Origin of the sequence: Flavobacterium sp. (genome assembly GCF_027531905.1) — a bacterium.
Lineage (GTDB): Bacteria > Bacteroidota > Bacteroidia > Flavobacteriales > Flavobacteriaceae > Flavobacterium.
On record NZ_JAPZSU010000014.1, the window covers coordinates 57,672 to 115,342 of the forward strand.

Here is a 57,671-nt window from a genome sequence, read left to right on the forward strand (position 1 = left end):
AACCATCAGCTTTGGTGATTTCGGCTTCTTCAAAAATGACTTGGTCTTTGAATGCCTGCACTTTTATCCCATTTTGAGCTAACAATTCGGTAATCTCTTGGTCTCTTTTTATAGCATAGGGTTCGTAATCTTTATTGTAAAAGACTTCTTTGATATCAAATTCAGACAACAATTGTTGCCAAACTTCGTGTGTTTTTCCTTTTTTTACTAAAAGAGAACTGCCCAATTCGACTAATTTTTCGTTGATTTTCGAAAGTGATTCGTAGATAAAAGTGACTCTAGCATCGTCTTTAGGCAAATGCTCCAAAATGGCATCATCAAAAATAAAAAGAGGAAGTACTGGATAGCCACTTTGTAACGCCTGATACAAGCTTACATTATCTTCTAACCGCAAATCGCGACGAAACCAAAAAAAAGTAATAGGCTGCGCAGTCATTATTTGGTATTAAAAAGTTCATCTACGGCTTTTTCTCGATAAGAGAATATTTCTTTTAACTTGCTTTTGACCACAAGAGTGTTCATAATGCGACCCAAAAAACCAAGAGGAAGGGCGTAATGAACAACATCCGTCATTTTTACTCCGTTTTCAGTAGCTTCAAAGAAATGTTTGTGGTGCCATAATGTATAAGGTCCAAAACGTTGCTCGTCTATAAAATAGCTTTTGTCTTTTACGGCAGTAATGATGGTCATCCAACTGAGTTTTATTCCTGCTAAAGGCGACACTTTGTATTGTATCACTTGACCAGGATAAGCGGTTCTTCCGTCGAAATCTACGATTTGAAACCCCATATCCAGAGGCGTAATTTTTTGCAGATTTTGTGGACTAGAGAAAAAATCCCAACATTCGTCCAATTTAGCGTTTACATGTTGAACGGTTTCTAATTTATATACTTTCATAATATTTGCAATAAATGATGTTGATTTCCCTGCGTGAGGGGTAGTAATGGAGCTCTTGTTGTAGTGGCGATAAAGGCCACTACAACAAAGCGGGAATGGATGACCCGACCCCCGATTGGAGAATGGTGTCGGTAGTATATTCGTGTTTCGGGGGGCACGCCCAAAAACTACATTTTATAATATTTGAAGGGTACGAATAGCATTCCGAAACATTCGCCGTGTTCTTTGCCTAAATGTTTGTGGTGTACTTTGTGGGCTTTTCTGAGTCCGATTAGGTATTTGTTGTTGGTGTTTTTGAACCACTTGAAGCGTTGATGAATCAAAACATCGTGAATTAAAAAGTAGCAAATACCGTAAAAAAGGATGCCAAGACCGATGAAAAACTTGTAATTGAGGCCGCCCTCTACGCCATAGTAAAAAAGAATGATGCTAGGAATGGCAAAAATGACAAAGAAAATATCGTTACGTTCAAAGATATTAGCATATTTTGGCTGATGGTGGTCGGCGTGAAAATACCACATAAAACCGTGCATCACGAACTTATGTGTACACCAAGTGACGCACTCCATAAAAAGAAAAACTCCTAGAAATATGAAAAAATTAAGCATTTTTGAATGAATTTGAAATGAAATATTAAACTAATCGCAACTTGTAGGTTACGAAAGATTGGGCCAATAATCCCGCTTTGGAATAATTCGAAACGCGTATTCTTGATGTGCCGATTTTGTGTGAAGGAGTACGCTCTAACTTGTTCAATAGTTTTTTGTAATACACATAGGCTGTAAAAACACCAAATTTTGCTTCAAGCGGTAATTTCTTGATGCCTTCTCTTGCTGCTTTAAAATCCTCATCAATTTCAGCAATAATTGCTTTTTTTGCTTCATCATCAAAAGAACGAAGGTCTACTCCTGGAAAATAATTGCGATTCAAAACCAGATTGTCGTCTTTTAAATCTCTTAAGAAATTTACTTTTTGAAAAGCAGAACCTAAGCGCATTGCTTCGTCTTTGAGAGCATCGTATTTTTCTTGATTGCCTTGTACAAAAACCTTAAGACACATTAAACCAACCACATCAGCGGAACCGTAAATGTAATCATCGTATTCGGCCTTAGTATTATACTCTGATTTTACTAGGTCCATTTTCATACTTTTTAGAAAAGCTTGTACCAAATCATCAGAAATATTGTTCTTTTTTACAGTGATTTGAAAGGCATTCAGAATAGGATTCAAACTAATTCCTGATTCCAATGCTTTGTAATAATCGGTTTCAAAATCTTGAATCAATTGTTCTTTTTGATATCCGTGAAAAGAGTCAACAATTTCGTCAGCAAAGCGGACAAAACCATATATATTATAGATATCTTCTCGAATACTTGGCGCTAGCATTTTTACGGCCAAAGAGAAAGAAGTACTATAGCTTTTGGTAACTAACTTACTACACTTAAAAGATACATCATCAAATAATTGCTTCATAATTTACGCTTCTGAATTTTTTTTATTAATTAACTCTGATACTAACTTTCCTGAAATTAATGCAGGTGGAACGCCTGGTCCTGGCACTGTTAATTGTCCAGTGAAATATAAATTGTTTACTTTTTTACTTTTCAATTTTGGTCTCAAAAAAGCCGTTTGGAGTAGCGTATTGGCCATACCGTAAGCATTTCCTTTATATGAATTATACTCTGAAACAAAATCATTTTTACAAAATGATTGTTTAAATATAATATTATTTTTTACAGTTTGTTGCGTAAGTTGCTCAAAACGAGCAATTATTTTATCAAAATATTGTTCTCTCAATTCCTCAGAGTCATTAATTCCGGGTGCCAAGGGTACCAAAAAGAAAGCAGATTCCATACCCTCTGGTGCCGCGGTCGGGTCTGTAAGAGAAGGGAAATTGGCATAAAACAAAGGCTCTTTTGGCCATTGTGGTTCATCGTAAATATCTTTTGCGTGTTGGTAAAAATCAACATCAAAGAATAAAGCGTGATGCGAAATATTTTCTATTTTTTTTTCAAAACCTACATAAAACAATAATGAGGAAGGTGCAAAGACACGACTTTCCCAATACGCTTCTGAGTAAGCTCGATACTCTTTGTCCAATAAAGTTTCGGTATGATGATAATCGGCACCACTTAGCACTACATCAGAAGTAATCGTTTGTCCGTTGATAACAACAGCTTTGGCTGTTTTGTTTTCGACTACTATTTTTTCGATGGCTGCATTGGTAACAAATTTAACTCCCAACTCTCTAGCTAGACTTTCCATAGCTAAAACTACATCAAACATTCCTGTTTTGGGATGCCAAGTGCCTAAACCAAAATCGGCATAATTCATAAAACTGTAAAACGAAGGTGTATCGGAAGGTTTAGCCCCTAAAAAAAGAACCGGAAACTCTAGAATCTGAATCAGTCTTGGATTGGTAAACTTTTTACGAACATCTCTGCTGATGTTGCTAAAAAATTGTCCAACTTTTTTGGCCGTTTTAGTAGTTACTAACTCTAATGGTGATACTCCTGGTCGGTACACCAAATCCTTGATGGCAATATCATAATTGCTTTGGGCTTCTGCCATAAAAGCTCTGAGGACTTTACCACTTCCTTTTTCTATAGCTTCGAAAGTTTGGGCAATTTCGTCTAAATTATCAGCTATAGCAATAAAATCATTGATTCCAAAATACACTCGGTAGGCTGGAGATAGTTTGATTAGCTCATAGTAATCGGTAGTTTTTTTTCCAAAATCGGCAAAAAAACGTTCGAAAATATCGGGCATCCAATACCAACTCGGGCCCATATCAAAAGTAAAACCAACGGCTTTCATCTGCCTTGCTCTTCCGCCAATTGTTGCATTTTTCTCAAAAATAGTAACATCGTGGCCACTTTGGGCCAAATAACAAGAGGCGGATAAAGCAGAAAAACCGGAACCAATAATTGTGATTTTTTTCATTATAAGAGGGGCATTATTTGGGATTTAAATTGCGTCTACTAATTCTGTTATGGATTGAAAAATATGCGTTTCAGAGGCAATTTTATCTCTATCAATGTTCTCAACCAATCGACCAATAAACCACAATTGCGTTCCATCGCCCAACAACTCCGACTCCATCGTCGAAATATAATTATCAATCGCTTCGCGGTCTGGCTGAACTGTCATATATGTAATGTATACAATAGGTTCAAAATTGTTTTTCAACACCTTCAGATTGTCAATTGGCATGCTTTCGCCCAAATAAACCGTTTTGTAGCCTTGCAACAAAATTTCGTAATGCAAATACATCAAACCTAGCTCATGAATTTCATTCATTGGCAAAGACAATACAAATACTTTACCATGATGTTGTACAGGCTGCGTTTGTAATTGCTCAATATTAATTAGTAATTTTTGTTTAATCAAATAGCTCACAAAATGCTCATGTGCTGGTGTAATAGTGTCGGTTTGCCATAATAAACCCAATTCATTCATCAAAGGAACAAACACTTGTAAAAAAACCTCTTTGAATGTTTTTTTTGCAATTAACCAATCGTACGTTTTAAAAAACAAATCTTGGTCAAAATTCATCATTGCCATTTTAAAATCACTAATTGCGTGATTATTGGCATTTTTGGTAGTGATTATCTCACGTACCAATGAGGGATTTTTTTCTTCTGAGTAGGTAGCAATCTTGGATATTTTGTACCCATAATCATGAAGCAAAGTTATGTTTAGTAACTTTTGAAGACTTTGAAGGTCATATAAACGAATATTAGTATCTGTTCGCATAGGTTGCAAAACATTGTATCGTTTTTCCCAAATACGAATCGTATGTGCTTTAATCCCTGAGAGGTTTTCTAGGTCTTTGATGCTGAATACATTTTTAATATTGTTCATTGTTTTTCAAAATTTATTAAACAAAAGTAACGTTTTTTTTTGATTCACAACAAAAAAAATTACAACATCACTTTTTCAAATGTATTAAGGTCATCCAAATGGATTAAGGTATGCGAATGTTTTGCGCTACTTTCAAACATCGATTTAAACTTCGCTCCATAAACAACTTCAGAAAAAATATAAGAAGTTCTAGTGGCCACAGTAGTACTATACATGTCGTCAAATGTTTTCACAAAAACTAAAATCTCTCCTTGTAGGTTTGCAAAATCCTCTTCCGTGAATTGATACAATGGACTTTTATCCGTAATTGGATGTACAATGGTCCAACTCAATACGAGCGTATTTACTTTGTTGATTTCTAAATCTAAAGTGTAAAATTTATTGGTCAAAACACCATCTTCTTCTATGCTCAATCCTATAGTAGCGTTCACTTCGGAATCGAGGTAGTTCGTGTTTTTGTAGGGCGCCATTCTAAACATCAAAGCGGTTCCATTTTGATAAGGAGCAATAATTGCATTGTCAGAAAATTTCAAAAAAACTCTAGGCTTGCTAAAACGTCCAAAAAACAATCCTGTAGCTATCGCAAAACTTAACAATCCGATTAATGCCTCAGCAGCAGAAAGTGAACTCGTTAAAAAACCAACAGGACTTATGTGTCCATATCCAACCGTAGTAAAAGTTTGAGCACTAAAAAAATAAGCTTGTCCAAACTGTTCCCATTGACTTTGAGTAGTAGCTATCCCGTTTAAGTGCTCAATTCCGATAGCGAAATATAAACAAGCAAAAACAAAATTAATCCCCATATAAAACAAAAACAACACACCAAGAAATTTCCATGTAGGCAAATCCAATAAGGTATGATACCAACTATTACTCTCAAAAAAAGAAAGTCCTAATCGTTTTACTCTTGCATTACCGTCTTTATTTAAAAAACGTTTTCCGTTAAGAGTTGCATTTGTCCCAAACCCAGTATTGATTATCGGTGTTAATTTGGAATTCAATCGTTTAAAAAGTGCCATGCCATTTTGCTATTAATTACTAATAAGAGTATTTTGTTGATTTTTAGATCTTAAAAATAACTAAATAACCTTAGAATTATCAACCACTATTTAAGTATGAGAAAAAAAAAGTATTTTTATGTGCTAAAATCAACTTCTATGAGAACACTGTTTTTTATTTTTTCCTTAGCAATTTCTCAATTGTATGCTCAAAATCTCAAAACGTCCATTCCTCTAGGATCTTTTCAACCTAAATTGGCGTTTTCAAATTACAACAGCATTCAATTTACATATCCGAATTTTAGTTTCAAAACGCATACTACGCCCTATTCGTTGAATGTGTATAATCCAACTAGCGGTTTGAACGATGCATTTTATTTAAAAAACCAAGAGGCAAAATACAGTAAATCGTTTTATATTCCACAAAACGCTTTGTATGCGAGAGGAACAAAAATAGATTCTTTTAACCCTTATGGAACCAACAATTTTGGAGCTGCTTTGGCTCTTGGAGTTATAGATTTATTGCTCAACAAATAAACCTACATAACCCAAAAAACAACCAACGATGAAAGAAATCACCAAAGCAGACATTAGCCAAGAAGTTTTTGATTTATATGATGATTATGCTCATAACAAAATTGAAAGAAGGCAATTTATTGAAAAATTATCGCTTTTTGCTGTGGGAAGTTTGACTGTCCCTACCCTACTCAATTTTATGACACCAAATTACAAGGACACTCAAACTATCGCAGCCGATGACCCAAGATTAGAATCAGCTATGATTAGCTATGCGTCTCCAAAAGGAGGCGGCACAATCAAAGGATTACTTTCTAAACCAACTGACAAAAAGAAAAAACTACCCGGTATTATTGTCGTTCATGAAAACAGAGGCCTAAATCCTTACATTGAAGACGTTGGAAGAAGAGGGGCGCTAGAAGGTTTTATCACATTAGCTCCTGATGCTTTGAGTCCGCTTGGTGGATATCCAGGAAATGATGATGCTGGTCGGGAATTACAAAAAAAACGTACCCGTGAGGAAATGCTTGAAGATTTTATTGCTGCTTACGACTTTTTAAAAAATCATAAAGATTGTAATGGCCATGTAGGTGTGGTAGGATTTTGTTTTGGCGGATGGATTGCCAACATGATGGCCGTTCGCATTCCAAAATTAGGTGCTGCTGTTCCGTTTTACGGAGGACAACCAAGTGCAGATGATGCTGCTAAAATAAAAGCACCGCTTTTGATACAATATGCAGCCTTGGACACTCGAGTAAATGAAGGTTGGCCCGCCTATGAAACCATTTTAAAACAAAACAAAGTTGATTATACCGCCTATATCTACCCCGATGTAAATCACGGTTTTCACAACAATACTACGCCAAGATATGATGAAAAAGCAGCTACATTGGCTTGGACAAGAACCATTGACTTTTTCAAAAAGAATCTAAAATAAGTCGTATTTATAAAAGACATACCACAAGAGCACTATGCAATACCCCAATAAAAATCAAAAATTTCCACTCGAAAACTACACAAGATTATGCTTTTTAAAAAACATCATCACCAATCCCAATATTATCGTTGGAGATTACACCTATTATGATGATTTTGAAGATGTGGCTAATTTTGAAAAAAACGTAAAATACCACTTTGATTTTATAGGCGATCAATTGATTATTGGTAAGTTTTGTATGATTGCCTCTGACGTAACTTTTATTATGAATGGAGCCAACCATCTAACCCAAAGCATTAGTTCGTATCCCTTCGCCATCTTTGGTCACGATTGGCAAAATGCTATGAAAGACAAAACATATCCCAACAAAGGAAATACAATAGTGGGCAACGATGTTTGGATTGGTTACAACGTTACAATTTTACCAGGAATAACAATTGGTGACGGTGCCATAATTGCAGCCAATACAACAGTAACCAAAGATGTTCTACCGTACTCGATTGTTGGTGGTAACCCCTCAAAAGTAATTAAAAAAAGATTCTCAGATGAAAAAATTGAAACACTTTTAGAACTTAAGTGGTGGGATTGGGATATAGAAAAAATCACAGCCCATGTTACTGAGCTAACAGGAGATAGTATCACTAATTTGAAAGCTATTGCAAATGAGAAATAGTCTCCTTCTATTATTTTTGCTCTGTTTCACTCCCTTTTTTTTCGCACAAGAAAAGATAGTAAATAGTGATCCAGAAGAAATTATTACAGAAGAAGTCACCTATGGAAAAATAGAGAACAACATATTCATTTGTAATCTATTCGATTGGAAAATTGCTATACCTGAAGGATTTAAAGTAACCGAACTCAAAACAGCAGATGAACTTCAAAATAAAGGCTATACTTTTATCAAAAACAATGCTCCAGAAGGCACAGTTGTCCATTCCAAACCTCCTATTTTGATTGGTTTTGAAAGAAATAAATACAACTATTTCAGTTCAAGTTACGAATCGCTTAAAGGAGATAAAAAAATAACTTTGGAAGAACACAAGGATTTTTCGGTGCAATTATTAACTAATACCTATACTAAAATAAAAGAGCTCAAATCCGAAATAAAAGCTTCAAACCTAAAGTTAGGACCTCGCCAATTCTACAAAATAACAATTAGACTCTACAATGCTAAAAATGACAGACTCGTATTAACACAAGAAATCTATAACACTTTCATCAATAATCATTTGCTTAGCGCCTCCATAAACTACACTAATGAAATTACGGGAATGTTATTATACTATAGTCTGAAAAAATCTTTTGAAACCAACTAAAAATTAAATATGTCAGTATCACCAATTATAAACGCCACAGAGCTACTAACTATTTACAAAACCGAAAATATCCTTTTGGTTGATGCTAGTAATGGTCCAAACACTAGACTTAATTATGAGAGCAAACATTTGGAAGGAGCCATTTTTGCTGATGCTAACACACAATTGGCCACTATCGAAACTGATGTCGCCATTGGAGGAAGACACCCATTACCTAGCATTGAAGATTTTTCAAAAACTTTGGGCGATTTCGGGATTACTCCTCAAACTTGGGTAGTAGTTTATGACGATAAAAATGGAGCAAATGCCGCCGCTCGTTTTTGGTGGATGCTACGTGCTATTGGTCACGAAAAAGTACAAGTCCTTAATGGCGGAATTCAAGCAGCAGAAAAAATAGGTTTCCCTGTAAATTCAGAACCCGTTTCTATAGCAAAAACAGAAAAATATCCTTGTACAACCTGGCAATGGCCTTTGGTTTCGATTGATGAAGTTGAAAATGTAGCACAACTTCATTCACATAAAGTAATAGATGTTAGAGAAGCTTATCGCTATAACGGAGAAAGCGAACCTATTGACTTAATTGCAGGTCATATTCCAGGTGCAATCAACTTTCCTTTTACTGAAAACCTAGATGAGAATGGTTTGTTTTTAGCTCCAGAGGTAGTAAAAGAAAAATACAATGCCATTCTCGAAAAATCTTCTACAGAGAATACCATTGTTCATTGTGGGTCGGGAATTACAGCCTGCCATACTTTACTAACAATGTATTCTGCTGGTTTTACTATACCAAAATTGTATGTAGGCTCTTGGAGTGAATGGAGCAGAAACAACAAACCAATAGCTACGAACCAATAAAAGCTGGGTATTTCATTTGAAACAAAAACAAAATCCTCTATAGTAATTATCAGACACGAAAAAAGCCCCAAAAAGGGGCTTTTTCTATCAATTAGTTTGAGTTTATTTACTCAAGTACATTTTTCTTCTAGAATACAATTCATAGAATTGATCGTCTTTCAAGTCATCAATAAACAAAATGCTCTCTCCAGTAGATTTCATTTCTGGCCCTAAAGCTTTGTTTACATTTTTGAACTTACTAAATGAGAAAACGGGTTGTTTGATAGCATAACCTTTTAACTGTGGATTAAAGTCAAAATCAGTAACTTTACTGTGACCTAACATCACCTTAGTAGCGTAATTTACGTAAGGTTCACCATAGGCTTTAGCAATGAATGGTACCGTTCTAGAAGCTCTAGGATTCGCTTCGATGATGTAAACCATATCATCTTTTATAGCAAACTGAATATTGATTAATCCTACCGTTTTCAATGCCAAGGCAATTTTCTTAGTATGATCTTTAATTTGTTGCATTACGAATTCCCCTAAGTTAAAAGGAGGCAAAGTAGCATTACTATCACCAGAGTGTACTCCACAAGGCTCAATGTGTTCCATAATTCCGATGATGTACACATTTTCACCATCACAAATCGCATCAGCCTCAGCTTCAATAGCTCCTGCTAAGTAATGATCTAACAGTAATTTATTTCCTGGAATAGACTTCAACAAGTTGATTACGTGTTCTTCTAATTCTTGTTTGTTGATTACAATTTTCATTCCTTGACCACCCAATACATACGATGGACGAATCAACAATGGAAAATCTAACTTATCCGCTAAAGCCGAAGCTTCATCAGCAGTCTCTGCAATTCCAAACTGTGGGAAAGGAATTTCTAATTCGGTCAAAAGATCAGAGAAACGTCCTCTATCTTCTGCTAAATCCAAAGCTTCAAAACTAGTTCCAATAATTTTTACACCATATTTAGATAGTTTTTCAGCTAATTTCAAAGCGGTTTGCCCTCCTAACTGCACGATAACACCTTCTGGTTTTTCGTGTTTGATGATATCATAAATATGTTCCCAGAAAACAGGTTCAAAATACAATTTATCCGCTGTATCAAAATCGGTAGAAACCGTTTCTGGATTACAATTGATCATAATGGTTTCGTAACCACACTCTTTTGCGGCTAAAACCCCGTGTACACAAGAGTAATCAAATTCAATTCCTTGACCAATTCGGTTCGGTCCTGATCCAAGAACGACAATCTTCTTTTTATCTGTAACTATACTTTCGTTATCAACATAACGCTCTCCATTGGCTTTTTCAATTTCGGCCTCAAAAGTAGAATAGTAATATGGTGTTTGTGCTTTAAACTCAGCCGCACAAGTATCAACCAATTTGAACACACGATTGATGTTCATCTTTTCTCTCAACTCGTGTACTTGACTCTCTAAGCAACCCATCATATGCGCAATTTGTCTGTCGGCAAAGCCTTTCTGCTTCGCTTCAAGAAGCAATTCTCTTGACAAAGTGTCTACTTTATAATTAGAAATCTCTTTTTCTAAGCTATAAAGTTCTTCATATTGTTTTAAGAACCACATATCGATTTTGGTAATTTCGTGAATACGACTCAACGGAATTCCCATCGCGATAGCGTCATAAATTACGAAAACACGATCCCAACTAGCAAAGGTTAGTTTCTCGATAATTTGCTCGTAATTGGTATACCCTTTTCCGTCAGCTCCTAATCCATTACGTTTGATTTCTAATGACTGAGTGGCTTTGTGTAATGCTTCTTGAAACGAACGTCCAATTCCCATCACCTCACCTACAGATTTCATTTGAAGTCCTAACGTTCTATCAGAACCTTCGAATTTATCAAAATTCCAACGAGGTATTTTTACAATTACATAATCCAAAGTTGGCTCAAATAAAGCTGATGTAGATTTTGTAATTTGATTTTGTAATTCATCTAAGTTGTAGCCCAAAGCCAATTTCGAAGCAATTTTAGCAATTGGATATCCAGTAGCTTTTGATGCTAAAGCAGAAGAACGCGACACACGAGGGTTAATCTCGATAGCAACGATATCTTCTTTTTCATCAGGAGAAACCGCAAACTGTACGTTACAACCTCCAGCAAAATTTCCGATAGAACGCATCATTAAGATGGCCATATCACGCATTTTTTGGAAAGTAGTATCCGATAAAGTCATCGCTGGAGCAACAGTAATCGAGTCTCCTGTGTGAATTCCCATAGGATCCATGTTCTCAATAGAACAAATGATTACTACGTTGTCATTTTTATCTCTTAGAAGCTCCAACTCATATTCTTTCCAACCTAGCAGCGCTTTATCAATCAATACTTCGTGAATTGGTGACATTTCTAAACCATAGGTAAGTTTTTCGTCAAATTCTTCTTTAGTATGCACAAAAGCAGCTCCTGTTCCTCCTAAAGTAAACGATGGACGAATTACTAACGGAAAGCCAAACTCTTGAGCAATTTCTTTACCTTCAAGGAAAGAAGTAGCTGTTTTAGCTGGCGCTGTAGGTACATTTATTTTTTGAAGTAATTGTTTGAACTGCTCTCTATCTTCAGTGATGTTGATTGCATTTACATCAACACCAATCATTTTTACTCCAAAATCGTCCCATATTCCTTTTTCATCAGCCTCCAAACATAAATTCAAAGCTGTTTGACCTCCCATGGTTGGCAAAACAGCATCAATTTCTGGATGCGCTTTAAGAATTTCAATGATTGATTTTGTAGTTAAAGGTTTTAGATAAACGTGATCCGCCATAGAAGGATCTGTCATAATTGTAGCTGGATTCGAATTGATAAGAATCACTTCAATTCCTTCTTCACGAATAGAGCGTGCCGATTGAGATCCTGCATAATCAAATTCGCAAGCTTGACCAATTACAATAGGACCTGAACCTATTATTAAAACGGATTTTATTGAGTTATCTTTTGGCATTTTGTATGAATTGTGAGGTTATTGTATTTATTCCGAGGAAACTAATTAACGCTAGTCGCGTTTGGGTATAAAAAAAGGCGATACTAAAAAAAAGTAACGCCTTATATGATGTTTATACAAACATTATTTTTTGTGTCTAGGTTCGCTAGAAACAGTCAATTTATGTCTTCCTTTAGCTCTTCTACGCGCTAGAACTTTTCTTCCATTCGCAGACGCCATTCTGTCCATAAATCCGTGTTTATTTCTTCTTTTTCTTTTCGATGGTTGAAATGTTCTTTTGCTCATTGCTTTGTATCTTTAAAATCTTGTTTATGTATCTTTATTTTGTTTGGACTAACCCTTATTCCAAAACCGAGTGCAAATATACAAAGACTTTTTTTTCTAGCAAGTAGTTTTATAAAAATATTTTTAATTCCTTTTACTATCTTTGCAATCTAAATTTAACACCTATTATGTTTCACAGAAATATCAAACTTATCCTAGCTGCATTAATCATCATTGCAGGAATTTGGCAATTTACAGAATCTAATATTGGAAACGGAATTTTCTTATTATTCCTAAGTGCTTTCCCTATTTTTCTTTACTACAAAAATGAATTTATTTTATTAGCCTTCTTAAAATTAAGAAAACAAGATTTTCCTGGCGCTCAAAAATGGCTGGCTTACATCAAAAATCCAGAAACTGCACTGGTAAGAAAACAACAAGGTTACTTTAATTATCTTCATGGAATTATGGTTTCACAAACCAATATCAACCAAGCTGAAAAGTTCTTCAAAAAAGCTATCGAATTAGGCCTTTCTATGGACATGGATTTGGCGGTAGCCAAATTAAATTTAGCTGGTGTTGCTATGTCTCGTAGAAGAAAATTGGAAGCTACTACCTTATTAAATGAAGCCAAAAAGCTAGACAAACAAAATATGTTGAAAGAGCAAATTACAATGATGAAAGAGCAAATGAAAAAAATCTAATGCTTAATTTATAAAAAACAAAAGGCGATTAACTTAGTAAAGTTAGTCGCCTTTTTTAATTCCCTTCAAAATTATCTCTGGCAAATGTTCGTTCAGCCATCGAAATCGAAACAAAATCATGGCGTGATTCCCTCCTGGAACAATTATACAATTAGTAATATATTTGATTGGAAAAACATCGTCTTGATTGCCATGAATATGAATTACTGATGAATCTATCACAGTTCTTTCCCAAAGAATCACCTGTTCAATGGCCCAATCCAAATAATTAATATCCCGAACCGAAAGGAATTTTTCATACAATTTGAGTCGGCTTTTTATTTTTTCACCAAAAGAAAATTTAGCTAAATTCTCTACATTCAAAATCAAACTCGTAGGAATCAACTTGTAAGCTTTAGTAGTTTTGGCAACTTTCATTCGTCTAGGAAATTCTAAATTGCTCTTAACACTCGAAATGATGATTAAACGAAATGGATTCAAAAAAGCTGCCATTTCTTGAACCAAAATACCCCCAAAAGAAACCCCAATCAATACTGGGTTTGTATGAATAACTTTAGTACTCATTCGCCTAGCGTAGTCAGAAAGCGTTTCGTTGACCAAGGGAATCTCCCATTCTAACAAAATGACTTCAAATTGCTCCTTAGGCAAATCAATTCGTTCAAAAATAGCAGAACTGGCCGCCAAACCTGGCATAAAATAAACAGGGATTTTACTCATTATATTTCAAATCTAATACAAGCTAAAATTAGTTTTAAAAATACAAAGACAAGCCATCCTTTAAAAATAATAATCAACTTTCTTTAGTTTCGTTTCTTTAAAAAACAAAAAAAGAACCTCAAGAAACATCACACATTCACTATTTATTGATTATCAATTCCTTACCTTTGCGAGATAATATTCTTTAACCACAAAAGAATAATCATATGTTTCAATCCAAATTTCTGAAAAACAATCTCATCAATGGAAGTTAAAGACAATATTTTTGCAAGACAATTTGAAACCATTGTTCCTGAAGGGCTTTTAATCGTTGAATATTCCTTTCAAGAGAAAAAGATATTTTTAACAAAATTCAATGCCCCCGATTCATTTTCTGATGAAGAAATAATTCAGCAATTTTTCAAAGCAATCCTAGACACTATTAGCGAACGCAATTTGAAAGCCGTACCAATCTTGCCTAAAATAGTTCTTTTCTTTAAAAAAAATCCATCCTATAAAGAACTTTTACCTCCAGGTATTCGTCTATAAAAAAAGCTACCTTTTCAGGCAGCTCTTATCATTCAACTAATTTCTTCCCCCTCTATTAGACATATTTCCCGATGAAGGTCTAGTGGCGGGTCTAGTAGCAGGTCGTGTTGCAGGTCTTGCTGTTGGCCTTGATGCTGGAGCACTTGGACGCGTCATTGGAGTACTTGGTCTCACATTAGGAGTTGTAGGTCTCGATGTTGATGGTAATCTATCAGAAGGTCTTGTAGACGGACGACTCATATTGTTATTAGAGTTCGTAGGTCTTGTAGTTGGCCTTGTTGTTGGTCGTGTCGTAGGACGATTAGTTGATGGCCTAACTGATGGAGAAGCCGGTTTTCTATATGTTCTTCCATCATAAGTTGCTCTGTAATTTCCATTCACTCTATTGTTTCTTACCACAACCGAAGTAGTTCTTCGATTAGAATAATACACGCGGTGTCCTGGATTACGGATAATTACCGTTCTGTGATAGTAATGATTTCCATAATAATGTCTGTGATACCCCCAGTAATTGTGATAATAAACAGGGCGCCAAGGTCTCCAGTAAGGCGGATAATAGCCCCAATACCAAGGAGAACGCCAAGGAATAAACAGTGGAGAAAACAAATACACTACTACTGGCCAAGCACTAACCGTTGTTCCGCTATTCGTATTATAATTGTTGGTCGTATTATTATTAATTATAACCGTTCCTTCGCCCTTATAGCCTGGATTTGGAGTACCCGAAACTTTGGCTACTTCTGCTGGTTCAACTATATAATCTTTACCGTATAATTCTTCGTCACCAATGATTTGAACCAATATTTGTCCTTTTTTATCTTTTGTTACCTCAACAACTGCGACATCTTGTTTTTCTGATGAACTGACTGCTACTTGCAAAACCACAAAAAAAGAATCTCCTTTTTTCTCACTCACCACTTGAATATAATCAATAGTATTATCGTTGTTCAAATCAAGATTGTTGATTTTGCCCTCTTCATCATTAATCGCTTTCTCAAAATCCTCCAACGTTTTTGATTTTTGAAAAACATCCAATACCGCATACAAATTGAGATTATCTCCTGGCAGCCCTAATGCTTCTGGCTCCTCATTGGATTGAGCATAGATTGAGCTACAAAAACAACTCATTACAAAAAGCGTCAAATACATCAATACATTTTTCATGCCTATAATTTTTACCATTACTATACCTCTAAGATAGACAAATTAGCAAAAGGTTTAATAACAAATAATAATTTGACAAACAATTAGTTGTTATTTTTTTATACTTTTAAAAAACAAACATTTTAAAAATTACTTTTTCAATCTTATTTTAACGATTTCACTATGAAAAGAAGCACCCGCCACCCTATTCATTGGTTTACAGTTTTTCTTTTACTATCCACTATTTCAATTTCTTGGGGACAAATAAATATCTCAACAACCTTAGACGAAGCTATAAATAGAGCTTTAGAAAAAAGTCTTTCCCTAAAAAACAAAGAACTTGAAATTGAAAAACTGAATTTACAAGAAAAAGGAATTTGGAATAAATACATTCCAACGGTTGAAGCCAGTGCTATTTATTCCTATTTCGACAACAAACTCACTGTAGATTTACCTACTACGCAAATTCCAATAATTAATTACCCCCTTTTTGACGGAAAGACAGCTTTTAATAATTATGGAAATCTTTTCAACGGGAGCATCATGGCAAAAACAGTCCTTTTTAGCGGTATGCAAATCCCTAATGGCGCCAAAGCTGTTAAGGAAAAAACCAAAGGAACTCAATATTTAAAAGATTCAGAGAAAGACCAAATCATCAAGGAAGTCATCAATACTTTTGACCAATTGTCGCTTTTGAAAGCTATCGACACATTAATCAAAGACAGCAATAATCGCCTTCAAACCGAAGCAAAAAGGGTTCAAAAAGCAATCGAACAAGGACTTGCAGTTCCTTATGACCGCGATAAAATAAAACTCGCTTCTTTAGAATTGCAATCCAAAAAAGTGGAGCTTGACGGAAAAAGAGAATTAGTTTATAAAAAAATTACTTATTTAACAGGATATTCAATTTCTCAAATAGATAAAGTTTCTTATCAATTAGAACCATACTTACTCTTGAATAGTCAATTAAAAACAGAAAACAAACAAGAAATCAAAGCCCTTGAATCGTTCAAAACAGCTTATGAGTTTTTATTAAAAAAAGAAAAAGGCACGTATCTCCCAACGGTTGGAGCTTTTGGAGGCGTTGCCTATTCAAGTTTATTTAATGCCAAAGCCACTACTCCAGTAATCACAGGAGTTAATCAAGCGCTTTACTTAGGACTCAATGAATTAACCATAAGCAACAATTGGATGATTGGAGCAGCAGTTAAATGGGAGATTTTTACTGGTTTTGAAAGGCAGCACAAAATTCATGAAGCCAAAATAAACATTAATCAATTGCAGAATCAAATCGATGATACTAAAGAAAAACTTGAGCTTTTACTTGAAAACAATTGGGTAAATTATTCGGTTTTGAACAAAAAATTAGAAATTGCTAATCAACAAGAAAAAATAGCAAAAAACAATTTGAATCTTGCTTCGAAACAATATACCCAAGGACTTATCTCAGTTTCTGAACGATTAGAAGCAGAAAATGATTGCTTTAAGAGCGAGGTAAACAAAATTAATACTGTAATTGACCAACGTTTGGCTGCGATAGAAACTATAATAGCTACTGGTGATTTCACTAAACAACTCAAAATACAATAAACAATTTAAATTCAAAAACAGCACTAAAGATGAAAAACACACTCATATTATTCCTCACCCTACTATTGAGCTCGAGTTGTAACCAATCTAAAGACAAGGAACTTCTTCAAGGCAAGGTAGAAAATGAACAAATTGCAATTGTCAGCAAAGTACCCGGAAAAATCATTCGTTTATTAGTAAAAGAGGGGGATTTTGTTCAAAAAGGCGACACTCTAGCCATCCTAGATATTCCTGAAGTAGATGCTAAAAAAAGTCAAGCTGAAGGAGCCGTTTTTTCTGCGAAAGCCCAGTACAATATGGCCATAAAAGGAGCTACTGATAATCAAATCAAACAATTGGAAGCCAAACTAATGGCCTTAAAAGAACAATATCAATTTGCTCAAAAATCAATTCGACGCTTGAATAACATGTTGAAAGACTCTTTAATTCCACAACAAACCTATGACGAAACTTTTGCTAAATATCAAGGTGCATTAGCGCAATACAACGCTGTGCAAGCAGAATTAGCTGATGCCCAAAAAGGCGCTAGAAAAGAACAACAAGAAATGGCTCTAGGACAACAAGAACGAGCTTATGGCGCATTGCAAGAAGTAGAAACAGCCAACAAAGAGCGATTTGTAATTGCGCCTCAAGACATGAGTATCGAAACCATAACTTTGAATCTAGGAGAATTGGCTTTGCCAGGCTACACCCTTTTCAATGGCTCACTCAAAAACAGTACGTATTTTAGATTTACCATTGCAGAAAGCAAGTTAAGCCAAATCAAAAAAGGACAAGAAGTCGAGATAAACATTCCCTACAATAAACAATCCATTAAAGGAAAAGTCACTACTATAAAACAATTAAGTGCCTATGGAAATATAGCTACGGCTTATCCTGACTATGAAATGCAGGAAAGCTTATTTGAAATCAAAATCACACCTATCGAGATTCAAGACACGAAAAATTTGATTCCTAAAACATCAGCAACTTTATCTTTATAACCATGCAAAACTTTTTTTTCCTATTAAAAAGAGAATTCAAATTGTTTTGGCAAAATAGTGTTTTGCGTATGCTCTTTATTGGTGCACCACTCTTATATGCTGTATTATTAGGATATGTGTACAGCAAAGGAAAAGTAACCGACTTACCCATACTTGTCATTGACTATGACCAAACCGAGATGAGCGCCAAAGCCATCGAAATGTTTAATGACGATGAAGTCATCAATGTAGCTAAGGTTTTATACGATCAAAATGATGTGGCAAAAATCACTATTGACGAAGAAGCCAATGCTGTTGTAATTATCCCAAAAGGTTTTCAAAAAATGGTATTTACCAAAAAGTATCCAGAAATAACCACCATTGTCAATACGGCCAATATTTTAACAGCCAATTATGCCTCGACTGCTATACAAATTTGTTTGGGGACTTTAAAAGTTGGAGTTCAGATGGAAACCTTAAGAAAACAAGGCGTACCAGAAAAATTAATTCCCTCTCAATATGAACCCTTTAAAACAACTTTCATAAAAAAATACAATCGAAGCACCAACTACATGTATTACTTGTGGCCAGGAGTATTATCGGCCGTACTACAACAAGTTATACTTTTGGCTTTAGCCTTATCTTTTGCCTCAGAATTTGAGAATGGTACTTTTTACTTTTTAGTTAATAAGAGTAGTTCCATCATTCAAATGATTGGCATAAAAATCATCCCCTATTTGATAATGAGCTTTGGAGTATGGCTTATCTATTGGTTTTTCACCTTTTACTTCCGAATTCCATTTTTCAAAAATCTTCCTGAGCTCACTTTTGTAGCAGGAATTTTTATTCTCTCTGTGTCCTTCATTGGCATATTAGTAAGTATTGTGCTTCCTAATCAACTTAAGGCTACCGAAATTTTAATGGTGATTGCAACTCCAAGTTTTATTTTGAGTGGGTTTAGTTGGCCTTTAAGTCAAATGCCCAATTGGGTTCAAGGTGTAGCTAATGTCATTCCACTTACTCATTTTTTAAAGGCTTTTCGAATACTAATTATTGAAGAAGGGACTTTATCACAAGTAAAGAATCCTATTTATAATATGATTATTATTGGAATAGTTTGTGCAATACTAGCCTTTATCGCACTTTATTTTAAGAAAAAAGAAGCTTTAAAAATAAGTAATACAAAAAATTAAATTTCAAAAATTAGTATTCATATTAAAAAAACTACGTCGTATTTTGTCGTAGTTTTTTTTTCATAAGAACTAATTCATGTACTCAAAACATGTCCTTAATTTAATACCAATAATTTTATTACTTAAGACAACATATTTTATTTTAGAAATACCCAATAACTCCGAGCCAAACCCAACCTGCAATTAAAAAAATTAACAACATTACCACTCCAGTTATAAATCCATTTATCCACCAACTTTTTAAATCAACGAAACCGCCTCCAAAAAACACAGGTGCTGGACCATGTCCATAATGAGTTATGGTCCCATAAATTGAACCGATAAAACCAAGCATATAAGCCATTAACAACGGAGGCACTCCTATTGAAATCCCAACTCCTAACAAAGCAGCATACATAGCAGCAACATGGGCTGTTGCGCTAGCAAACAAATAATGGCTGAAAAAATAAACTCCAATAATGATAGGAAACCCTACCTGCCAGCTTAATCCGCCTATTTTTGACTTTACAATAATTCCAAACCAATCTATAAAACCCAATTCGTTAAGTGAACTAGCCATCATTACTAAAACCGAAAACCAAATAATAGTACCCCATGCGCCTTTCTCAGATTTAATATCCTCCCAGGTTAAAACAGAGGACAACAATAAAATCACTAAACCAATAAAGGCTGTAGTGGTAGCATCTATAGAGAACAAATCGCCCGTCATCCAAAGGGTTAACAAAATCACAAAAGTCAATAACATAAGCCATTCATTCCAGCTAATGGCTCCCATTTCTTTTAGCTTTTGACTTGCCATTTGTGGCGCATCACCTGTTTTCTTTAACTCTGGTGGATAAATTTTGTAAAGCAAAATAGGAATAATTATAAACGACAATAATCCCGGTACTATTGCAGCCTTTGCCCATGACATCCAAGTTATATCAATTCCAAAATCATGTGCAAATTTTTGACACATCGGATTACTAGCCGTCCCTGTTAAAAACATTGAAGAAGCAATAAGATTCATATTATAACTACTTAATGTCAAAAAAGAACCTAGTTTACGGTGTGTTTCAGGTTTATCTGGATCAGAACCAAAACCTATTGCCATTGATTTCATAATTGGGTAAATGATTCCTCCTCCTCTTGCAGTATTACTTGGTACAGCAGGGGCTAACACTAAGTCGGCTAATCCTAACCCATATGCTAATCCTAATGAACTTTTTCCAAAAACTTTAATAAATAAAAAGGCAATTCGATTACCTAATCCCGTTTTGATAAACCCTCGAGCAATAAAAAAAGAAATTCCTATCAACCAAATAACTTTATCTCCAAAACCTTTTAAGGCTAAACTAATTGATTTTCCTGCTTCACCTGGAGCTAAGACTTGAGAAAATGCAGTAATTGCAATTGCAATCATACACATCGTTCCCATAGGAGCAGCTTTTAAAATAATTCCCAAAATCGTAGAAACAAAAATAGCAAACAAATGCCACGCTTCTATCTTTACACCATCAGGAGCAGGAATAATCCAAATACTTAATCCAATTAAAAAAGTAACCAATAGGGGTATAATTTTTACTTCTTTCATAACATACAGTTTAGATTGTTTTTATAAACGACATTGAAATTGCAAGATAAATAATTCATCATCAAATGTGGTAGAATCTGGAATACTATGCTTAAATCGATCGATTTCAAAACCAAATTCAATTCTTCCTCGATAAGCTTTTCCAAATTCTAAACTTACCATAGGTGTATAAGTTTGTCTTACATTAGAATTTACTTTATAATTATTATCAAATGATTCATACCTACATGAAAATTCAATTGATGTTAGTTTTTTATAATTGATAGCATATCTAATATTTGGTAAAAAATAAAAACCCTTCATTTCATAATTTGACAAACTACCTACTCTATTAGCTTCTGGTAATGAAAAAAACAAATTATGATTCGTCCCCTGTTTATATTCAATTTGTCCATCAAAAGAAAATTTATCTGTCAATTTTATATCAAAAGTTGCATCAGCACCTATAGCATAAACATCCTTTTTAAAAACAGATCCCACACCACCATTCAAGCCTAAATTCACTTTATACTTTTTAGACAAACCAAAAACCCATCTCGAAGAATATTGTTTACCGCTATCTTTGTCTTTTTCTTGATTTCTACCATTACCATTTACCACTGAAAATGCATAATGAACAGGTACGTTTTTAATGTCAAAATCTCCCATTAAAGATGCTCCTACTTGAAAACTTGTCCAACCATTTTTACCAAATTCATAATATTGATTTGAAAAATCAAAAGATTTAATAAGGTCTGCAGGTTCAGATTCTTCAATCCCAAAATTAGGTCGAAACTGCCCTGCGGTTACTGATAAATACTTATTAAAAGTGTATTTAGCAAATGCATTTTCTAGAACTTTCGACTTAGGGTCTGATTTAAAATCAGCAAAATTTACCAAAAGAGAAACTTCTAGTTGATCTGTAACTTTAGCACCAACACTAAGTCGAACTCTTTTTAAATCAAAAGTATTTTGAGTAAAATCTCCATTTGAATGATGCAAACCAGCAACATCTACGTTGTCTGTTAATGCATACAAGTATCTCGCTTGAAACAACCCTTTAAATTGAAATTGTGGATAGGAAATATCCTTTTTTGAATTCAGATTAGAATCATTAGTAGATTGAGCATTTAACAAAAAGGGAGCAAAAAACAGCACTACTAATTGTATTAAAAACAAAAAAAAAATATTCATAGACCTATCAATTTAGTTAGACATGTATTCATAAAAACCATAATTTACTTATAATCAATAGTAAACATACTAAATTTAAACACAAAAAAAAAAGTCACTTCAAAACATACTTTAAAGTGACTTTTATTTGTAAATAAATACTTTTATTTCTTTTCGATTTCGCGCATACTGTCCATTTTCTTATGAGCAAGGAAACCTTTGATGTCTTCAAAATGTTCTACTACACGTTTATTTCCAAATTCAAAAACTTTTGTAGCTAATCCGTCAAGGAAATCCCTGTCGTGCGAAACTAGAATTAAAGTTCCATCAAAATCACGCAACGCATCTTTAATAATATCTTTAGTTTTCATATCCAAGTGATTGGACGGCTCATCCAGAATCAAAAGATTTACAGGTTCTAATAACAATTTAATCATGGCCAAACGCGTTTTTTCTCCCCCAGAAAGCACTTTTACTTTCTTTTGAATATCATCTCCTTGAAACATAAACGCGCCAAGAATATTTTTTATTTGCGTTCGAACATCACCCACCGCAATTCTATCAATCGTTTCAAATATGGTGGCGTTTTCATCTAACATTGCGGCTTGATTTTGAGCAAAATAACCAATTTGAGCATTGTGTCCAACTTCTACAGAACCCCCATTAATTTCAATTTCTTTCATAATGGCTTTAATCATCGTAGATTTACCTTCACCATTTTTACCTACGAAGGCCACTTTTTGTCCACGCTCAATTACTAAATTGGCATCTTTAAAAATCAACTTATCGCCATAGGATTTTTCCAAATCTTTAACAATAACTGGATATTGTCCCGAACGAACCGACGGTGGAAATTTCAATCGTAAAGCCGAGGTATCAATTTCATCTACTTCAATTGGAACAATTTTTTCTAACATTCTCACACGAGATTGCACGGCATCGGTTTTAGAAAAAGTACCTCGAAAACGCTCAATGAATGCCTGATTATCTGCAATAAACTTTTGTTGCTCATCGTATGCTTTTTGCTGGTGAACACGTCTTTCTTTTCGCAATTCTAAATAGTGAGAATATTTGGCTTTGTAGTCGTAAATTCTACCCATTGTCACTTCGATAGTTCGGTTTGTAATATTATCTACAAAAGCTCTATCGTGAGAAATTACCATTACCGCTTTGGCTTGATTAATTAAAAAGTCTTCCAACCATTCGATACTATCCATATCCAAGTGATTAGTTGGCTCATCAAGTAGAATCAAATCAGGTTTTGTTAAAAGGATTTTGGCCAATTCAATTCTCATTCTCCAACCACCAGAAAACTCTTTCGTTGGACGATTGAAATCTTCTCTTTCAAAACCTAAACCTTTTAATATTTTTTCAACTTCAGCTTCATAATTAACCTCTTCGATAGAATAATATTTTTCTGAAAGTTCTGAAACTCTTTCAATCAACTTCATATACTCATCACTTTCATAATCAGTACGAATCGTTAATTGTTCATTGATTTCGTCAATTTCTTTTTTCATATTCAAAACACCCGCAAAAGCTTTGGATGTCTCTTCCATAACAGTACAGTTATCTTCCGTCAATAAATGTTGTGGCAAATAAGCTACCACCGCATCACTTGGAGCTGAAATCACACCACGAGTAGGTTTGTTTGCACCAGCAACTATCTTTAACAAAGTAGATTTTCCCGCTCCATTTTTACCCATAAGGGCAATTTTATCAGTTTCATTGATAGCAAAGGTAACTTCACTAAATAGCGTTGTGCCACCAAATTCAACCGCAATATCGTTTACTGTAATCATTTAATTTAAAAATAAAAGGTTAGAGGTTAAAAATCAGATGATTTCGAACGCCAAAATTTTGAAGGTGCAAAGATAGTTTAAATAAAGAATTGCGCAATTGGTAACCCCATTAACTGCAAAAAAAATGCCTCTCCAAAACGAAGAGGCATTTTCTATAAATAACTGAAAAACCAATTATTCTTTGCGATACTTTTTAGTTACTTCAAAAACATGCTCTAAAATTGCTGCTTCCTTTTCGTCAAAAACAATATTTCTTCGAGACATTACCAAACGTGCTGTTTCAAAAGCTTTTTTTGTTAAGTAAGTAGTAAATCCTGAAGCACCTCCCCATGAAAAACTGGGTACAAAATTTCTCGGAAAACCACTGCCAAAAATATTAGCACTCACTCCTACTACAGTTCCGGTATTGAACATGGTATTGATGCCACATTTACTATGGTCGCCCATCATTAAACCGCAAAACTGAAGCCCTGTTTTCGCAAAACCTTCTGTTTCATAGCTCCACAAACGCACTTCTTCATAGTTATTTTTAAGATTCGAATTGTTACTATCAGCACCAATATTACACCATTCACCCAAAACAGAGTCACCTAAAAATCCATCATGCCCTTTATTAGAATTAGCAAACAAAACAGAGTTTTTAACCTCACCTCCTATCCTAGATGCAGGCCCTACTGTTGTTGCACCATAGACTTTTGCTCCCATTTTAACTTGAGCTTTTTCGCACAAAGCAAAGGGACCGCGAATTATGGATCCTTCCATGATCTCAGCATCTTTACCAATATAAATTGGCCCTGAGGAAGCATTTAAAGTAACATATTCCAACTTAGCACCTTCCTCAATAAATACATTTTCAGGAGCAATTACGTTGACACTCTTAGGAATTGGTTGTGATTTCCTGCCTTGTGTTATCAATTCAAAATCTTCTCTAATGGCAGCATCATTTTTAGAAAAAATATCCCACGTGTTTTCAATAGTAATACAATCGTCGTTGTATTCTATAATTTCATAAGTATCGAAATTAACTTCATCTTGATTGTCAGAAGTATAAAATGCAATGATTTCGTCTTTTTTGAAAATAGCTTGATTGGGCTCTAAATTACTCACCAATTCTACCAAAATTTCATTCGGCAAAAAAGAAGCATTGATCATAACATTGCCTTCTAATTCCACCATTGGGTATTTATCAGACAAATATTCTTCGGTTAAAGTAGTGGTAGTCGACCCGAGATATAATTCCCATTTTTGGCGAATGGTCATGATTCCCACCAAAATATCAGCAACGGGACGAGTAAAGGTAAACGGCAACAAAGCATTTCGAGCGGGACCGTCAAAAAGAATGTAATTCATAAAAAAATTGATTTGGCTATTGTTTCTTTTTCGATTTGGTTATCACGGACAAAGTTAATTCATTTTCTGGTATAAATTCTATGCAAACAAGGCGCAAATAAAAAAGCCTCTCTAAAAAGAAAGGCTTCATTGTATTTAAAAACGAGTTAAAATTACTTAACGTGTTTTGCGTATTTAGTTTTGAATTTATCAATACGTCCTGCAGTATCGATAAGTTTAGATTTACCTGTGTAAAAAGGGTGAGAAGTTCTAGAGATCTCCATTTTTACTACTGGATACTCAACGCCTTCGTGAATAATTGTTTCTTTAGTTTCAGCTGTAGATTTAGTAATAAAAACATCGTCATTTGACATGTCTTTGAAAGCAACTAATCTGTAATTCTCTGGGTGAATACCTTTTTTCATCTTAAATCTTTTTTTATTAGTTCAATTATAATTTGTTTTGCAGCTTTTCTTCTGAGTGAAAAGGTATAAACATCTTATAACTTTTTATTTACACTATTATTTTTGAGTGTGCAAATTTACACTTATTTTTAGAATTACAAACCTTTACTTTGTTTTTTTTAGCTTTTCCTTCAAAACATTTTTTAGCCTCCATAAAAGCAGAATTGCTATATTTGTGGACTAATTAAAAAACCAACCACCATGATCAACGAAATTATTAAAAAAAACGGAATTACTTTTGGGATAATAAGCGGCATTATCTCTTGTTTAATTACTGCAACTATCTATGCTATTGATTTGAATTTATTCCTTAAATCATGGATTACTATAATAACAATCACAACCTCAATTATTCTTTCAATAGTCTTACTATCTAAAACAAAAAAAGAAATTCAAACCGATTTTTCCTTCAAAGATGCATTTACCACTTATTTCATCTATGCAGTTGTTGGTGTATTAATTTCAACATTATTCAACATAGTACTATGGAATTTTATAGATCCTTCAGCAAAGGAAACTTTGAACGAACTCTTCATAAAATATACTGCTTCAATAATGCAAAAATTTGGAGCTCCTTCCTCTTCAATTAATGAAGCTATTAAAGGAATGAAAGAAAGCAGTCCTTACGATATCGATTCATTATTAAAAGGAATGATAACAAGCATAGTTTTCAGTTCAATCTTTGGACTAATTATGGCTGCCTTTTTCAAAACAAGAAAAACACATCAAGAATAAAACAATTAAATGAATTTATCTATCTTAATACCACTTCTTAACGAAGAGGAATCCTTACAAGAATTGTACACTTGGATTCTAAAAGTGATGCAATCTAATAATTACTCCTATGAAATCCTTTTTTTGGATGACGGAAGTACCGACAATTCTTGGTCCATTATTGAAAATTTTGCCGCTACAAATCCCTTTGTAAAAGGGATTCGTTTTATGAAAAACTTTGGCAAATCGCAAGCGTTACATGCTGGATTTGCTCAAGCCAAAGGTGACGTAATCATCACGATGGATGCCGATTTACAAGATAGCCCTGACGAAATTCCAGGATTATACAATATGATTACCGAACAAAAATATGACTTGGTTTCGGGTTGGAAAAAGAAACGCTACGACTCGGTTGTAGCCAAAAATCTTCCTTCCAAATTATTCAATTGGGCGGCGAGAAAAACTTCAGGTGTTGAACTGAACGATTTCAACTGCGGATTAAAAGCCTATAAAAATGTAGTAGTCAAAAACATTGAGGTTTCTGGCGAAATGCACCGTTATATTCCAGTTTTGGCTAAAAATGCTGGTTTTGGAAAAATTGGAGAAAAAGTAGTACAACATCAAGCTAGAAAATACGGAGAAACCAAATTTGGAATGGACCGTTTCATTAATGGATTCTTAGATTTGATTACCATTTGGTTTTTGTCGCGTTTTGGCAAAAGACCGATGCATCTTTTTGGCGCTATTGGCTCTTTAATGTTTATTATCGGATTTTTTGCAGCTGCTTATATTGGTGTTTCAAAACTGTATCATATGTATAACGACATGAAGTACACTTTGGTTACCAATAATCCTTGGTTTTATATTGCCTTAACCACAATGGTTTTGGGTACTCAACTATTTTTGGCTGGTTTTCTTGGGGAAATTATCCTAAGAACCAAAAACAATGAAGCGCGATACAAAATTGCCAATCAAATCAATTTATAAAGTCATTCAAATACACTTTAAAACAATTTATTGTTTCATATAACATCACTATAAAATGCACATTCCTCAAAATATCCTAGACGCACTAAATGTTTGGCTTACCCCAACCTTTGACTCCGCTACACAAGACGCTGTAAGAGAACTTATGACTACTGCTCCAAAAGATTTAGAAGAAAGTTTTTATAAAAATTTAGAATTTGGAACAGGAGGAATGCGCGGCGTAATGGGCGTTGGTGACAACCGAATCAACAAATACACTTTAGGAAAAAGCACCCAAGGTCTATCTAATTACTTAAAAAGCGTTTTTCCTGGCGAGCCAATAAAGGCTGCCATTGCTTTTGACTGTCGTCACAATAGTAAAACCCTAGCAAAAATCGTAGCCGATGTATTTTCAGCTAACGGTATTGAGGTGTTTCTTTTTTCTGACTTACGACCTACACCGGAATTATCTTTTGCCCTAAAACATTTGAACTGTCATTGTGGAATCGTACTCACTGCATCTCACAATCCTCCAGAATACAACGGGTACAAAGTATATTGGCAAGATGGCGGACAAATCGTTCCTCCACAAGATGGCGCCATCATCAAGGTGATTGAAAATTTAAAATACGATGAAATTAATTTCACCGCCAACGAAGATTTGATTCATTATATAGACACTGAGTTAGACCAAGCCTTCATTCAATCCTCTATTGAAAATGCTAGTTTTAACACTCCAGCAACTGCTAAAGAGAATTTAAACATTGTGTTTACTTCTTTGCACGGAACATCAATCACGATCATCCCAGAAACCTTAAGCAAAGCAGGCTATACTAATGTTAATATAGTTGAAGAACAAGCAGTTCCCAACGGAGATTTTCCAACGGTAAAATCACCCAACCCAGAAGAACCAGAAGCGCTAACAATGGCATTGGCATTAGCTGACAAAACAAATGCAGATATCGTAGTAGGTACAGATCCTGATTGTGATCGTCTTGGTGTTGCCGTGCGAAATAACGATGGAAAAATGGTCTTGTTAAACGGAAATCAAACGATGATTTTGATGACCGCATTCTTATTAGAAAAATGGAAACAAGCTGGAAAAATTAACGGTAAACAATTTGTTGGGTCAACTATAGTTTCTACTCCAATGATGATGGAATTAGCCACTGCTTATAACGTAGAATGCAAAGTGGGCTTGACAGGATTCAAATGGATTGCCAAAATGATCAAAGATTTCCCTGAACTACAATTCATTGGTGGTGGAGAAGAAAGTTTTGGTTTTATGGTAGGCGATGCCGTTAGAGATAAAGATGCCGTGGCTGCAACGCTTCTAATTTGTGAAGTGGCTGCACAAGCAAAAGCAAGCGGCAGCTCCGTTTACAAAGAGTTAATCAATCTTTATGTAGATCACGGTTTTTACAAAGAACATTTAGTTTCGCTAACCAAAAAAGGAATGGACGGTTTACAAGCCATTAATCAAATGATGATTGACTTGCGTGAAAATCCTGTAAAAGAAATCGACGGACAACGTGTAATCATGGTAGAAGATTATCAATCCTCTATCGCAAAAAATTTGTTGTCTGGAGAAGAATTGACTATGGATATTCCAAAATCTAATGTACTTATTTACTATACAGAAGATGGTTCGAAAATTTGTGCAAGACCAAGTGGCACCGAACCTAAAATCAAATTCTATATCAGTGTAAATACAACACTCGAAGCTGTGGAAGATTTTGTGGAAGTAGAACACATTTTAGATCAAAAAATAAAAAATATTATTGCTGCAATGCAATTGAACTAATGGATAAAAATTTAATAAAATTACTACCCTATACAAAAAAATACCAGTCAAACATTGTTTGGAATGTGACGTATAATATTTTGTATGCCCTATTTAGTACCATTTCAATGCTGACTTTATTACCAATGCTGGAAGTATTGTTTGGCAAAAACAAAGCAATTGAAAAAGCTCCAGTTTATGAAGGAATAGGAAATATAATGGCTTATGGAAAAAATCTATTGTATTATCAAATTTCAGAAATCACCAAAGATAGTGGTAAACAATTTGCTTTATTATTAGTAGTCGCTTTAGTAATTACTACATTTTTGTTGAAAAATGTTTTTAATTACCTAGCCTCATATCACATTATGCACCTTAAAAATGGAGTGTTAAAAGATTTGAGAAAAAAAATGTTTGACAAAATAATCGAATTACCAATCTCCTATTATTCTGAAAAAAGAAAAGGGGACGTGATGGCTAGAATGCTTGGAGACGTTAATGAAGTACAAAATTCTTTTTTTTCTATTTTAGAATTAGTTGTAAAAGAACCACTAACAATCGTTTTTGCATTAATAACCATGTTTGCTATTAGTGCTAAACTAACCTTATTTGTTTTGGTTTTCATCCCTCTTTCTGGACTAATCATATCCAAAATTGGAAAAAACCTTAAGTCAAAATCTTTGAAAGTACAAAACGAAAACGGATTGCTAATTTCAATTGTTGAAGAAAGTCTAAGCGGTTTGAAAGTAGTGAAAAGCTATAACGCAGAAGCTAGTCTAAAAAACAAATTCAACAATTCTATCACAAGATTACTCCATTTATCGAATAGCATAGGAAACAAAAACAACCTAGCCTCACCTTTGAGTGAATTCTTGGGTATTACTACTATTGCTGTTTTACTTTGGTACGGAGGAAATTTAGTTTTGGTTGATGAAACGCTAGATGGTGCTTCTTTTATAGTTTATCTAACATTAGCCTACAACATTCTAACCCCTGCAAAAGCGATCTCTAAGGCATCATATTCTGTAAAAAATGGTTTAGCTGCAGCACAACGTGTTTTCGAAGTATTGGAAGTTGAAAATGAAATCACTTCAAAAGAAAACGCTATACAAAAACAAACTTTTGAAAGCAGTATCGAAATTAAAAACATCAACTTTAAGTATGAAGATGAAAATGTTCTAAAAGATTTTTCTTTAGAAGTAAAAAAAGGACAAACTGTTGCTCTCGTTGGACAATCCGGTAGTGGAAAAAGCACAATTGCCAATTTATTAACGCGCTTTTACGATGTGAATGAAGGAACAATTTCGATTGACAATCATAACATCAAAGATTTCGATTTGCATTCATTACGAAGCTTAATTGGGCTAGTTACCCAAGATAGTATTTTATTTAATGACACTATTAAAGAAAATATAGCGCTTGGCAAACCCAACGCCACCGACGAAGAAATCATAGACGCTTTAAAAATTGCCAATGCCTATGAATTCGTATCTACGCTTCCAAACGGAATTTACACCAATATTGGCGACAGCGGAAACAAATTATCTGGCGGACAAAAACAACGTTTATCTATCGCCAGAGCGGTATTGAAAAATCCGCCGATTATGATTTTGGATGAAGCCACATCGGCTTTGGATACCGAAAGCGAAAAATTCGTTCAAGTAGCACTCGAAAACATGATGCAAAACAGAACGTCTATCGTTATTGCCCATCGCCTTTCTACCATTCAAAAAGCAGATAAGATTGTGGTGATGAAAAAAGGAAAAATTGTAGAGCAAGGCACGCATGAAGAATTGATTGCGCTTGATGGCACTTATAACAAATTAGTAACCATGCAATCCCTTGAGTAGTCTCAAATTATTTGTATCTTTAAACTAGATTTTTTCTTTTTTAAATTTCACAAATGTACTTAGACAACCTCAACATAAAATTACCCGAAGATCCTGAAACCATTGTCTGGAAATACCTAGACTTGTCTAAATTTTTAGATTTATTGTTATCTAAAAAATTATTCATGTCTAGGTCCGACAAATTTGAAGACCAATACGAAGGCACCTTTAGCGAACCCACTTTTGAGGAAATCAGAAAATTATCTATTGATAACCCTGACTTTTTAAATTACTACAAAACGCATCGTGAAAAAGTAGCAATCAGCAGTTGGCATATCAATGAATACGAATCTTTTGCTATGTGGCAAATTTTTACCCAAAACAGCGAAGGATTAGCCATACAATCCACCATAGGAAGACTACAAAAAGCATTGCTACCTGAAGAGCATTTCCAACAATACATTGGGGAAGTAAATTATATTGATTACAAAAAAGAATACATTCCTTTTGATGACTTATTTTTTCCTTTTTTATACAAAAGAAAAAGTTTTCAATACGAACGAGAAGTTCGCATTATTAGTGATGTGACCAAAAACAACTTAAAGTTGAATGATGGTTTAAAAATTAATGTCGACGTGAATCAATTAATAGAAAAAATATACATTCACCCAAAGTCTGAGAATTGGTATAAAAATCTTGTGATTCAACTAGTAGCAAAATTAGGATTTGATATCGCTATAGAAAAATCAGACTTGGAAAGTGACATCTTGATTTAAACTATATTGGGGAATATCGAATCGCTTTCCACTCGTTTTTATTCAAATCGATATAGTTATAATGCACCACATCTTTTTGGTCAAACTGTCCGTTTTTATTGGTATCTTCAATGGTTCTAAAATACAATCGATTAGAAGATTCGATTAAACTCCAATCGATCAACTCTTCTAAATCCGCTGAAACTTTTGTTAATTTTTCACCACTAATAGCACTCAAATATAAGGTATTGATATCATTAGTATCCAACTTACCATCTTTATTGGTATCTGCATCAACCATTGTATAGACCATAATTTGCTTTTTGATACGATCTGAAACAGCTTTCAAGTAGGTCGCTGTTTCAATTAAAATAGGCATGGTAGTCAAAGGGCGAATCGAATCAGAACTTGTTTTTTGAAATTTTAAGTTTTGCAAAAAACCCGTAATTTCATATTGAGCTACATTGCTTATAGTAAAGCTAACATCATTTACCGCAGAAGAACCGTAACGTGATTTCGCCCCTCTTTCGTAAATGCGTAAATCACCTACGGGATGTATCAAATAATCGGTACCTTCCATTTGAACTGGCAAATCGGCAATTTCAACTTTTGAGGAATCTAGTTTTGCTACCACTGTACTTTTAGACGAATTGTCATATATCACTTTGGGTTTTTCTACTTCTTTTTGACAACTCGCCATCAAAAGAACGACAATCAAACCATTGATTATTGATTTATACTCCATGCTGAACATTATTTATTTTCAAAAGTAAACAATTCTAACAAAACCTTACACTTAATGTTTTGAAATTGGCAGTAAAAATGAAAGTAGGAGTAATTAAAAACGTGCATTTAACTTGATGTTAAAAACTCTAGTCGTCATATAATTAGGAATCCCATATTGAACTTTAGTATAAACATCGCGAACCCAAGTGTTGGTAATAGCATTTTGATTGTTGAAAATATTAAACACTTCAACACCAATAGCCAGTTCTTGAAAACTATCAGCCCATTTCCCATAGTGTCTAGAAGCGCTTCGATCGACTAAAAGTTTCGAAAACCCAACATCGGCACGACGGTAATCTCTAAGTCTGTTTTGATACAAATAAGGATCAGCATAAGATGGAGAACCGCCTGGCAAACCTGTATTATAAACCAAATTAAGATACAATTTTACACTTGGAATATTAGGCATATAATCTTGAAACAGCATCGCAAACTTTAATCTTTGGTCGGTGGGGCGAGCAATGAATCCTTTTCCATTACTACTTTCCTCAGTTTTCATATACCCGAAACTTATCCAAGATTCTGTACCAGGCACAAACTCTCCATTCCACCTCACATCAATTCCTTGCGCATATGCTTTTGCATCATTATTAGCTTGATAACGAATCCTAACGTTGTTGATGGTATAAGTATTGACATCCGATAATGATTTATAATAAAGTTCAGTAACCAATTTAAATGGACGATTCCATAAATTAAAACTATAATCATTGCCAAGAACCACGTGTACCGATTGTTGCGCCTTAACATTTGGCTGAACCACCCCATCCCTATCCCGAAGTTCTCTATAAGAAGGTGGTTGATGGTACATTCCTCCTGACAATCGAAACAAAAGATTCGCTTTAGCATTGGGCTTAATGGTAAACTGAGCCCTTGGACTAACCGTAAATTGCTGATCTCCTATAATATAGCCCCCTAAAACTTGCCAACTGTGCATTCTAACCCCCAAATTATACCAAACTAAACTGGTACCTAAATTGGCTTTACGACTCCATTGCAAATAGCCCGAAAAACGATTGATCGTATTAAAATTAATGGCTCTCACATTTTGGTATGGAGCCAAAGGACCATTATAAATGGTATAGGGTTCGTCTTTTTTGGGTAGAAAACGCGGTGGATTTAACGAAAACCCAGCAGAATCAATTACTTCCCATTCATTAATTCTATCTCGAATAGATTCACGAGTGTATTTTACTCCCCATTCAATCAGATTATTTTTCCAATCATGAATCCCTTTAAACTCGGCATTGGCGATTAAGGCATCCAAATCATTACGGGCATGATTCAATTGCGAACCTATTCCTCTAGAAAAAGTTACATCGCCCAAGGTTTCAGAGCCAATATTGGTATCTATTTCAGCCAAGCGATAGGCAGCAAAAATATCAAAGTGCTCCTTTTCCAAAGTATGAAAAACAGCGCCAATAAATTTATAGGTTGACACATCGGAAGCCTTAAATGTAGTTTTTATCGCTCCAAAAAAAGTTTGATACTGATCGCGTTCTTGCCCTTCATAAAAAACCAATAAGGCTTGCGGATTATCTATCGTACCAAAATTTGTTTGACGAGTAAGTGGTTTATAATTGTACTTGTTTTGAGAAATGTTTCCCAAAAAACTCCATTGCCATTTTGAAGAAGCATTAAAATTAATAGCAGTTTGAACGTCAACAAAAGAAGGCGTGTAATTGGTTTGTGTTTCTTGACTATCCACCAATAAACTATTATTTCTGTAACGAACCCCTGTAATTGCTGTCCAGCGCTTATCTTTTGAAATTAAATCCAAAGAGGCACTTCCCCCTAAAAAACTAGCTTCTACCGTTGCCCCAAATTGTGTCGGTTTTCTATACGTTATATCTAAAACAGAAGATAATTTATCTCCAAATTTAGCCTGAAATCCACCTGCTGAGAAATCAATATTCTGAATCAAATCGGTATTTGTAAAACTCAAGCCTTCTTGTTGTCCTGACCGAATCAAAAAAGAACGATAGACTTCTACTTCGTTGACATAAACTAAATTTTCATCGTAATTACCTCCGCGAACCGCGTATTGAGAACTTAATTCGTTATTAGAATTTACACCAGCCAAAGATTTTAAAACATTTTCTATTCCGGGATTGGCTCCAGGAATATTCTTAAGAGTAACTGGATCTATAGTCAAAATCCCTTGAATCCTTTTTTTGTTGTTGGCATTTACAAACACCTCCCCCATTTGTTCTTCTTTCTGGTTCAATACCAAATTAAAATCAACCACTTCGTTGGGTGCTACCGTTAAAACTAATGTCGCTTTTTTAAATGAAATATGACTAAAAACGACCGTTACTTTTTCATTTGAAGGGATCAATAAGGAGTAAAACCCTTTGGTGTTGGTTTGTGAAGTTAGTCCTTGAATTGCAACATTCACATCATTAATTGGTTGCTTTTTATCGTCTAAAATAAATCCTTGCAATTTTCCTTTTTGAGAAAACACAGGAAACCCAATAAAAATAAGGGTAAAAAAAATACAGATTTGAACTATTTTCAAGCGAATAACTATTTACTTATTTGACTTCTAAAAAAACGTGTTTCAAAGGTAGTAGAATTACCCATTTGGTCCACCACAATTGCTTTAAGAATATTAGCTCCTTCGGCAACGATTCCATCACTAAAATCGTGAGTGAGTTGTCTAGTTTTATTATCGTATTCCATCAAAATCCATTGATCGTTCAAATAAGCATTGTACGATTTAATTCCAGATAAAGCATCATAAATAGAGAGTTTTAACTCATTTTGAGCAGTAATCCATTTCCCTTCTATAGGTTTGCTAATGCTAATTATAGGATTTACATTATCCAAAACAAGGCCATATTTTCCCAAAGTTTTTACCTTAGTAGTAAAGGTATTCTCTTTTATAGAGGTTGGATTATACGAAATTCGCCCGCCTTCAATCCTACCTAAAAACATTTTTTCTTTTTCTAATGCTGTATGAGTAGAATCCTGAACTTGAATCGTAAAATTAGAATGTACTGGAACGGTATCGTCATGCAAAGTCAATATTTTATTCGCTGCCGAAAAATTTAAATCAAAATCATTATAAAAAGTATTGGCAGGAAAAATCACAGTCCAATTATCTTTTTCAAATATGTATTCTTTTTTTGCTTTAATAAAATAATTTGAAGGAGTCGCTTCTTTTGGAATTACAACAGCCTTTACGTCATAAGCAACTGGGATAGTGATTACTGTTTTATTAGTAAAAAAATCAGCAACTTCAATACGATAAGTCCCCGACAAATTAGGCAAAACCGATATTTTTCCATTATTCTGATCTGTTTTTATAATACTTAAGTCAAAAGGATCTATTCGGAATAACCGCTGAATACGCTGTTGCGTTTTTTTATATCTTGCATAATCTATCAAAACATTGACATAGCGCATTTCATCAAACGAATACGTCCCAAATTGATACCCATAAATAGGGCTACCGTTGTAAAAAGCTTGTACGTCAAAAACACCATTTTTATTAAAAGAAACATCGTCCATATCGGTAGCAATAATTCCAAAACCAATTTTCCCATTGGCCAAAACAGGATCTGCAAGATAAGTCCCATCTTTTTGCAAGGTCAAATTAATTGGTACTGGACGTAAAGATTGATTCACGCTAGTTTGGCTATCCAAAGGAAAAGCATAAACCGTGGTGACTTGTGGTTTTTTCGTATCCTTTAAAAAAGAATCAAATCCAAAAAACAAAGGATTGATAATAAATTCGGTTTTAGAATCTCGTATTTCGAAATGAAGGTGTGGCCCTTCTGAAGCACCTGTATTTCCAGAAAGAGCAATTAGCTGTCCTTTAGTTACAACTAACTCATTTGATTTAAAGAAAAGTTCTACTTCAAATGATTTTTCTTCGTATTGCCTTCTTTTTATTACTTCTTGAATTGGCCCAACTGCTTTTTGCAAATGCGCATATACGGTGGTATATCCATTAGGGTGAGTGATATAAATCGTCTTTCCATTTCCAAACGTTGAGATTTTAATTCTAGAAACATAACCGTCAGCAGCAGCATAAACAGGCAAACCTTCACGCTGTTGGGTTTTATAATCAAACCCCGCATGAAAATGGTTCGGGCGTAATTCACCAAAATTTCCCGATAATTGCATCGGTATATCTAATGGTGATCTAAAATAATCTTTAGGATATTTCTCTTGAGCCACTAAAACATGGCAAAAAAACAATAAAAAACAGAATCTCTTCATTTTAATATTTTTGCTAAGATAACCAAAAGAGGCAAAACTCAAAACAAAACAAATTGTTTTGATTATAATTGATTATCAAGTATTTAATTATTTTAGCACAAAAAAACACCTAAAATATTGCAATAATAAAAAGGAATACTAACTTTGTAAGATTAAGAAATGAATTGGTTATAAAATGAGTGTAATTGCAGAAATAATTGATACTCTTGAAAATAAGATTGTAAAACTTTTTTCTAAAATAAAAATTCTAGAAAAAAACAATCTAGAGTTGAGAGGAAAATTAACAGAAGCAACACGAATCATATCCCAGCAGTCAGAAGAGATTGAAGTGCTAAAAAAGCACTATGAAACACTCAAAATTGCCAATTCATTACTAGGCAGTGACGATAATAAAAGAGATACAAAGCTTAAAATAAATTCATTAATTCGTGAAATTGATTACTGTATAGCTCAGTTATCAGATTAAAACATGGAAGAAAAGCTTAAAATAAAAATATCAATTGCAGATAGAGTTTACCCTCTAACGGTAGACGCCTCTCAAGAAGAAGGGTTGCGAAGCGCTTCGAAAAAAATAGATATGATGATTAAGCAATTTGAAGAAAATTATGCCGTAAGAGACAAACAAGATGTTTTAGCCATGTGTGCTTTACAGTTTGCCTCTCAAGTTGAACAAAAACAAATTGACAATGCAATGAATGGTAGTGAAACCATTGATAGATTGCAAAAAATCAATGCAGTTTTAGATCAATATCTCGATTAAAACGTTCTTACAAAAGATTAAGATACTGCCTACATTAGTTCTTATTTGATAAACTCAACACTAACAATTTAGAATGAGCGAATCATCGTTACTATAGCAAGCCAATTCAGTTTGGAAGCTTGAACAACGAGTTAGCTCAAAACTTGTCTTTTCGAGTTTATACAATCCCACTAATGTAGGTTTTTTTATACATATAATTTAAACAAAATGGATAGTACATTATTAATAATTGTTTCAGGAATTATAGGCATTGCAGCTGGTTTTGGTATAGCTAAAATCATCGAAAAAAGCAATATTTCCAATTTGATAAAAAATGCTAAAAAAGAGGCTTCTTCCATTTTAAAAGACGCCAATTTAGAAGCTGAAAACATTAAAAAAGACAAAATTCTTCAAGCTAAAGAGAAATTTATTGAATTGAAATCAGAGCATGAGCAAGTGATTTTGGCTAGAGACAAAAAAGTAGCCGAAGTAGAAAAAAGAGTTCGTGATAAAGAATCTCAAGTTTCAAGCGAATTGTCTAAAGCTAAAAAAATCAATGACGATTTCGAAGCCAAAAAAGCAGAATTTCAAGCTAAAATTGAAGTTCTAGACAAGAAGCAATTAGAAGTTGACAGATTGCACAAAAGTCAATTACAACAGCTAGAAGTAATTTCTGGATTGTCTGCCGAAGAAGCAAAAGAACAATTAGTAGAAGGATTAAAGGCTGAAGCTAAATCAAAAGCAATGTCTCATATTCAAGAAACGATTGAAGAGGCTAAACTTACTGCACAACAAGAAGCTAAGAAAATCATCATCAACACCATTCAACGTGTTGGTACTGAAGAAGCTGTAGAAAATTGCGTTTCAGTATTCAATATCGAGTCTGACGATGTTAAAGGAAGAATCATTGGACGTGAAGGTAGAAACATTAGAGCGCTTGAAGCTGCTACCGGTGTAGAAATCATAGTTGACGATACTCCAGAAGCTATTATTCTTTCTTGCTTTGACCCTGTTCGAAGAGAAATTGCTCGTTTGTCTTTGCATAAATTGGTAACCGATGGTCGTATTCACCCAGCAAGAATTGAAGAAGTTGTAGCAAAAACAACAAAACAAATTGATGATGAAATCATTGAAGTTGGTAAACGTACTGTTATTGATTTAGGAATCCACGGATTACACCCTGAATTGATTAAAGTGGTGGGTAGAATGAAATACCGTTCTTCTTACGGACAAAACTTATTACAACACTCTCGTGAAGTATCTAAGCTATGTGGTATAATGGCTGCTGAATTAGGACTAAATGTTAAACTTGCCAAAAGAGCTGGTTTACTGCATGATATTGGAAAAGTGCCTGATGCTGAAAGCGACTTACCACACGCCTTATTAGGAATGCAATGGGCAGAGAAATATGGTGAAAAAGAAGAAGTTTGTAATGCAATTGGAGCGCACCACGACGAAATCGAAATGAAATCTTTATTATCTCCAATCATTCAAGTTTGTGATGCGATTTCTGGAGCTAGACCAGGCGCTAGAAGACAAGTATTAGATTCTTATATCCAACGTTTAAAAGATTTAGAAGAGGTAGCCTATGGCTTTACTGGTGTAAAAAATGCTTATGCTATTCAAGCTGGTAGAGAATTACGAGTAATTGTAGAAAGTGAAAAAGTTTCTGATGACAATGCAGCATCATTATCTTTTGAAATTTCTCAAAAAATCCAAACCGAAATGACCTATCCTGGACAAGTAAAAGTTACAGTGATTAGAGAAACAAGAGCAGTTAACATTGCTAAATAAAAAAACATTTATCTCAAGAAAAAAGGCAATTATAAATAAATTGCCTTTTTTTATGCTTGTTTCTTATCCTCCACTAAATTCATAAAAACACTTTAAAAAGAATACCTCATCTCGATTCTTGCAAAAATACCCGTTTGTTTTTCAAATAAAGCACGATCATCAATTCGGGAAACTGGATGGGAATACTAACAATCTTATGATTTCGTTTCTTCTACATAACAATACTTTATCTCGCTAAATATCAGTCATTTTAGGGCAATTTAACCATTCCTACTTCAGATTAGTCTTAAGAGCTTCATTTTCATAAATATAAAACAAACAATCCTTTTGGATTTAATAAACGAATACCCCTTAATGATCAATAATTAAGGGGTATTTTTCAAAAAAATAATATAAATAATAAAGGGCAAAAAAACTATAATTTACTTAGAAAGAGAAAATGTTACACCAGCAACTAGGAACTGATGATTTAAAAAACCAAGATTTTCTCGAGCATCAGTGGCATTGTAAGTATAACTTAACCAAATTGGCATTACAATGCTTTCTGATAATTTTACCTCCTTAGACAATTTACAACCAAGATTAACAAAAGAAGGTTTGTCATAATCTCCAGCATTATAATATTGCGCTTTGTTATTCCAAACCACACCTACGACAGGAGCTATGTTAATCCCAAAAGGAGCCTCATAATTATAGCCAACTTCCATGTAGGTGGTGTAATTTTGCTTTCCTTTTTCATCAAATTCATCTTTATATTTAAAGTCATTCCCTGCTAGAAAAGTACTCGAAGTGAACCAGAGTGGCAAACCGTGCTCCGAAAAATCAAACATAAGTATCAAATCAAGAGTATTCGAACTGCTGTTTCCCCAATCAAAAAATTTGTTTGACGTACCCTCTTGTCGATCTGTAGAAGGCCAGTAATATTGTTGCAATGAAACCGTAAGAAAATCACTCACTGTATAATTTAAAATAAGATCTAACTCTCGATACCCCTTAGTGGTGCCATTTTCATCAAAATATTCTTTTTTAAAGTTATGCGTTCCCCAAAAGCCTACTGAAAAACGATCGGTTACATTATAGGTTCCATATATTTGTGCAACAGGGTAGTTCCCACCCCAGGATTGTCCACGCCATATATATCTTGAAGCTAGATCTAAATTTAGATCCCAAGTTCCTTTTATAGGTTCTACAACAGCTTTTGTTGAATCGGTCGCTTGCGTTTGAGCAAAAACGGCCCCAGTAAGTAGCATCGCTACAATAACACTTAATTTTTTCATTTGGTTTATAGTTTGGTTAAAATATGATTAAAATAGAACTCTAGAGAGGGTCGCTTAAAATAAATAGTTCGGTAAAAAACTATGAGTATATTTTAGAATAATTATAATTTCAATGTCAATAAAAACTAGAAAAGCATATAGTTACCTAAGCTAATTTCAAAACTAACTTTTCATTTTAGCAACAATAGAATCAGCAGCAATTCGACCCGTTTCCGCAGCTCCATTCATGAATCCTTGAAAATCTTTACTACAATGTTCCCCTGCAAAAAATACGTTTCCAATAGGTTCTGCTGTATGTAGCATAGCCGTATTCCACTGTCCTGCTTTTGGGCAAGTATAACTCGCTTTTACCCAAGGATAAGTAGACCAAGCAGCAAAAACATGTTTATTCGCATACACTTTTTTAGACCCTGGAAATACTTCGTCTAATTCATTAATATATCGGTTAATTTCAATTTCTGGCAAATCCGTTTTCCAAATGTGATTGGCTGGAGCATATTTATTATTTATGGCTATTTTAGAAAGACGAATAGACTCATCACCTCCAAAGAAACAGCAATAAACGCCTTTGTTACTGTCCACACTTTTTATACTACTAGAATCCCAGCCATCATGGATATCCTTATGAAATAAGTAGCCATAGAATTTGTTTTTGCCTTCGCGCCAAGGTCTATTCTCATATCCAATGAACAATTTATTATTTTGACCGTATCCCAATTCTTGAATCGAATTCATTTTTTCAGGAGTCAACTCAGGCAAGTCAATTTTTACGTCCCTCAACATCGTGAACGGAATGGTTACAATAACAAAATCAGCCTCAACTTCTTTATTATCTTTAAAAGTCAAAATATATTTTTGTTCTTTTTTGGAAATTGCACTAAGCATTGCATTCAAAACAACAGGTTCTGGTAATTTTGAAGCTATACGTTCAATCAGCTTTGAATTCCCCTCCTTAATTCTATACTTTTCATCACTATCGCCAAATATTTTAAACCCTTTAGAAGTATCAGTATCAATCATATCCAACATATTTATAGCAGATTGCTCTGAAGTATCCAAACCAAATTCAGCCATATAAGCTGCTGTGAAAGCCTCTTTTAACCATTTTGAACATTTTAAAGATTTGATATATGATGACAAAGTCATTTTATCAAAAGCCAAAGCGGAGGGAGTATTATAATTTTCTCCAAGACTTTCGGCATCTTTGAGTATTTTGGGGGCTATTTTTTTAAATTCTTTTATTATTTCTTCATCGGAAATATGTCTTCCATCAAAAAAATAGGTTTCATGAACCAATCCTGCGGCTTTAGATTCGGCATACATATCCACCAATTCTAAGTTAAATTCCTTAGCCAACTCAATCATATCTGTATGAATCGAATCTATGAAATCACCACCAAATTCAGGATGAATTCCCATTTGTAAGGCATCATTATAATGCGTTAAAATACGGCCACCTAAACGAAAACTTCCCTCATAAACCGTAGCATTAATACCTAATTTACTTAATTGATAAGCCGCATTCAAGCCAGCCATCCCTGCTCCAATAATAACCACTTTTTTATCATTTTTTGGTGCTGTTTTTCCATCAGAAACTGGTTTACTATTGGACTCATTCTCTTTTTTACAACCTATCATTGAGGTTCCAATTAATCCAGTAAGCAAACTAAACTTCGTTACATCTCCTACAAATTTTCGACGGGTAACCGCATCGGCATTTTTAAACGCTATGATTTTATCCACTTCTATTTCAGGGTTTTCATTTGAAAATTGAGCTAATTTTAAATTAGCCAAAATATTTTTCAATACTGTTGATTTTGGATTTCTCATGGTTTTTTTGTTTTTTTTAGTTGATGTAACTACATATTATTTTACTCAATAATCACAGATTTCATATTCATAAATTCTTTGATTCCTATTTCGGATAATTCTCTTCCGTAACCTGATTTTTTGATTCCTCCAAAAGGAATTCTAGCATCCGAACGCACTAGGGAATTCACAAAAACATTACCCGCTTCTACGGTTCTCGCTAATGTGTAAGCTTTCTCTCTGTCTTCTGTCCAAATAGCAGCTGCCAAACCATATCGATGATTATTAGCAATCGCAATTGCATCATTTTCATCTTTAGCCCTAATAATTGTAGCCAATGGTCCAAAAGTTTCTTCCTGAAAAGCAATATTATTTGCATCCACAAAATCAATTAATGTGGGCTGAAAATTGCAATACTCTCGTTCTCCTCCCACCAAAATTCTAGCACCTTGCTTTAGAGAATGTTCCAATTGGTAACTCAATTTTTCGGCCAAATCAATTCTAGCCAAAGGCCCCATGTGAATTCCGTTTTGTAATGGATTCCCTTGCTGTAGCGCACTTACTTTTTGAGTAAACAAAGCAGCAAATTCGTCTGCAACTTTTTCGGTAACAATAAAGCGTTTGGCACAAATACAAGCCTGACCTGCGTTTAACATTCTTGATTGGGTAGCTACTGTTGTGGCTTTTTCCAAATCGGCGTCATTCAAAACGATAAAAGCATCTGATCCTCCCAATTCTAATACCGATTTTTTGATATGTTTTCCAGCTAATGCCGCCACTGAAGAACCTGCCATTTCACTACCTGTTAAGGTAACTCCTGACACAATATCAGAAGCAATAACCCTTTCAACTTGTGGGATATCAATGTTTATTTGTTGAAATACCCCTTCAGGAAAACCAGCTTCCAAAAATGCTTTTTCGATTGCTTTGGCACAACCAATTACATTTGGAGCATGTTTTAATAAGGTGACATTCCCAGCCATAATTGCTGGAGCAGCATAACGCAATACTTGCCAGAAAGGATAGTTCCAAGGCATAATCGCAAAAACAGCCCCAGAAGGATCATAAACCGACATGCTCTTGAAAGGTGTGTCATACCGCTCATCTCTCAACATTCTTTCGGCATTCTCTGCATAAAAATCACAATTCCCTGCAGATTTTTCTACCTCAGCGATTCCTTCGGCTAAAATTTTACCCATTTCACTGGTAATTAATAAGCCCAATTCGTCTTTTTTGCTTCTTAATATTTCGGCCAGTTTTTTCATTTTATCGGCTCTTTCTTGAAAAGACGTGGTCCGCCAGTGCTTGAAAGCCGATTCCGACAACTGCAGTTTTTGAGTCAATTGCGCATCAGTTACAACTTCATGCTCCGCAATAACTGCTTGTGTAAACGGATTTATAGATTTGAAAATCATTTTATTTTTTTGTTTAAAGTTTAAAAGTTTAAAGTTGTTTAACTGAACACTAAAAACCTGCTACTGCCTATTTTTCTAATACCATCCCACTGGATCAGTATCTAGATTGATATTGACTTGTTTTACTTCGAGGTAATTTTCGATACCATACAATCCCAGTTCTCTACCTGTTCCTGATTGTTTGTAATCCCCCCAAGGCATTTCTTGAAGGTAGGATGATAAAAATTGACCCAGCCAATTCCATCTCTAATTTTTGGCATTACCCGATGTACCCTTGTTACATCTTGTGTGAATAAGCCATACCCCAAACCATATTCTGTATCATTGGCTATTGCAATAGCTTCTTCTTCGGTAGAAAATTTCAATAATGCTACTACTGGTTCAAATATTTCTTCTCTATCCATTCGCATATTTGGAGTAACATCAGTAAAAATAGTTGGTTCAATAAAAAAACCCTTTGCTATCATCTGTATTGCCTCCAAAGACTAATTTCGCTTCCTCTTTTCCTACTTCGATGTAGGTTCTAATTTTGTAAAAATGACCTTGAGAAACAACCGATTCCATTGTGTTTTCGTCATCACTCCCGTCACCCACTTTTATGTTTTTGGCTCTAATTTCAACACCACAATCATAGCCTTCGCAATCCAAAATATTATCTCTAAAAACACTTAAAATCCATAATTAACATAAGATTTCGTAACGAAACTGAATTATTCTATAAAAGCAAGAGCTCACAAATTATTTTTGTTGAAGAAATACTTTTGAATTTAAGATTAGGAGTAAATTCTTGTTTTGGAAGAAGAAATTGATTCACGGAACTCAGCTAAAAAATTTAAAACAAGTGAAGTACTTTAGTTGTGGTAAATTTCTAATGCAGAACATGAGTTATACAGCATTTCTTCGGATTTTTTACCACAGTTTGAAAATATACCGATTAATATGATTAATGATACTATTACTTTTTTCATAGGGTTTGATTTTTTGGTTAGTATTTAATTTAAGTGTTTACAATTTGAACTGGACATAAAAAATAACAAGTGACGATCTATTAATGATGCTCACTCAATTTTGTATTTGGATCTAATGGCCAATACATCAAAACCGAACAATTACCACTCCTTGGATCGTCTAAATAATCAAATAAGGGTTCAACCAAAATAAATCCGCATTTGGTTTGCGCCGTAACAGTTGGATCAATAATTTCCCCTTTTATGAGTTTGTCACAATATTCAGCGATGGTCATTTGGTCTTTCACTTTGTCAAAACCAATTGGCATTCCAGCAGTCATTTGTCCCAAGCAACCCAATTCTTTTGCTATCTCTTGACGTGCATTATAGATTTGCTTCCCAATACCTTTTCCTTGATAATCGGGATGTACTGAAACGTCCAATCCATATAACCAATCTGCTTTTGGATCATGTGTTCCCAACCATAAATTATCCGATATTTCAAGAAAGGTATGATGTCCTTTGTGATAATTTTGCTGCAAAGTTGTAGTAGCAGCAATTACTCTATCACCATCTAGAACAATCATTTGACCTTCGGGAAAAATTTCCATGTGTCGCAAGTATTGTTCTTCTGTCATCAATTCTTCAGCTGACAATGTTGGAAAAACAATTTTTTGAAGTTCAGCTTCTTGTTTTGCGTATTCTGGCGTAGCCGTTTGTAAAATATATTTACCTAAAATTTCTTTTTTCATAGCCCTCTAGCCCAAAAAGGGTGTTAAGATTAATACTAATTCTCATTTTTTGTCTTTATGCACCGCCTAGAGGGCTAAAGACTACATATTCCCGTAACTTATCAATTTCATTTCCAAATATTCTTTCAATCCTTCAGCTCCTGATTCGTGACCAATGCCACTGCTTTTAATTCCAACAAAAGGCAATTCAGTGCCGTGTGCCGCCCATTCGTTGATTCCTACCATTCCAAATTCTAGATTTTCGGCATAAAAATTTGCATTTTTAAGATGATTGGTAAAAACATAAGAGGCCAAACCATACTCTGTATCATTCGCCCATTCGATTACTTCTTCTTGGGTTTCAAAAGGAATTACAATCATTAAGGGACCAAAAACTTCTGTTTTGATAAATGTTTGCGTTTGTTTTGCTTCGATTAAGGCTGGATGCACAAAAAAACCTTTCTCAGCTTTTTCTCCACCAATATGAATAATTGCTCCCTCACTTTTTGCTCTTTCGAGCATCGCCAAAGAATGATTTTGTTGTGTTTTATTAATCAGCGGCCCAACAAAATCAATTTCGCCACCGTTGATTCCGGTTTGTAGTTTCGAAATATCTTCTTTTACAATAGCAACAAACTGATTGAAAATACTAGCATGTACATAAAAACGTTGTGGCGAAACACAAACTTGTCCACAATTTCTTAATTTGGCAACCAAAGCTTGATGCGCAATAGCCTCTACATCAACGTCTTTATCAATGATAACAGGGGCATTTCCTCCCAATTCTAGAGACAATTTGGTAGCTGTTTTTGAAGCACCGTCCATTAATATTTTTCCAACACGAGTGCTTCCTGTGAAACTTATTTTTTTCAACAAAGGGTTCTCAATCATTTCTGCACCCGAAGTGACAGGTTCGGTATTAATTAAATTAAACACTCCCTTTGGAATTCCTGCTTCATGCAAAGCTTTTGCAATATTAAAACTCGACAATGGAGTAAATTCGGAACCCCGCATTACAACGGTACAACCCGCTGCCAATGCCGCAGCTACCGCTCTGGCTGGATTATACGCAGGGAAATTCCAAGCCGTAATCACACCAACAACGCCCATCGGCTGATAAATGACCATCGAACGTTTGTCTATTCTACTGGAAGGAATAACTCTTCCGTAACTGCGTTTTCCTTCTTCTGCGTACCATTCAAAAAGATTGGCTGCAACTTGCCATTCTCCCCTAGCCTCAAGCATGGGTTTTCCTGTTTCCAAAGCAGTTTCTTGCGCCAGAGCTTCGACATTTTCCCTCATATAATTGGCCGCTTTTTTTAAAAACTCGGCTCTATAATAAGGCGTTGTATTTTTCCACGTCTTGAATGCACTATCGGCAGCATTTATAGCCAAACGACAATCGTCCACATTACCAAAAGGAACCTTATCTAGAATTTCTTCAGTCGAAGGACTTTGTAACTCCCATTTTGCGCAGTCTATTGCATCGCACCAATGTCCATTTATATATTGTTTTCTCATCTTTTTTTTAAAATTCGTTAACATTTCGTCCAAAATGTAATGAGTTAATTTCAAATCCAGCATTTAGATACAATCGATAAGCCTCTTTTCTTTGGAAACCCGAATCTAGTGACAAATGGTCATACTTGTTTTCCTTAACATATTGCTTAATAAAATCTAAAAGTTGACTTCCAAATCCTTGCTTTCTATACCTTGAATGAGTTACTAGATCATCAATATATAGCGTTTTACCGCTATGCAATAAATTTAGCGTTCGTACTCCCGCTACAGCAAAAGCCATAGTGCTGTTGCCAATATAATACACTTGATACTCTCCTGAACTGAGTTGAATTTTCAATAAATTATGCAATTCAGCTTCAGTTCTATTGGTTCTTAATTCTAATAATGCTGGAATTAGAATAGCTATATCAGAAAGCGAGGCTTGTTTAACGCCACTCATGATAGTATTTCTTTAATAGCTTGTTCTAAAACATCTAATCCTTTTTGCAACACTTCATCTTCAATAAACAAAGGGCTTAAAATTCTAATACAATTCCCGTAGGTTCCAGATGTAATCACAATTAATCCGTTGGCTAGACATCTATCAACAATTGCTTTTGTGGCGACACCATCTGGAATTCCAGTTTTTGGATTGGTAAATTCTATAGCCAACATGGCTCCTAATCCACGAACATCAGTAATGGTTTCTGGATATAAGGATTGTATGTGTTTGAATTTATCATGAACGATTTCGCCAACTTTTTTACCTGCGGCATTGATATCTTTTTTTTTCATATAATTGATACTTGCCAAAGAAGCCACACAGCTCAAGGGACCTCCCAAATAAGTTCCGCCAATAAGTCCAGGTTTTATGGCATCCATAATTTCTTGTTTTCCGATTACAGCACCAATTGGCATTCCGCCACCCATTGATTTTGCCCAAGTAGACAAATCTGGTGTTACCTCATAATGCTCATAAGCCGCCCATTTTCCGGTGCGCCCAAAGCCCGATTGTACCTCATCAAAAATCAAGACAATATTATTTTCGGTACAAAACTTACGTAAATACTGCACGTATTTTTTGGAAGCCACCGTGAATCCGCCTTCACCTTGCACCAATTCTAAAATAATTGCAGCCGTTTGACTGATAGAAACCGTTGACGAGAAAGTCTTATGCAACTTCATAATCATCAACTCATCAAACTCATCTTGAGTCATTCTATTCTTCATGCTCGGTTTGTAGTAAGGGTATTCCAATCGATACACCTCGGGTGCATAAGGTCCCGCTCCTTCTTTGTATTTTACATTAGATGTCAACGTCATTGCCATCATGGTGCGACCATGAAAAGATCCATCATAACAAATAACTCCCGACTTTCCAGTTACCGCTCGCGCAATTTTGATAGCATTCTCTACTGATTCCGCTCCAGATAATGTAAGCATTGCTTTGGTAGCTTCTCCGTGAGGAAGAAGTTCACATAATTTTTCAGTCAAATCCAAATATTGCTCGTAAACCGAAACATTAAAGGAAGCATGAATAAATTTTTCGGCTTGTTTTTGAATGGCTTCAATGATTTCTGGAACGCCATGTCCGACATTATTTACACCGATTCCTCCAGCAAAATCAATCAATTCTCTACCATCTGTATCAATTATTATCGCACCTTTGGCCGACTGAATACTCGATGGATTAAAAATACCCAAAGCGTTTGGAACACTTTTCTTTCTTCTTTCGTATAATTTATCTGTATTATTCATTTTGTTTGCTTGATAATTTTGCTAATTCTAAATCAGGTTGTGCAAATTTGTATATTTTCATATACATGTTGGTTTTGGTATCAAAAACACCTTCCAAAACATGAATTTTTTCACCAATTAATTCATTCAAATGTTCCATTCCACGGCACATGACATTCGCTTCTATATCGAAATCACCAGAAACAGAGGCTAAAAAACTAATCTCAGGTAATTTAGCTAATTGTTCAAAAATAGAATTCATAAAGGTTTTGGGTTTGACGGAAATCAAAATACTCGCATAAGCATTAAATCCAATTTTGTTGGGATCAATTCTACCTATAATTTTTAAAGTCCCATCTTCAACCAAATTGATGTAACGGTGTCTTATGGTACTTACTGCAACATTAATTTCCTTTGAAATTTCAGTAAATGACATTCGACCATCTTTTTGTAATAATGTCAAAATCTGAAAATCCAATTCATCGTCTAATACACTCATTTTTAGTAATTTTTGTAAATTTTTAATAATAATCCAAAAGTAATTAATTTATTTACAATAAAAATCAATTTTTTGGTTTTATTTTCAAAATCAAAATTATTTTTTGTGTATTAATTTCCCCGAAACCCAGGTCTCTAGTGTTTCAACATCAGCAACATCTTCTAACTCGAAGGGGTTTTTATTTAAAACAATAAAATCAGCAAATTTGCCCACCGCTAAGCTTCCTTTTACATTCTCCAAATTATCAGCAACAGCACTCCCTTTCGTATAGGCATACAATGCTTGCTGCAAAGTAATTTTCTGGCTTTTGCCAATGACTGAGCCATCTGCTGCTTTTCGGGTTATCGCTGTTTCAATATTTACCCAAGGATTTATTTCCTTTACCACTGGCCCATCGGTAGATAATGCCAAATTAATATCGTTATCCAAAACCGTTTTACATGGATACACCACCTCTAATAATTCATCGGTCAATGTGTTTTTGAAATTATTGGCCAACTCATAAATAAATATGGGTTGCATGGCAGCGGTCATATTCATTCGTTTGAAATCATTTATATTATCTTGGGATAAAAAACCAACATGTTCAATTCTGTGTCTTAAAGTAGGATCCATTTTGAACAAATCACTATACACTTTCAAAGTCAAATCAATTGCTTGATGACCGATGGCATGGGTTGCGACAGAGAAACCTTTATCTACCGCTTCTTTGGCTGTATGATAAAATTTATCATAATCCAATCGCAACACGCCTTTGTATCCCTCAGTATTTTTATAAGGAACATTCAGAGCCGCTGTAGCCGAACTCAAGCCTCCGTCCGAAAAGAACTTTACGGTTTTTATTTGTAAAAAATCTGATTCATACCGTTCAGGCAACACTTGAATTTCATCACTTCCATCTGGAATTCGAAGCGGAAACACATTCATTCTCACTTTCAGCAAACCTGCTGCATCCAATTGTATATAGGCTGCAAGTAGTTCTTCGTTGGCCGCAGGATCTGTGGCACTTGTGATTCCAAGACTTAACAAATAATCATGCGCTTCGAGAATCATATTTTTATACTCCTCGAAAGTAAAAGGCGGAATATGATTCATAATTAAACCTAAAGCTCTTTCGGTGAAAATTCCCTGTAAACTGCCGTCTTGATTTTTTCGAATTTCACCTCCAAAAGGCACTTCGGTAGCTTCACTCACTCCCGAAATTTCTATTGCTTGGGAATTGGCAATCCCAATATGGGCACAGGTTCTTATGACAAAAACAGGTCGATCAGTAATTATTTCATCCAAATCTTCCTTGGTAGGCAAACGCTTTTCTTCGAGTACCATTTCATTAATACCACGAGCCATAATCCATTCTGAATTTGGATTTTTAGCAGCAAAATCTTTTAGCTTTTGTTTGAATTCCACTATAGATTTTACGCCTCGAACATCCAGCATATAGGTACGAAGATGCCCTATTTTCCAAACATGAATATGCGCGTCGTTGAGTCCTGGCACTATCGTTTTTCCTTGAAAATCAATTTCTTCTTTAAAAGAAACAAATTGATTTCGAAGTTCGGCTACAGTACCAATGGCTTCAATTGTACCTAAATCATTTAGTACCATGGCATCTGCTTTAGCCAAAGCATTATCCATAGTGATAATTACGGCGTTATGTATAATCCTCACCCCCGACCCCTCTCCAAAGTAGAGAGGAGCAGAAAAGCCAGTATTTTGATTTTTATTTTTCACGAGTTTAAAAAAATTATTCAATATTCCTAGTTCTTCCTTCGCGGGCTAGGGGCTTATCTTTCGTTCAACACCTCTTGAATGGCTTCTTCGATTACATCAAGACCTTCATGCAATTGTTCATCCGTAATTACAATTGGAGGTAAAAAACGAATACAGTTGGTATACAATCCTGCTCTAATTAAAATCAAACCATTGGATACCGACTTTTTGATTACCGCCATTGCAAAATCCATATCGGGTTCTTTGGTTGTTCTATCTTTTACAAATTCTACTACAAGCATAGCTCCCAATCCACGAACTTCACCAACCACACTAAATTTTTCCTTCATGGCGTTGATTCTATCGGTAATAATTTTACCAACATGTGTCGCACGATCCAAAAATTCTGGCTTGATAATTTCTTTTACTGTTGCTAATGCTCCAACAACAGCAATTGGGCTTCCGCTATACGTTCCACCAATTCCTCCTAAGTGTGGGGCGTCCATAATTTCGGCTTTTCCAGTAATAGCAGATATTGGCAATCCTGAACCTATTGATTTTGCCATAGTAACAATATCTGGAATTACACCAGAATGCTCAATAGAAAGGAATTTTCCTGTTCTCCCTGCTCCTGCTTGAACTTCATCAGCAATAAAAACGATTCCGTGGTCATCACACACTTTTCTGATTTTTTCTAAGAAACGTTTTGGTACTGGAATAAAACCACCTTCCCCTTGAACAGGTTCAATAATGATAGCAGCAACAGCAGAAGGATCCACATGAGAGATTAAATTTTGATCAAAACGTTCGATACAAAAATCAATATACTCCTCCTCTGTCATGCTATTCGGTCTTCTATACACATTTGGAGAGTGAAAACGATAAATATCTTGGGCATAGCTTCCAAAACCTTTTTTGAATAAACCATATTTACTCGTCAAACTTAAGGTTAACATTGTACGACCGTGATAAGCACCTTCAAAACAAATTACTGCGGGTCTTTTGGTATAATATCTTGCAATAGCTACTGCATTTTCTACCGCTTCAGAACCAGAGTTTGCCAACAAAGTCTTTTTTGGAAAATCACCTGGCGTTATTTTATTCAACAATTCGGCAAATTCCAAATAAGGTTCAAAAGTTGTAACAAGGGCACCTGGATGAATGTATTTGTCCAGTTGATCTTTCACCGCATCAATTACCACTTGCGGTCTGTGACCTAAATTTACCATTCCGATTCCTCCTGCAAAATCAATCAATTGATTCCCATCAACATCCCATACTAAAGCTCCTTCTGCCTTTTCAACTACCACTTCGGTAGATTTGCCTAGACCAGCTGGTAAAGCCGCAGCTCTTCTTGCTAATATTTCTTTGCTTTTTGGGCCAGGAATTTCTGACACTTTTTTAATTTGAGTTCTCATTGTATTTTATTTTTGCTTTTTATTCTTTATTCTTTTATTTGCTATAAATAAAAATTTTCATCAACTGGTTTATACATTAAAATACTGCCAAATCCCGATTCAGCATCATTAATGTAATTGTATAAAGGCCTAATCCACCGAAAACCTGCACTACGTTGTGGCGTAATGGTAGGATCTATTATTTCGTCGTTCATCACTCTTTTACAATATTCTTCAATAGTCATTTGGTCTTTTACTTTGCCATAACCAATTGTCATTCCTGCAATTATTTGTCCTTTTAGACCTAATGCTGCACATATTTCATTTCTCGCTTTGTACATCTCTTTTGAAAGTCCTAAACCTCTATACTCTGGTAAAACTCCCATATCTATGCCGTACATCCATTCTCCATCAGGGATTTGTACATTCGTAATCCATAAATTATCGGTCTCTTCTAAAAAAGTACTATCGTGCTCTGGAAAATTACATCTGAATGAACTTGCAGAAGCTATAATCATTCCATCCTTTTCTACTACGATTTGGCCCTCTGGAAAAACCTTAATATGATTTGCAAAATGATTGCTAACTAATATTTCAGATTCATGCAAAGTAGGATAGCATTTTGATTGAACATATTCCATTTGAATAGCATCATCTGGAGTCGCATTTCGAATCTCAAATTCATTATGTAAAACATTTTTCAAAATCATACTATTCATTTATAAAACAAATCCTGCGATAAGATACAATACTGCCGAAGTTCCAAATATTATCAATTGATAGGGAAATTGAGAGATTCCGTGTTGCATCATGTTTACTTTACAAGATTGTGCTGTTAATACTCTATTATCTGAGAAGAAACATGCTGCTGCTCCCCAAACTGTTCCAGAGGCCAATGCACCTTGAACCAACCAAAAATTAGCCCCTAAAGTATGCGATAACAAAGCCGTTGTTGGAACCAAAATTGCATAAATACCCCAGTTAGATCCAGTTGCCCAACAAATCCAAGCGACTAAAGTAAAGACAATAACAGGCAAAGTTGGCCCATTCAACCATATAATTCCTTGCAATTTTTCAACAACAAATTCATTGAAACCTAATGCATTTTGTACATCTTTCAATAAATAAGTAAAACCTAAAACAGTCAATACAAAAGTGATTGTCTCTAAACCTAAAACAAAATGTTTAGATATTTTATTGAATTTAATGACTTTGAACAGTAAAAAATATAAGTAGGTAAAAACAACAGCTGTAACAATACCACGCAAAGCATCTATACTTCCGAAAATGTATTCTGTTGAAAATTCAAAACTTCCCCAATAATCCATATCAAATGGATAAGGAAATACCGTACACCAGATTAAAACAAAAATGGGTAATATAAAATAGATTAATCTACCTTGTTTTGCATTTGGCTTTGTTACTTTAATGGTTTCAGAACCACTTGGTTTAACATTTGCTTCAGCTTCTCTAATCCCTTTTGAATCGGGAATCAATTCAAAAACAATCAAGGCTCCAACTATCAATGAAATCCAAGCCGAAAAATTATAAGGAATTGTCCCCATAAATGCTTGAATAGGATTTGTTATAGCTACTCCTGCCCCATCCAAAACACCGCCATCAATAGCGACAATTTGTGTCCCGTAAAAAATTGTCCATGTCGAAATAGGAAAAATAATAGTAAAAGGTACGCAAACCATGGTCAATACCAAAGCTAATTTTTCTCTAGAAACCCCAAATTTATCGGTAATAGGTCGCATCGTATTTCCAACAGACAGCGCACTTAAATAATCATCAAGAAAAAAGAAAAAACTCAAAAAATAAGTCATTATCAGCGATTGCTTTTTGTTTTTTACGTGATTCTCAGAATACCTACCAACAGCTTTGATTCCTCCTGAAGCACTTAGTAATTGAACAAATGCACCATATAAAATACATACTAATATCACCCATATTAGTCCTTGATCATGTGCATCTCTAGCAATTGATGTAAACATACCATCAAACATATTCAATGGAAAAATCATTCCTTTCCCTTCTGGAAAATAGGTCTCTGATCCTCCTTGTTGAGCTAATAATGCAAATCCGATAGCGCACCCTATAATTAAAGGTTCTAATGCTTTGCGAGTGATCATAGCGATACCTAGCACTGTAAATGCAGGAACAAGAGCATCCCAATGAATAAAATAAAAAAGAATAGCCAGTAATAACAAGGCTACACCAATAATAACGGATATTGATTTCATAAACTTAATGGATTTAGTTTGGTTTTTGGATTTAGTTAATTATTCAATTTAAAGTGGTTATTCTTTAAATCAACAACCTATATATAGCGCCTTATTCTCAACTAATCACACATTGTAAATAATTCGATATAAATATGATTATTTTGTAAATCTAACAATATTTTAATAACACACAAAAATATTTATTGTTTTTTTACTTAATATTGTATATTTGAAAAAATTTAAAAGTCAAAATTATGTCATTTAACGAAGTAAAAAACTTTATAAACGGGGAGTTTATCCCAGGTAGTTCTACAAAAAAACACGCTGTTATTTCTCCTTTGGACGGTAAGGAATTAACTACTTTCAACGAGTCTACAATGGAGGATTTGAATAAAATTGTCAATGCAGCTCAAATTGCACAAAAAGAATGGCAAAAAGTCACTTTAAAAGAAAGAGCTCAAATTTTCTATAAATACAAACAATTATTAGAAAAGAACAGTGAAGAATTAACAGAAGTTATCTACAGAGAAAACGGAAAAATACATAGTGAAGCCAAAGCAGAAATAGATAAAGCAATCGAATTAACAGAATTTGCTTGCTCATTACCACAGTTCGTAAATGGTGAAAACATGGAGGTAAGCAAAGGCGTATTTTGTTCTTCAACAAAAATACCATTAGGAATTGTTGCTTCTATTGTTCCATTTAATTTCCCTACTATGGTACCTCATTGGACTATCGTAAATGCTATTGCTCTCGGTAATGCTTTTATTTTAAAACCTTCTGAAGCTGTGCCTATAAGTAGTCAATATACCGCCAAATTATTAAAAGAAGCTGGACTTCCAGATGGTTTATTCAATATCATCAATGGAACTCAAACTACTGTTGAAAACATTTGTGATCACCTAGGAATTCAGGCAGTTACTTTTGTTGGCTCCACAAAAGTGGCCAAAATTGTCTATCAAAGAGCAAGTCATAATTTGAAACAAGTATTAGCGCTTGGTGGCGCAAAAAACCACATCCTTTTGTTACCAGATGCACATCCAGAAATGGCTTCGTCTAATATCGTAGCCTCTATGAGTGGCTGTGCAGGACAAAGATGTATGGCTGCCGCGACTTTACTTGCAGTTGGAAATTGCGATGCTATCCTTGATAAATTATTAGGTGATGCACAAAAAATTCAATGTGGTACAACTTTAGGAGCGGTTATTTCTAAAGAAGCCAAAGACAGAATTGAAGCCTATATCACTGAAGCAGAACAACAAGGTGCCAAAATTATTTTAGACGGACGCCATACCATTGTTCCTGGAAAAGAAAATGGATTTTATGTCGGCCCTACAATAATAGATCATGCCACACCCTACATGAAAATCGCAAGAGAAGAAATTTTTGGACCTGTGTTAGCTATCGTTCGTGTAGATACCATTGATGAAGCCTTAGCCATCGAGAACGCAAATCCTTATGGCAATGCTTGTTCTGTATTTACACAAAGCGGAGGTTTAGCCAATTATGTAACGGAGAATGCTTCAGCTGGAATGTGTGGAATAAATATTGGAGTCCCTGTTCCAAGAGAGCCTTTTGGTTTTGGAGGATGGAATGAATCTCGATTTGGTTCTGGCGACATCACTGGAAAAAGCGCGATTGGCTTTTTTACAAAAGAGAAAAAAACTACCACCAAATGGAATCCTGAAGCTGGAATTAACTGGATGAGCTAAGATCAATTCAGCCCACCCTAAATTTGCCCTAAATTTCAATTAAATAAGAATAATAAAAAGCTCCCAATGATTCCTTTAGAACACTTACTCCATTTATTTTTATTGACTGTAACCAACAATAATCCAAACAATTAATCGATTTATATTAGATTTTCGTTACTAAATTTTAACCCCTATTAATTCAAACTAATTTTAAAGATGCTAACTAAAGAACAAATCATAAATGACAGTAAACAATATAGTTTATTTTCATGGTCAGCGCAAAGCAACCTCAACCCACTAGCCATAGAAAAAGCAAGTGGTGTTTACTTATACGATTATGACGGAAACAAAATAATTGATTTTTCATCAGGCTTAATGTCAGTAAATATAGGGCATGGCGACCAAAGGATTACCGCGGCAGTCGTTGAACAAATGCAAAAAGTAAGTTTTGTAACACCAAGTTGCACAACCGAAGTGAGAGCTAAACTAGCCAAAAAATTAGCTAGTATTTGTCCAGGAAATCTCAACAAAGCTTTTTTTACTTTATGTGGGACTTCCTCTGTAGACAATGCCATTAAGCTCGCTCGATTATATACTGGTCGACATAAAATTATTGGAAGGTATCGCGCTTTTCACGGCGGATCAATTGGCGGCATGTCTGTAGGTGGCGACCCACGAAAACTGGCTAATGACGGGCAACAAATGCCAAACACTGTATTACTAGATGACCCTTATTACTTCTTCGGAATGAAAGAGTTAGACGAAGCCACAAAACTACAACTTAGTTTAGAATATGTTGAACGTATCATCCATTTTGAAGGAAAAACCAACATTGCAGCCTTTATTTTTGAAGGAGAAAGTGGATCATCTGGATGCTTACATTATCCAAAAGGATATTTAAAAGGCATCAAATTATTATGCGAAAAATATGGCATTTTATTTATTGCAGACGAAGTAATGTCAGGTTTTGGAAGAACAGGAAAATGGTTTGGATTTGAAAATCATGATATAATTCCAGACATGGTTTGTATGGCAAAAGGACTGACTTCTTCTTATCTTCCATTAGGTTGTTTGATGGTTTCGGACACCATTGCAGAAAAATTCGATACTACCCCAATGATGATTGGCTTAACGTATAATGCACATCCTGTAGCATTAGCAGCAGCCTTAGCTGTTATCAATATTTATGAAGAAGATAAACTTATTGAAAATACCATAAAAAAAGGTGCTTATCTAGAACAAAAAATAAACGAACTCAGAGCCAAACATCCTAGCATGGGCAATTTTAGAAACACAGGGTTACTGGGGTGCTTGGATATTTTAAAAAACAAAAAAACAGGTGAGCTAATTGCGCCCTATAATGCCAGCGGCGAAG

54 protein-coding genes and 1 other RNA gene (2 of these 55 cut by a window edge) are annotated in these 57,671 nt (G+C 34.7%); 21 read left to right on the forward strand and 34 right to left on the reverse strand.

Going from position 1 to position 57,671, the window contains the following annotated elements; genetic code table 11:
• The 7 genes from O9307_RS04775 to O9307_RS04805 form a co-directional block, all read right to left on the reverse strand.
• Positions 1-436: the 5' portion of a deoxyribodipyrimidine photo-lyase gene (locus tag O9307_RS04775; RefSeq protein WP_298295875.1), read on the reverse strand. Its footprint begins 860 nt before the window's first position; only the first 436 of its 1,296 coding nucleotides appear in the window; its start codon is at positions 434-436; its stop codon lies beyond the left edge, outside the window.
• Positions 436-897 (reverse strand): SRPBCC family protein, encoded by a 462-nt coding sequence (locus O9307_RS04780; protein WP_298295877.1) that lies wholly within the window; start codon positions 895-897, stop codon positions 436-438. The genes O9307_RS04775 and O9307_RS04780 overlap by 1 nt, the downstream gene beginning before the upstream one ends.
• Before the next feature lie 167 nt (positions 898-1,064).
• Positions 1,065-1,505, reverse strand: a complete 441-nt coding sequence (locus O9307_RS04785; protein ID WP_298295879.1) for a sterol desaturase family protein — start codon at positions 1,503-1,505, stop codon at positions 1,065-1,067.
• Between the two features lie 25 nt (positions 1,506-1,530).
• Complete coding sequence (locus O9307_RS04790) at positions 1,531-2,370, reverse strand: phytoene/squalene synthase family protein (RefSeq protein WP_298295881.1); 840 nt, start codon at positions 2,368-2,370, stop codon at positions 1,531-1,533.
• Between the two features lie 3 nt (positions 2,371-2,373).
• Positions 2,374-3,843, reverse strand: coding sequence for a phytoene desaturase family protein (gene crtI, locus O9307_RS04795; protein ID WP_298295982.1), 1,470 nt, complete (start codon positions 3,841-3,843; stop codon positions 2,374-2,376).
• Positions 3,844-3,864: 21 nt separating this feature from the next.
• Positions 3,865-4,761, reverse strand: a complete 897-nt coding sequence (locus O9307_RS04800) for a MerR family transcriptional regulator (protein WP_298295882.1) — start codon at positions 4,759-4,761, stop codon at positions 3,865-3,867.
• 59 nt (positions 4,762-4,820) lie between these two features.
• A complete protein-coding gene (locus O9307_RS04805; RefSeq protein WP_298295883.1) occupies positions 4,821-5,780 on the reverse strand; it encodes an ion channel in 960 nt (319 codons plus the stop codon).
• Positions 5,781-5,918: 138 nt separating this feature from the next.
• Here O9307_RS04805 and O9307_RS04810 point away from each other — a divergent pair, with 138 nt between their 5' ends.
• From O9307_RS04810 to O9307_RS04830, 5 genes are read left to right on the forward strand one after another with little or no spacing between them, the layout of a single operon-like run.
• Positions 5,919-6,296, forward strand: a complete 378-nt coding sequence (locus O9307_RS04810) for a hypothetical protein (RefSeq protein WP_298295884.1) — start codon at positions 5,919-5,921, stop codon at positions 6,294-6,296.
• 28 nt (positions 6,297-6,324) lie between these two features.
• Positions 6,325-7,212, forward strand: a complete 888-nt coding sequence (locus tag O9307_RS04815; protein WP_298295886.1) for a dienelactone hydrolase family protein — start codon at positions 6,325-6,327, stop codon at positions 7,210-7,212.
• A 34-nt stretch (positions 7,213-7,246) separates the two neighbouring features.
• On the forward strand, positions 7,247-7,885 hold the full coding sequence (locus O9307_RS04820) for a CatB-related O-acetyltransferase (protein WP_298295888.1): 639 nt from the start codon (positions 7,247-7,249) through the stop codon (positions 7,883-7,885).
• Positions 7,875-8,528, forward strand: a complete 654-nt coding sequence (locus tag O9307_RS04825; protein ID WP_298295890.1) for a hypothetical protein — start codon at positions 7,875-7,877, stop codon at positions 8,526-8,528. Before O9307_RS04820 ends, O9307_RS04825 begins: the two co-directional genes overlap by 11 nt.
• A 9-nt stretch (positions 8,529-8,537) precedes the next feature.
• Positions 8,538-9,383, forward strand: coding sequence for a sulfurtransferase (locus O9307_RS04830; RefSeq protein ID WP_298295892.1), 846 nt, complete (start codon positions 8,538-8,540; stop codon positions 9,381-9,383).
• Between the two features lie 102 nt (positions 9,384-9,485).
• Here the strand turns inward: O9307_RS04830 and carB are convergent, their stop codons facing one another.
• The gene (gene carB, locus O9307_RS04835) at positions 9,486-12,338 is read right to left on the reverse strand and encodes a carbamoyl-phosphate synthase large subunit (protein WP_298295894.1); all 2,853 of its coding nucleotides are present in this window, start codon (positions 12,336-12,338) and stop codon (positions 9,486-9,488) included.
• 123 nt (positions 12,339-12,461) lie between these two features.
• Positions 12,462-12,623 carry a 50S ribosomal protein L34 gene (rpmH, locus tag O9307_RS04840; protein ID WP_008464848.1) on the reverse strand — a complete coding sequence of 54 codons (162 nt, stop codon included), beginning with the start codon at positions 12,621-12,623 and terminating at the stop codon, positions 12,462-12,464.
• Between the two features lie 167 nt (positions 12,624-12,790).
• Here rpmH and O9307_RS04845 point away from each other — a divergent pair, with 167 nt between their 5' ends.
• Positions 12,791-13,306, forward strand: a complete 516-nt coding sequence (locus O9307_RS04845; protein WP_064714495.1) for a hypothetical protein — start codon at positions 12,791-12,793, stop codon at positions 13,304-13,306.
• A gap of 42 nt (positions 13,307-13,348) precedes the next feature.
• Here the strand turns inward: O9307_RS04845 and O9307_RS04850 are convergent, their stop codons facing one another.
• Entirely contained in the window at positions 13,349-14,023 is a 675-nt protein-coding gene (locus O9307_RS04850; RefSeq protein ID WP_298295897.1) for an alpha/beta hydrolase, read from the reverse strand.
• A gap of 243 nt (positions 14,024-14,266) precedes the next feature.
• Here O9307_RS04850 and O9307_RS04855 point away from each other — a divergent pair, with 243 nt between their 5' ends.
• A complete protein-coding gene (locus O9307_RS04855; protein WP_298295899.1) occupies positions 14,267-14,551 on the forward strand; it encodes an N-acetyltransferase in 285 nt (94 codons plus the stop codon).
• A gap of 36 nt (positions 14,552-14,587) precedes the next feature.
• Here the strand turns inward: O9307_RS04855 and O9307_RS04860 are convergent, their stop codons facing one another.
• Positions 14,588-15,715, reverse strand: coding sequence for a hypothetical protein (locus O9307_RS04860; RefSeq protein WP_298295901.1), 1,128 nt, complete (start codon positions 15,713-15,715; stop codon positions 14,588-14,590).
• A 162-nt stretch (positions 15,716-15,877) separates the two neighbouring features.
• Between O9307_RS04860 and O9307_RS04865 the strand changes: the two genes are divergently transcribed.
• From O9307_RS04865 to O9307_RS04875, 3 genes are read left to right on the forward strand one after another with little or no spacing between them, the layout of a single operon-like run.
• The gene (locus O9307_RS04865; RefSeq protein ID WP_298295903.1) at positions 15,878-17,284 is read left to right on the forward strand and encodes a TolC family protein; all 1,407 of its coding nucleotides are present in this window, start codon (positions 15,878-15,880) and stop codon (positions 17,282-17,284) included.
• 29 nt (positions 17,285-17,313) lie between these two features.
• Positions 17,314-18,267 (forward strand): biotin/lipoyl-binding protein, encoded by a 954-nt coding sequence (locus O9307_RS04870; RefSeq protein WP_298295905.1) that lies wholly within the window; start codon positions 17,314-17,316, stop codon positions 18,265-18,267.
• A gap of 2 nt (positions 18,268-18,269) precedes the next feature.
• Positions 18,270-19,439, forward strand: coding sequence for an ABC transporter permease (locus O9307_RS04875; protein ID WP_298295907.1), 1,170 nt, complete (start codon positions 18,270-18,272; stop codon positions 19,437-19,439).
• A gap of 142 nt (positions 19,440-19,581) precedes the next feature.
• Here the strand turns inward: O9307_RS04875 and O9307_RS04880 are convergent, their stop codons facing one another.
• The 5 genes from O9307_RS04880 to O9307_RS04900 all read right to left on the reverse strand — a co-directional run bounded on the left by O9307_RS04880 (position 19,582) and on the right by O9307_RS04900 (position 25,720).
• Complete coding sequence (locus O9307_RS04880) at positions 19,582-21,012, reverse strand: anion permease (RefSeq protein ID WP_298295910.1); 1,431 nt, start codon at positions 21,010-21,012, stop codon at positions 19,582-19,584.
• Between the two features lie 21 nt (positions 21,013-21,033).
• A complete protein-coding gene (locus tag O9307_RS04885; RefSeq protein WP_298295912.1) occupies positions 21,034-22,185 on the reverse strand; it encodes a porin in 1,152 nt (383 codons plus the stop codon).
• Positions 22,186-22,328: 143 nt separating this feature from the next.
• The gene (locus tag O9307_RS04890) at positions 22,329-23,966 is read right to left on the reverse strand and encodes an ABC-F family ATP-binding cassette domain-containing protein (RefSeq protein ID WP_298295914.1); all 1,638 of its coding nucleotides are present in this window, start codon (positions 23,964-23,966) and stop codon (positions 22,329-22,331) included.
• Between the two features lie 174 nt (positions 23,967-24,140).
• Positions 24,141-25,316 carry a GlmU family protein gene (locus tag O9307_RS04895; protein WP_298295916.1) on the reverse strand — a complete coding sequence of 392 codons (1,176 nt, stop codon included), beginning with the start codon at positions 25,314-25,316 and terminating at the stop codon, positions 24,141-24,143.
• Positions 25,317-25,468: 152 nt separating this feature from the next.
• Positions 25,469-25,720: a type B 50S ribosomal protein L31 gene (locus O9307_RS04900; protein ID WP_024981357.1), complete on the reverse strand. Its 252-nt coding sequence runs from the start codon at positions 25,718-25,720 to the stop codon at positions 25,469-25,471.
• Positions 25,721-25,960: 240 nt separating this feature from the next.
• Between O9307_RS04900 and O9307_RS04905 the strand changes: the two genes are divergently transcribed.
• The 5 genes from O9307_RS04905 to O9307_RS04925 are packed head-to-tail and all read left to right on the forward strand — an operon-like array spanning position 25,961 to position 31,827.
• The gene (locus O9307_RS04905; RefSeq protein WP_298295918.1) at positions 25,961-26,494 is read left to right on the forward strand and encodes a DUF4199 domain-containing protein; all 534 of its coding nucleotides are present in this window, start codon (positions 25,961-25,963) and stop codon (positions 26,492-26,494) included.
• 9 nt (positions 26,495-26,503) lie between these two features.
• Positions 26,504-27,460, forward strand: coding sequence for a glycosyltransferase family 2 protein (locus O9307_RS04910; protein ID WP_298295920.1), 957 nt, complete (start codon positions 26,504-26,506; stop codon positions 27,458-27,460).
• 55 nt (positions 27,461-27,515) lie between these two features.
• On the forward strand, positions 27,516-29,243 hold the full coding sequence (locus tag O9307_RS04915) for a phospho-sugar mutase (RefSeq protein WP_298295922.1): 1,728 nt from the start codon (positions 27,516-27,518) through the stop codon (positions 29,241-29,243).
• The gene (locus O9307_RS04920) at positions 29,243-31,072 is read left to right on the forward strand and encodes an ABC transporter ATP-binding protein (protein ID WP_298295924.1); all 1,830 of its coding nucleotides are present in this window, start codon (positions 29,243-29,245) and stop codon (positions 31,070-31,072) included. The genes O9307_RS04915 and O9307_RS04920 overlap by 1 nt, the downstream gene beginning before the upstream one ends.
• Positions 31,073-31,125: 53 nt before the next feature.
• The gene (locus O9307_RS04925) at positions 31,126-31,827 is read left to right on the forward strand and encodes a hypothetical protein (protein WP_298295926.1); all 702 of its coding nucleotides are present in this window, start codon (positions 31,126-31,128) and stop codon (positions 31,825-31,827) included.
• A 1-nt stretch (position 31,828) separates the two neighbouring features.
• Here the strand turns inward: O9307_RS04925 and O9307_RS04930 are convergent, their stop codons facing one another.
• From O9307_RS04930 to O9307_RS04940, 3 genes are all read right to left on the reverse strand, one after another.
• Positions 31,829-32,551 (reverse strand): hypothetical protein, encoded by a 723-nt coding sequence (locus O9307_RS04930; RefSeq protein WP_298295928.1) that lies wholly within the window; start codon positions 32,549-32,551, stop codon positions 31,829-31,831.
• 93 nt (positions 32,552-32,644) lie between these two features.
• Entirely contained in the window at positions 32,645-35,104 is a 2,460-nt protein-coding gene (locus tag O9307_RS04935) for a carboxypeptidase-like regulatory domain-containing protein (RefSeq protein WP_298295983.1), read from the reverse strand.
• A gap of 14 nt (positions 35,105-35,118) precedes the next feature.
• Complete coding sequence (locus tag O9307_RS04940) at positions 35,119-36,819, reverse strand: M23 family metallopeptidase (RefSeq protein WP_298295930.1); 1,701 nt, start codon at positions 36,817-36,819, stop codon at positions 35,119-35,121.
• A 175-nt stretch (positions 36,820-36,994) separates the two neighbouring features.
• Here O9307_RS04940 and O9307_RS04945 point away from each other — a divergent pair, with 175 nt between their 5' ends.
• The 4 genes from O9307_RS04945 to rny all read left to right on the forward strand — a co-directional run bounded on the left by O9307_RS04945 (position 36,995) and on the right by rny (position 39,352).
• The gene (locus O9307_RS04945; protein ID WP_298295932.1) at positions 36,995-37,285 is read left to right on the forward strand and encodes a hypothetical protein; all 291 of its coding nucleotides are present in this window, start codon (positions 36,995-36,997) and stop codon (positions 37,283-37,285) included.
• A gap of 3 nt (positions 37,286-37,288) precedes the next feature.
• The gene (locus O9307_RS04950; protein ID WP_064714474.1) at positions 37,289-37,579 is read left to right on the forward strand and encodes a cell division protein ZapA; all 291 of its coding nucleotides are present in this window, start codon (positions 37,289-37,291) and stop codon (positions 37,577-37,579) included.
• Positions 37,580-37,631: 52 nt separating this feature from the next.
• Positions 37,632-37,738: non-coding RNA, 6S RNA (gene ssrS / locus O9307_RS04955), on the forward strand.
• Positions 37,739-37,786: 48 nt separating this feature from the next.
• Positions 37,787-39,352, forward strand: coding sequence for a ribonuclease Y (gene rny / locus O9307_RS04960; protein WP_298295935.1), 1,566 nt, complete (start codon positions 37,787-37,789; stop codon positions 39,350-39,352).
• Positions 39,353-39,774: 422 nt separating this feature from the next.
• On the opposite strand, the gene O9307_RS04965 is transcribed toward rny, so the two are convergent.
• The 15 genes from O9307_RS04965 to O9307_RS05030 form a co-directional block, all read right to left on the reverse strand.
• Positions 39,775-40,629, reverse strand: a complete 855-nt coding sequence (locus O9307_RS04965) for a hypothetical protein (RefSeq protein ID WP_298295937.1) — start codon at positions 40,627-40,629, stop codon at positions 39,775-39,777.
• A gap of 162 nt (positions 40,630-40,791) precedes the next feature.
• Positions 40,792-42,459 (reverse strand): NAD(P)/FAD-dependent oxidoreductase, encoded by a 1,668-nt coding sequence (locus tag O9307_RS04970; RefSeq protein WP_298295939.1) that lies wholly within the window; start codon positions 42,457-42,459, stop codon positions 40,792-40,794.
• Positions 42,460-42,500: 41 nt separating this feature from the next.
• Positions 42,501-43,853, reverse strand: a complete 1,353-nt coding sequence (locus tag O9307_RS04975; RefSeq protein WP_298295941.1) for an NAD-dependent succinate-semialdehyde dehydrogenase — start codon at positions 43,851-43,853, stop codon at positions 42,501-42,503.
• Positions 43,854-43,928: 75 nt separating this feature from the next.
• Positions 43,929-44,006 (reverse strand): hypothetical protein, encoded by a 78-nt coding sequence (locus tag O9307_RS14710; RefSeq protein ID WP_366100063.1) that lies wholly within the window; start codon positions 44,004-44,006, stop codon positions 43,929-43,931.
• Entirely contained in the window at positions 43,976-44,320 is a 345-nt protein-coding gene (locus O9307_RS04980; RefSeq protein WP_298295943.1) for an aldehyde dehydrogenase family protein, read from the reverse strand. Before O9307_RS04980 ends, O9307_RS14710 begins: the two co-directional genes overlap by 31 nt.
• Positions 44,295-44,501: an aldehyde dehydrogenase family protein gene (locus O9307_RS04985; protein ID WP_298295946.1), complete on the reverse strand. Its 207-nt coding sequence runs from the start codon at positions 44,499-44,501 to the stop codon at positions 44,295-44,297. Before O9307_RS04985 ends, O9307_RS04980 begins: the two co-directional genes overlap by 26 nt.
• A gap of 400 nt (positions 44,502-44,901) precedes the next feature.
• Positions 44,902-45,552: a GNAT family N-acetyltransferase gene (locus tag O9307_RS04990; protein WP_298295948.1), complete on the reverse strand. Its 651-nt coding sequence runs from the start codon at positions 45,550-45,552 to the stop codon at positions 44,902-44,904.
• An 81-nt stretch (positions 45,553-45,633) separates the two neighbouring features.
• Positions 45,634-47,052, reverse strand: coding sequence for an NAD-dependent succinate-semialdehyde dehydrogenase (locus O9307_RS04995; RefSeq protein WP_298295950.1), 1,419 nt, complete (start codon positions 47,050-47,052; stop codon positions 45,634-45,636).
• 7 nt (positions 47,053-47,059) lie between these two features.
• Positions 47,060-47,491: a GNAT family N-acetyltransferase gene (locus O9307_RS05000; protein WP_298295952.1), complete on the reverse strand. Its 432-nt coding sequence runs from the start codon at positions 47,489-47,491 to the stop codon at positions 47,060-47,062.
• Positions 47,488-48,789 carry an aminotransferase class III-fold pyridoxal phosphate-dependent enzyme gene (locus tag O9307_RS05005; protein WP_298295954.1) on the reverse strand — a complete coding sequence of 434 codons (1,302 nt, stop codon included), beginning with the start codon at positions 48,787-48,789 and terminating at the stop codon, positions 47,488-47,490. Before O9307_RS05005 ends, O9307_RS05000 begins: the two co-directional genes overlap by 4 nt.
• Positions 48,782-49,267, reverse strand: a complete 486-nt coding sequence (locus O9307_RS05010) for an Lrp/AsnC family transcriptional regulator (RefSeq protein ID WP_298295956.1) — start codon at positions 49,265-49,267, stop codon at positions 48,782-48,784. Before O9307_RS05010 ends, O9307_RS05005 begins: the two co-directional genes overlap by 8 nt.
• A 96-nt stretch (positions 49,268-49,363) precedes the next feature.
• Positions 49,364-50,998, reverse strand: a complete 1,635-nt coding sequence (locus O9307_RS05015; RefSeq protein WP_298295958.1) for an amidohydrolase — start codon at positions 50,996-50,998, stop codon at positions 49,364-49,366.
• A gap of 53 nt (positions 50,999-51,051) precedes the next feature.
• Positions 51,052-52,395: an aspartate aminotransferase family protein gene (locus O9307_RS05020; RefSeq protein ID WP_298295960.1), complete on the reverse strand. Its 1,344-nt coding sequence runs from the start codon at positions 52,393-52,395 to the stop codon at positions 51,052-51,054.
• Between the two features lie 41 nt (positions 52,396-52,436).
• The gene (locus O9307_RS05025; protein WP_298295962.1) at positions 52,437-53,084 is read right to left on the reverse strand and encodes a GNAT family N-acetyltransferase; all 648 of its coding nucleotides are present in this window, start codon (positions 53,082-53,084) and stop codon (positions 52,437-52,439) included.
• A 9-nt stretch (positions 53,085-53,093) separates the two neighbouring features.
• Positions 53,094-54,620: a Na+/H+ antiporter NhaC family protein gene (locus O9307_RS05030; RefSeq protein ID WP_298295964.1), complete on the reverse strand. Its 1,527-nt coding sequence runs from the start codon at positions 54,618-54,620 to the stop codon at positions 53,094-53,096.
• Between the two features lie 236 nt (positions 54,621-54,856).
• On the opposite strand from O9307_RS05030, the gene mmsA reads away from it, so the two are divergent.
• Together mmsA and O9307_RS05040 are read left to right on the forward strand one after the other, a co-directional pair.
• The gene (gene mmsA / locus O9307_RS05035) at positions 54,857-56,314 is read left to right on the forward strand and encodes a CoA-acylating methylmalonate-semialdehyde dehydrogenase (protein WP_298295966.1); all 1,458 of its coding nucleotides are present in this window, start codon (positions 54,857-54,859) and stop codon (positions 56,312-56,314) included.
• 198 nt (positions 56,315-56,512) lie between these two features.
• Positions 56,513-57,671 carry the 5' portion of an aminotransferase class III-fold pyridoxal phosphate-dependent enzyme gene (locus O9307_RS05040; protein ID WP_298295968.1) on the forward strand. 179 nt of this gene lie beyond the right edge of the window, so only the first 1,159 of its 1,338 coding nucleotides appear in the window; the start codon lies at positions 56,513-56,515; the stop codon falls past the right edge of the window.

What these genes read in the sequence shown, in the direction of transcription:
- O9307_RS05025 (WP_298295962.1), bottom strand. Translation starts at nt 53,084, where the DNA reads ATGATTTTGAAAAATGTTTTACATAATGAATTTGAGATTCGAAATGCG.
- O9307_RS04925 (WP_298295926.1), top strand. Translation starts at nt 31,126, where the DNA reads ATGTACTTAGACAACCTCAACATAAAATTACCCGAAGATCCTGAAACC.
- O9307_RS04845 (WP_064714495.1), top strand. Translation starts at nt 12,791, where the DNA reads ATGTTTCACAGAAATATCAAACTTATCCTAGCTGCATTAATCATCATT.
- O9307_RS04940 (WP_298295930.1), bottom strand. Translation starts at nt 36,819, where the DNA reads ATGAAGAGATTCTGTTTTTTATTGTTTTTTTGCCATGTTTTAGTGGCT.
- O9307_RS04975 (WP_298295941.1), bottom strand. Translation starts at nt 43,853, where the DNA reads ATGATTTTCAAATCTATAAATCCGTTTACACAAGCAGTTATTGCGGAG.
- O9307_RS04900 (WP_024981357.1), bottom strand. Translation starts at nt 25,720, where the DNA reads ATGAAAAAAGGTATTCACCCAGAGAATTACAGATTAGTTGCTTTCAAA.
- O9307_RS04890 (WP_298295914.1), bottom strand. Translation starts at nt 23,966, where the DNA reads ATGATTACAGTAAACGATATTGCGGTTGAATTTGGTGGCACAACGCTA.
- O9307_RS05005 (WP_298295954.1), bottom strand. Translation starts at nt 48,789, where the DNA reads ATGAATAATACAGATAAATTATACGAAAGAAGAAAGAAAAGTGTTCCA.
- mmsA (WP_298295966.1), top strand. Translation starts at nt 54,857, where the DNA reads ATGTCATTTAACGAAGTAAAAAACTTTATAAACGGGGAGTTTATCCCA.
- O9307_RS05000 (WP_298295952.1), bottom strand. Translation starts at nt 47,491, where the DNA reads ATGAGTGGCGTTAAACAAGCCTCGCTTTCTGATATAGCTATTCTAATT.
- O9307_RS04865 (WP_298295903.1), top strand. Translation starts at nt 15,878, where the DNA reads ATGAAAAGAAGCACCCGCCACCCTATTCATTGGTTTACAGTTTTTCTT.
- rpmH (WP_008464848.1), bottom strand. Translation starts at nt 12,623, where the DNA reads ATGAGCAAAAGAACATTTCAACCATCGAAAAGAAAAAGAAGAAATAAA.
- O9307_RS04920 (WP_298295924.1), top strand. Translation starts at nt 29,243, where the DNA reads ATGGATAAAAATTTAATAAAATTACTACCCTATACAAAAAAATACCAG.
- O9307_RS04800 (WP_298295882.1), bottom strand. Translation starts at nt 4,761, where the DNA reads ATGAACAATATTAAAAATGTATTCAGCATCAAAGACCTAGAAAACCTC.
- O9307_RS04850 (WP_298295897.1), bottom strand. Translation starts at nt 14,023, where the DNA reads ATGAGTAAAATCCCTGTTTATTTTATGCCAGGTTTGGCGGCCAGTTCT.
- O9307_RS04965 (WP_298295937.1), bottom strand. Translation starts at nt 40,629, where the DNA reads ATGAAAAAATTAAGTGTTATTGTAGCGATGCTACTTACTGGGGCCGTT.
- O9307_RS04990 (WP_298295948.1), bottom strand. Translation starts at nt 45,552, where the DNA reads ATGAAAAAAGAAATTTTAGGTAAATATATTTTACAAACGGCTACGCCA.
- carB (WP_298295894.1), bottom strand. Translation starts at nt 12,338, where the DNA reads ATGCCAAAAGATAACTCAATAAAATCCGTTTTAATAATAGGTTCAGGT.
- O9307_RS04810 (WP_298295884.1), top strand. Translation starts at nt 5,919, where the DNA reads ATGAGAACACTGTTTTTTATTTTTTCCTTAGCAATTTCTCAATTGTAT.
- O9307_RS04905 (WP_298295918.1), top strand. Translation starts at nt 25,961, where the DNA reads ATGATCAACGAAATTATTAAAAAAAACGGAATTACTTTTGGGATAATA.
- rny (WP_298295935.1), top strand. Translation starts at nt 37,787, where the DNA reads ATGGATAGTACATTATTAATAATTGTTTCAGGAATTATAGGCATTGCA.
- O9307_RS04895 (WP_298295916.1), bottom strand. Translation starts at nt 25,316, where the DNA reads ATGAATTACATTCTTTTTGACGGTCCCGCTCGAAATGCTTTGTTGCCG.
- O9307_RS04910 (WP_298295920.1), top strand. Translation starts at nt 26,504, where the DNA reads ATGAATTTATCTATCTTAATACCACTTCTTAACGAAGAGGAATCCTTA.
- O9307_RS04995 (WP_298295950.1), bottom strand. Translation starts at nt 47,052, where the DNA reads ATGAGAAAACAATATATAAATGGACATTGGTGCGATGCAATAGACTGC.
- O9307_RS05020 (WP_298295960.1), bottom strand. Translation starts at nt 52,395, where the DNA reads ATGAGAACTCAAATTAAAAAAGTGTCAGAAATTCCTGGCCCAAAAAGC.
- O9307_RS04820 (WP_298295888.1), top strand. Translation starts at nt 7,247, where the DNA reads ATGCAATACCCCAATAAAAATCAAAAATTTCCACTCGAAAACTACACA.
- O9307_RS04805 (WP_298295883.1), bottom strand. Translation starts at nt 5,780, where the DNA reads ATGGCACTTTTTAAACGATTGAATTCCAAATTAACACCGATAATCAAT.
- O9307_RS04885 (WP_298295912.1), bottom strand. Translation starts at nt 22,185, where the DNA reads ATGAATATTTTTTTTTTGTTTTTAATACAATTAGTAGTGCTGTTTTTT.
- O9307_RS04870 (WP_298295905.1), top strand. Translation starts at nt 17,314, where the DNA reads ATGAAAAACACACTCATATTATTCCTCACCCTACTATTGAGCTCGAGT.
- O9307_RS04860 (WP_298295901.1), bottom strand. Translation starts at nt 15,715, where the DNA reads ATGAAAAATGTATTGATGTATTTGACGCTTTTTGTAATGAGTTGTTTT.
- O9307_RS04950 (WP_064714474.1), top strand. Translation starts at nt 37,289, where the DNA reads ATGGAAGAAAAGCTTAAAATAAAAATATCAATTGCAGATAGAGTTTAC.
- O9307_RS04980 (WP_298295943.1), bottom strand. Translation starts at nt 44,320, where the DNA reads ATGATAGCAAAGGGTTTTTTTATTGAACCAACTATTTTTACTGATGTT.
- O9307_RS04815 (WP_298295886.1), top strand. Translation starts at nt 6,325, where the DNA reads ATGAAAGAAATCACCAAAGCAGACATTAGCCAAGAAGTTTTTGATTTA.
- O9307_RS04945 (WP_298295932.1), top strand. Translation starts at nt 36,995, where the DNA reads ATGAGTGTAATTGCAGAAATAATTGATACTCTTGAAAATAAGATTGTA.
- O9307_RS04930 (WP_298295928.1), bottom strand. Translation starts at nt 32,551, where the DNA reads ATGGAGTATAAATCAATAATCAATGGTTTGATTGTCGTTCTTTTGATG.
- O9307_RS04785 (WP_298295879.1), bottom strand. Translation starts at nt 1,505, where the DNA reads ATGCTTAATTTTTTCATATTTCTAGGAGTTTTTCTTTTTATGGAGTGC.
- O9307_RS04875 (WP_298295907.1), top strand. Translation starts at nt 18,270, where the DNA reads ATGCAAAACTTTTTTTTCCTATTAAAAAGAGAATTCAAATTGTTTTGG.
- O9307_RS04970 (WP_298295939.1), bottom strand. Translation starts at nt 42,459, where the DNA reads ATGAGAAATCCAAAATCAACAGTATTGAAAAATATTTTGGCTAATTTA.
- O9307_RS04825 (WP_298295890.1), top strand. Translation starts at nt 7,875, where the DNA reads ATGAGAAATAGTCTCCTTCTATTATTTTTGCTCTGTTTCACTCCCTTT.
- O9307_RS04855 (WP_298295899.1), top strand. Translation starts at nt 14,267, where the DNA reads ATGGAAGTTAAAGACAATATTTTTGCAAGACAATTTGAAACCATTGTT.
- O9307_RS04915 (WP_298295922.1), top strand. Translation starts at nt 27,516, where the DNA reads ATGCACATTCCTCAAAATATCCTAGACGCACTAAATGTTTGGCTTACC.
- O9307_RS04780 (WP_298295877.1), bottom strand. Translation starts at nt 897, where the DNA reads ATGAAAGTATATAAATTAGAAACCGTTCAACATGTAAACGCTAAATTG.
- O9307_RS04880 (WP_298295910.1), bottom strand. Translation starts at nt 21,012, where the DNA reads ATGAAAGAAGTAAAAATTATACCCCTATTGGTTACTTTTTTAATTGGA.
- O9307_RS05030 (WP_298295964.1), bottom strand. Translation starts at nt 54,620, where the DNA reads ATGAAATCAATATCCGTTATTATTGGTGTAGCCTTGTTATTACTGGCT.
- O9307_RS04830 (WP_298295892.1), top strand. Translation starts at nt 8,538, where the DNA reads ATGTCAGTATCACCAATTATAAACGCCACAGAGCTACTAACTATTTAC.
- O9307_RS04790 (WP_298295881.1), bottom strand. Translation starts at nt 2,370, where the DNA reads ATGAAGCAATTATTTGATGATGTATCTTTTAAGTGTAGTAAGTTAGTT.
- O9307_RS05010 (WP_298295956.1), bottom strand. Translation starts at nt 49,267, where the DNA reads ATGAGTGTATTAGACGATGAATTGGATTTTCAGATTTTGACATTATTA.